Source organism: Kribbella sp. NPDC051587 (assembly GCF_044453945.1).
Lineage (GTDB): Bacteria > Actinomycetota > Actinomycetes > Propionibacteriales > Kribbellaceae > Kribbella.
In genome coordinates, this window is record NZ_JBITDE010000024.1 from 1 (window position 1) to 57,298 (window position 57,298).

Annotated in this window: 49 protein-coding genes (1 of these 49 cut by a window edge); 30 read left to right on the top strand and 19 right to left on the bottom strand. The window is 67.8% G+C overall.

Annotated elements, in window-relative coordinates; translation table 11 throughout:
• Positions 1–128 precede the first annotated feature (128 nt).
• The 4 genes from ACIA49_RS41415 to ACIA49_RS41430 are packed head-to-tail and all read right to left on the bottom strand — an operon-like array spanning position 129 to position 6,542.
• Positions 129–1,421, bottom strand: coding sequence for an MFS transporter (locus ACIA49_RS41415; RefSeq protein WP_396383855.1), 1,293 nt, complete (start codon positions 1,419–1,421; stop codon positions 129–131).
• Complete coding sequence (locus ACIA49_RS41420; protein WP_396383856.1) at positions 1,418–2,782, bottom strand: GH1 family beta-glucosidase; 1,365 nt, start codon at positions 2,780–2,782, stop codon at positions 1,418–1,420. Before ACIA49_RS41420 ends, ACIA49_RS41415 begins: the two co-directional genes overlap by 4 nt.
• Entirely contained in the window at positions 2,766–3,365 is a 600-nt protein-coding gene (locus ACIA49_RS41425; protein ID WP_396383857.1) for a YbjQ family protein, read from the bottom strand. Before ACIA49_RS41425 ends, ACIA49_RS41420 begins: the two co-directional genes overlap by 17 nt.
• Before the next feature lie 15 nt (positions 3,366–3,380).
• Complete coding sequence (locus ACIA49_RS41430; RefSeq protein ID WP_396383858.1) at positions 3,381–6,542, bottom strand: penicillin acylase family protein; 3,162 nt, start codon at positions 6,540–6,542, stop codon at positions 3,381–3,383.
• Positions 6,543–6,668: 126 nt separating this feature from the next.
• On the opposite strand from ACIA49_RS41430, the gene ACIA49_RS41435 reads away from it, so the two are divergent.
• Positions 6,669–7,757: an aminotransferase class V-fold PLP-dependent enzyme gene (locus ACIA49_RS41435; RefSeq protein ID WP_396383859.1), complete on the top strand. Its 1,089-nt coding sequence runs from the start codon at positions 6,669–6,671 to the stop codon at positions 7,755–7,757.
• Positions 7,758–7,806: 49 nt separating this feature from the next.
• Here the strand turns inward: ACIA49_RS41435 and ACIA49_RS41440 are convergent, their stop codons facing one another.
• Positions 7,807–10,032, bottom strand: coding sequence for a DEAD/DEAH box helicase (locus tag ACIA49_RS41440; protein ID WP_396383860.1), 2,226 nt, complete (start codon positions 10,030–10,032; stop codon positions 7,807–7,809).
• Between the two features lie 348 nt (positions 10,033–10,380).
• On the opposite strand from ACIA49_RS41440, the gene soxR reads away from it, so the two are divergent.
• The 4 genes from soxR to ACIA49_RS41460 all read left to right on the top strand — a co-directional run bounded on the left by soxR (position 10,381) and on the right by ACIA49_RS41460 (position 12,862).
• Positions 10,381–10,854, top strand: a complete 474-nt coding sequence (soxR, locus tag ACIA49_RS41445) for a redox-sensitive transcriptional activator SoxR (RefSeq protein ID WP_396383861.1) — start codon at positions 10,381–10,383, stop codon at positions 10,852–10,854.
• Between the two features lie 177 nt (positions 10,855–11,031).
• A complete protein-coding gene (gene snpA, locus ACIA49_RS41450) occupies positions 11,032–11,706 on the top strand; it encodes a snapalysin (RefSeq protein WP_396383862.1) in 675 nt (224 codons plus the stop codon).
• A 120-nt stretch (positions 11,707–11,826) separates the two neighbouring features.
• Entirely contained in the window at positions 11,827–12,345 is a 519-nt protein-coding gene (locus ACIA49_RS41455; RefSeq protein ID WP_396383863.1) for a hypothetical protein, read from the top strand.
• A gap of 94 nt (positions 12,346–12,439) precedes the next feature.
• Complete coding sequence (locus ACIA49_RS41460; RefSeq protein WP_396383864.1) at positions 12,440–12,862, top strand: hypothetical protein; 423 nt, start codon at positions 12,440–12,442, stop codon at positions 12,860–12,862.
• Here the strand turns inward: ACIA49_RS41460 and ACIA49_RS41465 are convergent.
• Positions 12,859–13,878 carry a LacI family DNA-binding transcriptional regulator gene (locus ACIA49_RS41465; RefSeq protein ID WP_396383865.1) on the bottom strand — a complete coding sequence of 340 codons (1,020 nt, stop codon included), beginning with the start codon at positions 13,876–13,878 and terminating at the stop codon, positions 12,859–12,861. The genes ACIA49_RS41460 and ACIA49_RS41465 overlap by 4 nt on opposite strands.
• A gap of 223 nt (positions 13,879–14,101) precedes the next feature.
• Between ACIA49_RS41465 and ACIA49_RS41470 the strand changes: the two genes are divergently transcribed.
• The 3 genes from ACIA49_RS41470 (at position 14,102) to ACIA49_RS41480 (ending at position 16,990) form a co-directional block, all read left to right on the top strand.
• A complete protein-coding gene (locus tag ACIA49_RS41470) occupies positions 14,102–15,181 on the top strand; it encodes an ABC transporter ATP-binding protein (protein ID WP_391542196.1) in 1,080 nt (359 codons plus the stop codon).
• A 119-nt stretch (positions 15,182–15,300) separates the two neighbouring features.
• Entirely contained in the window at positions 15,301–16,122 is an 822-nt protein-coding gene (locus tag ACIA49_RS41475) for a type IV toxin-antitoxin system AbiEi family antitoxin domain-containing protein (protein WP_396383866.1), read from the top strand.
• Positions 16,055–16,990: a nucleotidyl transferase AbiEii/AbiGii toxin family protein gene (locus tag ACIA49_RS41480; RefSeq protein ID WP_396383867.1), complete on the top strand. Its 936-nt coding sequence runs from the start codon at positions 16,055–16,057 to the stop codon at positions 16,988–16,990. Before ACIA49_RS41475 ends, ACIA49_RS41480 begins: the two co-directional genes overlap by 68 nt.
• A 168-nt stretch (positions 16,991–17,158) precedes the next feature.
• Here ACIA49_RS41480 and ACIA49_RS41485 read toward each other — a convergent pair whose 3' ends face one another.
• Entirely contained in the window at positions 17,159–18,139 is a 981-nt protein-coding gene (locus ACIA49_RS41485; protein ID WP_396383868.1) for an ABC transporter permease subunit, read from the bottom strand.
• The gene (locus tag ACIA49_RS41490) at positions 18,136–19,059 is read right to left on the bottom strand and encodes an ATP-binding cassette domain-containing protein (protein WP_396383869.1); all 924 of its coding nucleotides are present in this window, start codon (positions 19,057–19,059) and stop codon (positions 18,136–18,138) included. Before ACIA49_RS41490 ends, ACIA49_RS41485 begins: the two co-directional genes overlap by 4 nt.
• A 147-nt stretch (positions 19,060–19,206) precedes the next feature.
• On the opposite strand from ACIA49_RS41490, the gene ACIA49_RS41495 reads away from it, so the two are divergent.
• The 7 genes from ACIA49_RS41495 to ACIA49_RS41525 all read left to right on the top strand — a co-directional run bounded on the left by ACIA49_RS41495 (position 19,207) and on the right by ACIA49_RS41525 (position 25,206).
• Positions 19,207–19,677 (top strand): DUF1348 family protein, encoded by a 471-nt coding sequence (locus ACIA49_RS41495; protein ID WP_396383870.1) that lies wholly within the window; start codon positions 19,207–19,209, stop codon positions 19,675–19,677.
• Between the two features lie 115 nt (positions 19,678–19,792).
• On the top strand, positions 19,793–20,089 hold the full coding sequence (locus tag ACIA49_RS41500; protein WP_396383871.1) for a metal-sensitive transcriptional regulator: 297 nt from the start codon (positions 19,793–19,795) through the stop codon (positions 20,087–20,089).
• Positions 20,090–20,128: 39 nt separating this feature from the next.
• On the top strand, positions 20,129–20,347 hold the full coding sequence (locus ACIA49_RS41505; RefSeq protein ID WP_396383872.1) for a heavy-metal-associated domain-containing protein: 219 nt from the start codon (positions 20,129–20,131) through the stop codon (positions 20,345–20,347).
• Entirely contained in the window at positions 20,344–21,303 is a 960-nt protein-coding gene (locus ACIA49_RS41510; RefSeq protein ID WP_396383873.1) for a hypothetical protein, read from the top strand. The genes ACIA49_RS41505 and ACIA49_RS41510 overlap by 4 nt, the downstream gene beginning before the upstream one ends.
• Entirely contained in the window at positions 21,300–23,516 is a 2,217-nt protein-coding gene (locus ACIA49_RS41515) for a heavy metal translocating P-type ATPase (RefSeq protein WP_396383874.1), read from the top strand. Before ACIA49_RS41510 ends, ACIA49_RS41515 begins: the two co-directional genes overlap by 4 nt.
• A gap of 120 nt (positions 23,517–23,636) precedes the next feature.
• A complete protein-coding gene (locus ACIA49_RS41520; RefSeq protein ID WP_396383875.1) occupies positions 23,637–23,960 on the top strand; it encodes a helix-turn-helix domain-containing protein in 324 nt (107 codons plus the stop codon).
• Positions 23,953–25,206, top strand: coding sequence for a type II toxin-antitoxin system HipA family toxin (locus tag ACIA49_RS41525; protein WP_396383876.1), 1,254 nt, complete (start codon positions 23,953–23,955; stop codon positions 25,204–25,206). Before ACIA49_RS41520 ends, ACIA49_RS41525 begins: the two co-directional genes overlap by 8 nt.
• Here the strand turns inward: ACIA49_RS41525 and ACIA49_RS41530 are convergent.
• The 5 genes from ACIA49_RS41530 to ACIA49_RS41550 form a co-directional block, all read right to left on the bottom strand.
• Positions 25,203–26,747, bottom strand: a complete 1,545-nt coding sequence (locus ACIA49_RS41530; RefSeq protein WP_396383877.1) for a glycoside hydrolase family 13 protein — start codon at positions 26,745–26,747, stop codon at positions 25,203–25,205. The two genes, ACIA49_RS41525 and ACIA49_RS41530, sit on opposite strands and share 4 nt — an antisense overlap.
• 9 nt (positions 26,748–26,756) lie before the next feature.
• Complete coding sequence (locus ACIA49_RS41535) at positions 26,757–27,626, bottom strand: carbohydrate ABC transporter permease (RefSeq protein WP_396383878.1); 870 nt, start codon at positions 27,624–27,626, stop codon at positions 26,757–26,759.
• Entirely contained in the window at positions 27,623–28,573 is a 951-nt protein-coding gene (locus ACIA49_RS41540) for a carbohydrate ABC transporter permease (protein WP_396383879.1), read from the bottom strand. Before ACIA49_RS41540 ends, ACIA49_RS41535 begins: the two co-directional genes overlap by 4 nt.
• Positions 28,573–29,943, bottom strand: coding sequence for an ABC transporter substrate-binding protein (locus tag ACIA49_RS41545; RefSeq protein ID WP_396383880.1), 1,371 nt, complete (start codon positions 29,941–29,943; stop codon positions 28,573–28,575). Before ACIA49_RS41545 ends, ACIA49_RS41540 begins: the two co-directional genes overlap by 1 nt.
• Positions 29,944–30,111: 168 nt before the next feature.
• On the bottom strand, positions 30,112–31,104 hold the full coding sequence (locus ACIA49_RS41550; RefSeq protein ID WP_396383881.1) for a LacI family DNA-binding transcriptional regulator: 993 nt from the start codon (positions 31,102–31,104) through the stop codon (positions 30,112–30,114).
• A gap of 66 nt (positions 31,105–31,170) precedes the next feature.
• Here ACIA49_RS41550 and ACIA49_RS41555 point away from each other — a divergent pair, with 66 nt between their 5' ends.
• The 3 genes from ACIA49_RS41555 to ACIA49_RS41565 are packed head-to-tail and all read left to right on the top strand — an operon-like array spanning position 31,171 to position 33,897.
• Positions 31,171–32,436, top strand: coding sequence for a DUF4032 domain-containing protein (locus ACIA49_RS41555; RefSeq protein WP_396383925.1), 1,266 nt, complete (start codon positions 31,171–31,173; stop codon positions 32,434–32,436).
• A 43-nt stretch (positions 32,437–32,479) separates the two neighbouring features.
• Entirely contained in the window at positions 32,480–32,968 is a 489-nt protein-coding gene (locus ACIA49_RS41560; protein ID WP_396383882.1) for a SigE family RNA polymerase sigma factor, read from the top strand.
• On the top strand, positions 32,968–33,897 hold the full coding sequence (locus ACIA49_RS41565) for a hypothetical protein (protein WP_396383883.1): 930 nt from the start codon (positions 32,968–32,970) through the stop codon (positions 33,895–33,897). Before ACIA49_RS41560 ends, ACIA49_RS41565 begins: the two co-directional genes overlap by 1 nt.
• Here ACIA49_RS41565 and ACIA49_RS41570 read toward each other — a convergent pair.
• The gene (locus tag ACIA49_RS41570) at positions 33,894–34,661 is read right to left on the bottom strand and encodes an SDR family NAD(P)-dependent oxidoreductase (protein ID WP_396383884.1); all 768 of its coding nucleotides are present in this window, start codon (positions 34,659–34,661) and stop codon (positions 33,894–33,896) included. The genes ACIA49_RS41565 and ACIA49_RS41570 overlap by 4 nt on opposite strands.
• Complete coding sequence (locus ACIA49_RS41575; RefSeq protein WP_396383885.1) at positions 34,658–35,809, bottom strand: acyl-CoA dehydrogenase family protein; 1,152 nt, start codon at positions 35,807–35,809, stop codon at positions 34,658–34,660. Before ACIA49_RS41575 ends, ACIA49_RS41570 begins: the two co-directional genes overlap by 4 nt.
• An 85-nt stretch (positions 35,810–35,894) precedes the next feature.
• Between ACIA49_RS41575 and ACIA49_RS41580 the strand changes: the two genes are divergently transcribed.
• The 4 genes from ACIA49_RS41580 (at position 35,895) to ACIA49_RS41595 (ending at position 40,083) form a co-directional block, all read left to right on the top strand.
• Positions 35,895–36,479 (top strand): TetR/AcrR family transcriptional regulator, encoded by a 585-nt coding sequence (locus ACIA49_RS41580; RefSeq protein ID WP_396383886.1) that lies wholly within the window; start codon positions 35,895–35,897, stop codon positions 36,477–36,479.
• A gap of 9 nt (positions 36,480–36,488) precedes the next feature.
• Positions 36,489–38,126, top strand: a complete 1,638-nt coding sequence (locus ACIA49_RS41585; protein WP_396383887.1) for an alkaline phosphatase D family protein — start codon at positions 36,489–36,491, stop codon at positions 38,124–38,126.
• 56 nt (positions 38,127–38,182) lie between these two features.
• Complete coding sequence (locus tag ACIA49_RS41590) at positions 38,183–39,064, top strand: S1 family peptidase (RefSeq protein WP_396383888.1); 882 nt, start codon at positions 38,183–38,185, stop codon at positions 39,062–39,064.
• Positions 39,065–39,207: 143 nt separating this feature from the next.
• A complete protein-coding gene (locus tag ACIA49_RS41595) occupies positions 39,208–40,083 on the top strand; it encodes a S1 family peptidase (protein ID WP_396383889.1) in 876 nt (291 codons plus the stop codon).
• An 85-nt stretch (positions 40,084–40,168) separates the two neighbouring features.
• Here the strand turns inward: ACIA49_RS41595 and rlmB are convergent, their stop codons facing one another.
• Positions 40,169–41,128, bottom strand: a complete 960-nt coding sequence (gene rlmB, locus ACIA49_RS41600; RefSeq protein WP_396383890.1) for a 23S rRNA (guanosine(2251)-2'-O)-methyltransferase RlmB — start codon at positions 41,126–41,128, stop codon at positions 40,169–40,171.
• Between the two features lies 1 nt (position 41,129).
• A complete protein-coding gene (gene cysS / locus ACIA49_RS41605) occupies positions 41,130–42,563 on the bottom strand; it encodes a cysteine--tRNA ligase (RefSeq protein WP_396383891.1) in 1,434 nt (477 codons plus the stop codon).
• Positions 42,564–42,581: 18 nt separating this feature from the next.
• Here cysS and ACIA49_RS41610 point away from each other — a divergent pair, with 18 nt between their 5' ends.
• The 4 genes from ACIA49_RS41610 (at position 42,582) to ACIA49_RS41625 (ending at position 46,671) form a co-directional block, all read left to right on the top strand.
• Complete coding sequence (locus ACIA49_RS41610; RefSeq protein WP_396383892.1) at positions 42,582–43,799, top strand: neutral zinc metallopeptidase; 1,218 nt, start codon at positions 42,582–42,584, stop codon at positions 43,797–43,799.
• Between the two features lie 102 nt (positions 43,800–43,901).
• Positions 43,902–44,735: a lysozyme gene (locus ACIA49_RS41615; protein ID WP_396383893.1), complete on the top strand. Its 834-nt coding sequence runs from the start codon at positions 43,902–43,904 to the stop codon at positions 44,733–44,735.
• A 30-nt stretch (positions 44,736–44,765) separates the two neighbouring features.
• Positions 44,766–45,323 (top strand): GNAT family N-acetyltransferase, encoded by a 558-nt coding sequence (locus ACIA49_RS41620; RefSeq protein ID WP_396383894.1) that lies wholly within the window; start codon positions 44,766–44,768, stop codon positions 45,321–45,323.
• Positions 45,324–45,381: 58 nt separating this feature from the next.
• Positions 45,382–46,671 (top strand): peptidase C39 family protein, encoded by a 1,290-nt coding sequence (locus ACIA49_RS41625; RefSeq protein ID WP_396383895.1) that lies wholly within the window; start codon positions 45,382–45,384, stop codon positions 46,669–46,671.
• A 3-nt stretch (positions 46,672–46,674) separates the two neighbouring features.
• Here ACIA49_RS41625 and ACIA49_RS41630 read toward each other — a convergent pair whose 3' ends face one another.
• Entirely contained in the window at positions 46,675–48,354 is a 1,680-nt protein-coding gene (locus ACIA49_RS41630; protein WP_396383896.1) for a DUF2207 family protein, read from the bottom strand.
• Between the two features lie 118 nt (positions 48,355–48,472).
• Between ACIA49_RS41630 and ACIA49_RS41635 the strand changes: the two genes are divergently transcribed.
• Complete coding sequence (locus ACIA49_RS41635; protein ID WP_396383897.1) at positions 48,473–49,699, top strand: neutral zinc metallopeptidase; 1,227 nt, start codon at positions 48,473–48,475, stop codon at positions 49,697–49,699.
• A 174-nt stretch (positions 49,700–49,873) separates the two neighbouring features.
• On the top strand, positions 49,874–51,556 hold the full coding sequence (locus ACIA49_RS41640) for a neutral zinc metallopeptidase (protein ID WP_396383898.1): 1,683 nt from the start codon (positions 49,874–49,876) through the stop codon (positions 51,554–51,556).
• 1,018 nt (positions 51,557–52,574) lie between these two features.
• On the opposite strand, the gene ACIA49_RS41645 is transcribed toward ACIA49_RS41640, so the two are convergent.
• Entirely contained in the window at positions 52,575–54,260 is a 1,686-nt protein-coding gene (locus ACIA49_RS41645) for a DUF2207 domain-containing protein (RefSeq protein WP_396383899.1), read from the bottom strand.
• 55 nt (positions 54,261–54,315) lie between these two features.
• On the opposite strand from ACIA49_RS41645, the gene ACIA49_RS41650 reads away from it, so the two are divergent.
• Both ACIA49_RS41650 and ACIA49_RS41655 read left to right on the top strand, forming a co-directional pair.
• On the top strand, positions 54,316–55,398 hold the full coding sequence (locus ACIA49_RS41650) for a neutral zinc metallopeptidase (protein WP_396383900.1): 1,083 nt from the start codon (positions 54,316–54,318) through the stop codon (positions 55,396–55,398).
• 55 nt (positions 55,399–55,453) lie between these two features.
• On the top strand, positions 55,454–57,298 hold the start of the coding sequence (locus ACIA49_RS41655; protein WP_396383901.1) for a Pls/PosA family non-ribosomal peptide synthetase. 2,088 nt of this gene lie beyond the right edge of the window; only the first 1,845 of its 3,933 coding nucleotides appear in the window; its start codon is at positions 55,454–55,456; its stop codon lies off the right edge, out of view.

Consider the following 57,298-nt stretch of genomic DNA (forward strand, 5'->3'; position numbering starts at 1 on the left):
ATCACCTCACGCTCCCGCACGTCCAACCGTTTCCCCGGCATCACTACCTCCAGTCATCACACCAGATCATGTGCAACAACCGGATGAGGCCAAGGGCCGATGGATGGCTGGGCGGTGCTCAAGGTTGGTTAGGGGACTGAGCGGACTTTGCTGACCAGTACGCCGGCTAGGGCTGTGATGGTTGCGGAGAGGAGGTAGAGGACGGGGTAGCCGCCGAGGTGTTTGACGATGGGGGCGGCGATGACGGGGGCCAGGACCTGGGGGAAGGAGTTGGCGATGTTGATGACGCCGAGGTGTTTGACGATGGGGGCGGCGATGACGGGGGCGAGGACCTGGGGGAAGGAGTTGGCGATGTTGATGACGCCGAGGTCCTTGGCGCGGTCGCGGGCGTTGGGGAGGACCTCGGTGATGAGGGCGAAGTCGACGGAGAGGTAGACGCCGAAGCCGATGCCGAGGACGATCGCGCCGGTGATCGCGCCCGGCCAGGTCGGCCAGGAGGCGAGGACTACGCCGGCGGCGGCCATCACCAGGCCTGAGGAGATCACGAAGATCTTGCGGCGGCCGGTGCGGTCGGACCAACTGCCGAAGGCGATCGCGGTGGTCAGCGTGCAGACGCTGTAGATCGCGGTCAGGATCAGTACGGCGGTCGCCGCGTCAGGAACGCCGACCTCGTCCTGCAGGTAGTAGAACAGGTACAGCAGGCCGATCGAGTTCCCCACGTTGAACAGGAACCGCGTCAGCCAGGCCCAGCCGAAGTCCGGGTAACGACGCGGGCTGATCCAGAAGCCGCGCAGGAACTCCCGCAGTACGAACGGCGGCGGTTGCACGGACAGCGGCGCGTCATGGGCACGCACCACGTACGGCACCACGGACAGCACCATGAAGACGGCACAAGCGACGTACCCGAGGGTGATGCCACCGGCGATCGTCGCGAGCGCGGTGCCGACCAGCGCGCCTGGGACCTGAGCGACTGCGACCCAGCCGCCGACGACGCCGCGTTGGGAGACCGGCACTCGATCCGGGACCGTCGCGGTCTGAGCAGCCAGTACGGCGTTGCCGAACAACTGCACGAGACACCAGCCCACGAGCATGAGCGCGACACCTTGTGCGCCGGACAGAACCAACAGACCCGCGGCGGCGCCGAGTGCACCTCCGAGTGTCCAGGGCATCCGGCGGCCGAACCGCGAGGTGGTCCGGTCCGAGACCGCACCGAAGATCGGCGCCGCGACCACCGAGACCGCCGCACCGATCCCGGTGACCAGCCCGAAGACAAACTCCTTGTTGCCAGGAGCAACCGCTTCGGACTGTTTGGCCAGCAGCACCTGGATCGGCCCGAACCACGCCGCGAATACCCCGACGTTCGCGAGCGCCACGGCGGCGGTCCAGGCGGGCCGGACCCGCGCCGTGGGCTCGGTCGTCACTTCTTGGCGATCACGTCGCGATACCAGTGGTACGACGCCTTGGGCGTCCGCTCGAGGGTCTCGAAGTCGACGTGCACGAGCCCGAACCGCTGCGAGTACCCGGCCGCCCACTCGAAGTTGTCCAGCAACGACCACTGGAAGTACCCGCGCACGTCCACGCCGTCATCGATTGCCGACCGCAACGACCGCAGATACCCATCCAGGTAAGCGATCCGACGCTGATCGTCCACCACCCCGTCGACCGGTACGTCGTTGATCGCGCACCCGTTCTCGGTGATGTAGATCGGGGGTAGGCGATCGCCGTACCGGTCCTTGAAGCTGCGCAGGACCTCGCCGAACGCGTCCGGCACGATCGGCCAGCCGAAGTCGGTCCGCTCGTACCCCTCGGTCGCTCGCGGCTCGAACGGCAGCCCCGGCGGCAGCGGGATCCCGTCGGTCGCGGCCGTGTCGCCCTGACCGGTCGCCGCACCGACCGTCACCGGTGCGTAGTGGTTGATCCCGAACCAGTCGAGCGGGGTCGAGATGACCTTCAAATCGTCCTCGACCGGACCCGGCATCGCGGCCTCGTACCCGGCCGGATACTTCCCGAGCAGGACGGGGTCAGCGAACAGCCGGTTGATCAGGTTGTCGTAGAGCTCGGCGGCCTCGACATCCTCGGCGCTGTCGCTGGCCGGCCAGGTCGGCGCGTGGTTGCTGGCGATGCCGATGTTGACCGCACCACCCGCCCGCAGAGCCTGTACGGCGCGACCGTGCGCGAGCAGTTGATGATGCGCGACCGGCAACGCGTCGAACATCAACTCCTTGCCCGGGGCATGCGCACCGAGCGAGTAGCCCAGCAGCGTGAGCACCATCGGCTCGTTGATCGTGATCCACATCGGCACCCGGTCCGCGAAATGCCCGGCCAGCACCGACGCATAGTCGGCGAACCGGTCGGTGATGTCGCGGGTCAGCCAACCGCCCGCGTCCTCGAGCGGCTGCGGGGTGTCCCAGTGGAACAGCGTCGGCGCCGGCTGGATACCGGCTCCGAGCAGCGTGTCGATCAGCCGGTCGTAGAAGTCCAGGCCGGCCGCGTTCCCCGGCCCGGTCCCGTCCGGCTGGATCCGCGACCAGGAGAACGAGAACCGGTAGGTGTCGACCCCGAGCTCACGCATCAGCGCGACATCCTCGGCGTACCGGTGGTAGTGGTCGCACGCGACCGCCCCGGTCTCGCCGTTCAGTATCTTGCCGGGCTCGGCGCAGAACGTGTCCCAGGTCGAAGGACCGCGGCCACCCTCGGCCACGGCACCTTCGATCTGGTACGCCGAGGTGGAGACACCCCAGCGGAATCCGGGCGGGAAGTTCAGCTCAGCTGGCACTCGCATCATCCTCGTCGGGGGTGGTGTCGACCGGGCGCGGCGGCTCGACCTTGTGCACGATCACCGCGGTGCCGTAGGCCGCGACCTCGCTCATCGTCTGCGCGATCTCGTTGCAGTCGAACCGCATCGCGAGGATCGCGTTGGCACCCATCTGCTGCGCCATCTGGCACATCCGCATCACGGCGACGTGCCGCGACTCGGCCAGCATCTGGGTGTACTCCGGCACCTCGCCGCCACCGAGCGACCGGAAGCTGGCGGTGAAGTTCGACCCGAAGTCGCGGCTCCGCACGGTCAGGCCGAAGACCTCACCGAAGACGGTGTCCGCGACGTACCCGGGCAGGTCGTTCATGGTCGAGACCAGCACCGGGTACGGCGATCCCTGCGGTACGACGCGCGGCGCGTTCTGCGGTGCCGGCGGCGCTGGTGCGTACCCCGGACCCGGCTGGCCGTAGCCCTGCGGCGGCCCCTGCTGATACCCGGGCGGCGGGGGCTGGTAGCCAGGGGGCGGCCCCTGCTGGTATCCCTGCTGCGGCGGCTGTGCATATCCAGGAGGGGGCTGGTTCGGGTTCGGGGGATAGTTCTGCGTCATGCACTCATCCTGACATCACTGCCGAAACACCTGGGCTTCATACAGCGAATATCCGTACGACGTCGCCCGCTGAGTGCCGGTGACCTTCACATAGCGCGCCTGGGTAGCGGGGAATCTGACCACATCCTCACCACCATTTCCGGTCGTCGTCGCATACACCTGCTTCCAGGTGGAGCCGTCCGTCGACACCTCGACGCGGTAGCCCTTCGCGTACGCCGCCTCCCAGTTCAGCACCACCCGGCCGACCTGCTGGGCGCTGCCGAGGTCGACCTGCAACCACTGCGGATCCGACCAGTCGCTGGCCCACCGCGTACTCGGGTTGCCGTCGACCGCGTTCTGCGGCGGCGAGTTGAACAGGCCGGTCTCGTGGCTGCTCGCCGTCGCCGTCTTGCCCTGGGCAACGTTGCTCACGTCGTCACCCCGGTGCGCCGGGAACTCGACCACCTGCTGGTACGTCGGCCGGTTGACCCACGCGATCCGGTCCTGGGTGATACCACCCATCGGCTGGTGCACGATCTGGTCGGCACAGAACTGGTCACCGGCCGCACAGTCCGCGGTCGCCGGGTACGTCGTCGTCGCGGGCACCTTGGTGGCCGCCAGCAAGGAGTCGGTGAGCACCGAGCGACACGCCGCCAGCGCCCCACTCCCGCAGTACGTGACCGGCTGGGCAGCCTTGACCGGGTCGCCGAGCACCTTGCGGAGGTCGCGCTGGACGAAGCCCCACCAGCCGCTCTGGAACGAGGAGCCCTGTGCACTCGGCCGCTCGTCGATCTTCAGGTTCGCGACCAGAGCGCCGTACAGGTCGGGGCCGAGGTCCTTGAACTGCGCGGGGACGAGGATCGGCCACCACGCGTCGAGGATCCGGATCGCCTCGGCGTTGTCATAGGTCTTCGAGGACGCGTTCGGCGTCTTGCGATGACTGCCGGACTGCTGCCAGGCGGTCAGCTTGGCGACCGCGTCCGCAACGGCCGGGTCGGTGATCGGCGCGCTCTTCAGCACGCGGAGCAGGTACGGCAGCACGTAGTCGGCGCGCAGGTCGACCGTGGCCGCACTCTCCATCGCCTCCACCAGCTCGCCACGGGTGAACTTCCCATCGCCGTTGATGACCGCCTTGATCCGGTCGTCGAGTGGCTGGTTGCGGTAGATCCCGTTGTAGCCCCACTGGCCGTCCGCGGCGGAGAAGCCGGGCGCCTGCTTGTTGTTCCAGCTGGTCAGGTAGTCCTGATTGACGACCTGCGGATGCTCGGCCGGCGGCGTGTACGTCGCCCGGTTGGTGGCCGAGTTCCAGCCCTTCCACTCGTACGTGCTCCAGGTCGGCAGGTTCGGGTCGGCCCCGGCCGCGCGGACCGGGTTGTCGCCGGAGTTGAAGTACGCGATCGAGTTCTTGTCGGTGTAGAACCAGTTGAAGGTGTAGCCGATGGTGGTGGCGGCCTTCTGGAAGTCGGCCGCGGACTTCATCTTCTCCGGGTCGTTGAACTGCATGAACCCGAGCGCCGAGCCCGCGTCGTTGCCGTACGTCGACCGGTTCTTGGTGAACAGCACCGGCTTACCGCCGACCGTGCCGCGATGCGTGACGATGCCGAACTTGGTACGGAGGGCAACCAACGTGTACGAGCCGGCCGGTTCGGACGAGCCGAGGCTGGAGTACCACGCGTTGTTGCGCTCGAGCCGTTCGATCGGAGTGCACTCACCGCGGAAGACGTAGTACGACGAGTTCTTGGTCGGCATACCGCCGTTCGGCTCGCAGAGCGGGACCGCGAAGGTGTCGGTGATGTCCTGACCGGCCGACGTCGCGCTCCAGGAGTAGTCCGGTCCGCGGCCGATCAGCGTGTAGAAGTTCAGGCCGGAGAACGCGATGCCGCGGGTGCTGACGCCGGGGCCTTGAAGCTCTTGCCGCATCAGCAGCTGCGGAGCGAAGTAGCCGGTCTGCGGACCGTAGACAGCGACCGGATTGCCGCTCTCGGTGTGCGCGCCGGAGACCAGCAGCGCGTTCGACATCGCCTTCTTGCCGTAGCCCTCGGGGAAGACGCCACCGTTGAAGATGCCCTTGAGACTCTCGGAGCCCTTCGGTGCCGCCTTGGGTGCCGCCGTCTTGTTGACGGTCTGGTTGATCACCTCGGGTTCCGGGGTGATCGAACCACGGTCGGGCATCGCGCGGCCGGCCGGGTTGGGACCGGTCGTGCCGTACGGGAAGGACGTGCCGTTGTGCACCGTCGTACTGGCTTCGGGGTCGTTCTGCGAGCGGAAGGACTCCCAGACCTTGGTGCCCTGGGCAACGCCGTACTTGGCCTGGGCTTCCAGCAGGGCAAGGGCGGAGGTGACCTCCGAGCCGCCGCCGGTACCGAAGATGCCGGCCACCACGGCCGCGGTGGCGACCACGTCGGTCACCTTCCACGGACTCGTCGGCCACTGCAGACCGAGCGCCACGTATTCACCGGGGTACGCGATGCCGACCGTGTTGATGTAGTGGTTCACGCCGTCGACCCAGGCCTGGATGTCCTGCTGCATCTTCACGCCTTCGGCGCCGTACAGCTCGTCGGCGTCGTCGAACTGACGCTGCAGGTCGGCCTCCGTGTACGGCGCGGTCCGCCAGAACTCCTGCTCGAACGCGCGGTTGGACGCCGCGCCACCGGCGAACGGCGTCAGCTGGCCGCGGCCGAGGTGCCGGAACACGTCCATCACGAACAAGCGGTCCTGTGCCCCGGCGAAGCCGGCGCCGAACATCGTGCCGAGCCGGGTGGTGCCGGTGATGTGCGGGATCCCGCGCGACTTGTCGCGGACGATCGTGACGTCCGCGCGCGGCTGGATCGTGCTCGCGACATCATCGGGCTTCACGCCGAACGAGGCGTCGTCGAAGTACGGCGCGAGGCCGTCGTCCTGGATGCCCTGGGAGTTCCAGACGAGGTCCTGGTAGGGCTTCACGGTGTCGCTGAAGTGCGGCGGCCGGATCCCGAACGCCTTGAAACCAAGGAGATCCGTGAACGTCGCGTTGCCGTTCTGTCCGGGCGGCAGGATGTCGCGGCACTGGTTGGCGCAATAGTCCACCGGCGCTGCGGCGGGCGCTGCCTGCGGGACGGCTTGGGTCGTCGGCACGGGCAGAGCGGCCAGTACGGCGGTGGTCGCCGCGACTGCGATCGCGGTCCGAAGGGTGCGGGTCCTGACTGCGGGGCGGGGCACGGAATCCTCCCTTGGTCGAAGAAAATGAGAATGACTCACTAGTAGCTTCGGGTCAAGACTTCGGAGAATAGGGTGGGGTCATCCACTGTTCAAGCACGGACAGTGACCACTACTGTGTCGATCACCATGAGCATTCATGACCGATATCGGCTGAGTGCGGTGATCAACGCCAGGGGCACGTACACGCCGCTAGGGGTGTCGCGGAGCTCCGACGGGGTGGCGGACGCCGTCGCACAGGCACTACCCGAGTTCTTCGTGATGGCCGAACTCGGTGACCGGGCGAGCGAGACGATCGCCCAGGTGACCGGCGCCCAGGCCGGCGCCGTCGCGCACTGCACCGCGGCCGGACTCACGCTGGCCGTCGCGGCCACCATGACCGGTATCGACCCGCGCCGGATCGCTTCGTTGCCGGACGCAACGGACATGCACAACCGGGTGGTACTGCCGGCCTGTCACGTGGTCGACTACGGCCACTCCAACCTGCAGGGCATCCGGCTGGCCGGCGCCCAGGTCGACCTCGCGGGCGCCGAAAACCGTTGCAGCATTGAAGATCTGGAGGCCGAGCTTGACGGACCAGACGTTTGTTGCCTGGTCCTCGTATCGTCGCGGCTGACCGACGGTCCCCCGATCGACCTGGTGGCGGCCGTCCGCGCCGCGCACCGTCGCGGCGTACCGGCCATCATCGACGGGGCTGCACAGTTCCCGCGGGTGGCCGATCTGATCGCCACCGGAGCGGACCTGGTGCTGGTGAGCGGACAGAAGTATCTCGCTTCACCCACGGCCGGCCTGATCGCCGGGACGTGGCCGTTGGTTCAGGCGGTTCGCGCCCAGGAGAAGGGCATCGGGCGCGGCATGAAGCCGACCAAGGAAGCGATCATCGGCGTGATCGCCGCCCTCGAGGAGTGGCAGGCGCGCGACCGGATGAAGTGGGAGGCCGACGAGCTGTCGAAGGTGACCGCCTTCGCCGAGGCGGCAGCGCGAATCCCTGGCGTGACGGCGGACGTCGTACCGGATCCGACTGGTCTGCCGGTTTCTCGTGTCGCGCTGACCGTGCCTGACGCCCATCGGGTCGCCACCGAACTCGAAGCCGGCAGCCCGTCCATCTACGTGATGACCGACCGGCTGGCCGACGACCAGCTGATCCTCGAGCTCGTCCCACTCGACAAGGACGAGGTGGCAACGATCCTGGCGAGGCTTTGGTCCTTGCTGACATAGCAAGAGCCCCGACCTCCTTCGCAGGAGATCGGGGCTCTTCGCTCTGACGTCAGTGCTGGTACGACTTGCGCGGGCCGCTGCTGCTGTCCCGACGGGGGCCGCTGCTGTCGCGACGCGGACCGCTGTTGCCACGGCGCGGGCCGCTGCTGCCGCCGCCGAAGCGACGACCGCCACCACCGCTGCCGCGCTGCGGCTTCGGGGCCGGGAGACGGACCGGGTAGCCGGACGGCGTCTTGCCGCCGGTCAGCTCGGTGACCAGCTCGTCGCCCGGACGGGCGCGGACCGGCTCGGCCTCGACACCCGCGGTCTCGGCCATCCGGATCATGCCCCGACGCTGGTGCGGCAGGAGCAGGGTGACAACCGCACCCTTGCCACCGGCGCGGGCCGTGCGGCCGGCGCGGTGCAGGTAGTCCTTGTGCTCGGCCGGCGGGTCAGCCTGGACGACCAGGCCGACGTCGTCGACGTGGATACCGCGCGCGGCGACATCCGTTGCCACGAGCACCGGAACCGAACCGTCCTTGAACTGGTCCAGGGTGCGGTTACGCGCGCCCTGGGTCAGGCCACCGTGCAGCGCCGCGGCCATCACGCCACGGTCGCGCAGCTGGGTGGCGACGCGGTCGGCGCCCAGCTTGGTACGGACGAAGACGATGGTGCGGCCGTCGCGGCTGGCCAGCTCGGCCGTCAGCGACTGCTTGTGGCCCGGCTCGATGACGAGCAGGTGGTGCTCCATCGTGCTGACCGAGGCCTGGCCGGACTCGGTCGAGTGCTGCACCGGGTCCTTCAGGTAGGTCTTGACGATCTTGTCGACGTCGTTGTCCAGCGTCGCCGAGAACAGCAGCCGCTGGCCGGTGGCCGGCGTCATGTCGAGCAACGTGGTGACGGCGGGCATGAAGCCCATGTCGCACATGTGGTCGGCCTCGTCGAGGACCGCGACCTCCACCGCACCGAGGTCGGCAGCGCCCTGCTCACACAGGTCGATCAGCCGGCCGGGGGTGGCGATCAGCAGGTCGACGCCGCGACGCAGCGACTCGATCTGCTTCGGGTAGGGCAGCCCACCCGCGATCAGCTTGAGCGTCACACCCATCACGTGGGCGAGCGGCTCGAGCGCGTCGTGCACCTGCATCGCGAGCTCACGCGTCGGGACCAGGATCATGCCGCGCGGACGACGCGACTCGGTGTGGCCACCGGCCAGCCGCATCAGGGTCGGCAGACCGAAGCCCAGCGTCTTGCCGGAACCGGTCTGGCCACGGCCGAGCACGTCGCGACCGGCCAGGGCGTCCGGGATGGTCGCTTCCTGGATCGGGAACGGCGCGGTGATGCCGTCGCGGGCCAGCCGCTGGACGAGCCGCGGCGCGAGACCGAGCGCGGCGAACTTGTTGTCCTCGGCAACGGTGCCCAGGTCCTCCGGAGCGTTGTCCTGGCTACGGTTGTCCTGATAGGCGGGGCGTTCACGATTCACGTAGGGCTTGTCCTCACGGCGCTGCTGGAACGAGGGGCGCTCGTCACGCTGCTGGTACGACGGCTTGTCGTCCCGGCGCTGGTACGACGAACGATCGTCGCGCTGCTGGTACTGCGGGCGGTCCCCGCCGCGGGCGCGGTCGTCGCGCTGCGGGTAGGACGGCCGGTCATCACGCTTCTGGTACGACGGACGCTCGTCGCGCTGCTGGTAGGCAGGGCGGTCGTCACGACGCTGGTACGACGGCTTGTCGTCACGCTTCTGGTACGACGGACGGTCGCCACCGCGGGCGCGGTCGTCGCGCTGCGGGTAGGACGGCCGGTCATCACGCTTCTGGTACGACGGACGCTCATCGCGCTGCTGGTACGCAGGCCGGTCGTCACGACGCTGGTACGACGGCTTGTCGTCCCGACGCTGGTACGACGGGCGCTCGTCGCGCTGCTGGTAGGCGGGGCGGTCGTCGCGCTTCTGGTACGACGGACGCTCGTCCCGCTGCTGGTACGCAGGCCGGTCGTCACGCTGCTGATAGGCAGGCCGGTCATCACGGCGCTGGTACGACGGACGGTCGTCGCGGCGGGGCGCCGTACTCCGGTCGGAGCGGTAACCCTTCGCCGGCGGGCGACGGTCGTCGCCGCGGGAGGCGTCGCGCTGCCCACGGTCGGAGTACTGCGAGGGTCCGCCACGACGCTCGGGGCGGTCGTCACGTGCTACCGGCGCGGTCGAAGGGGTGTCACCCATCCGCTCGCCGAACGACTGGTTCTGGAACTTCTTGTGCCGCGGCTTCTTCGAACCCGCGTCGTCAGGGTGGTGCTGAGTCACAATCTCTCTCTCGAAAATCGCGGACGACACCCCGAGTGGCCCGCACGCAGTGCCGGGCAGCATTTTGCTGACCGGACTGAACCAACAGGCAGGAGATAGGCATCGACCTGCGGGTGCTATCGCGTTGCACCCTCGGCGCCGGACATTTCAGCGGGTGCTGAAACCGACGGGTCGGAGCGCCTGGAAAGTACTCTGGTGACGCGACTCGCGCACCGACACCTGACAAGTGTACAGGAATCCGGCCGCACCCCTGACCATGAGACCGATCACCAGACCAGTAACGCAACTGGGCTCTCACCGTACTTCAAGTGAGCTTGAGTTCTTGGAGTGCGGTTCTAGGGTGGCGGTATGGCGGAGGAGAACGTCCCGAGCAAGGACCACTGGTTGTCCATCGGGGAGATTGCTCATCGGTCCGGGGTAGCGGCATCGGCCTTGCGGTTCTACGAGGACCAGGGCCTGATCGACTCCCGGCGGACGGCAGGCAACCAGCGGCAGTACCAGCGCAGCACGCTACGGCGGATCGCCTTCGTGCAGGCGGCCCAGCGGGTCGGCCTGGCACTGGTCGAGATCCGTGAGGCACTCGACTCCCTCCCTGACGACCGCACCCCGACCCGGTCGGACTGGAGCCGGTTGTCGAAGGGCTGGCGCAGCCGGCTCGACGAGCGCATCACCGAGCTCGAGCGCCTCCGCGACGACCTGGACGGTTGCATCGGGTGCGGCTGCCTCAGCCTCCAGCGCTGCAACCTCTACAACAAGTCCGACCGCCTCGCCGAGCGCGGCCCCGGCGCCCGCATCCTCAACGTCGGCATCCCGGGCGAGTAGCCGAGGTCATAGCTGCGCGGTTATGGATGACATATGACCGGGAGTGGGTTTCGCGGGTTAACCCCCGAGTATTTCCCGAACAGGTGCGGAAAAAGAGTGGGCAGGGCAGGCTCCGATTTGTAGCGATCCGTAGCCCACTGGTCGCTTTCCGCCACTGATCCGGAGTGAGGCCCTCCCATGTCGCATCGCCGTATCCTGTCCGCTTTCGCGGGACTTGCCGCCGCCGCACTCGCCGTACCGGCCCTTGCCGCCGCAGCCCCCGCCGCCGCCCCCGCGAACGTGTCGACCGAGGCCTCGCGGGCCTCCTACATCGGTTCGCCGCAGGACGAGGCCGCCACCAAGGCGTTCTACGACGCGGTCATGAAGTCCGTCCGCGCCAAGCAGGCCAAGGCCAAGGCGGCCGGCCAGAAGCTCGACTCCGTCACCGTCACCTACGCCGTCGACGCCCCGACCTTCGCCGGCCAGATCAGTTCCAGCACCCAGATCTGGAACTCGTCGGTGAGCAACGTCCAGCTCGTCGAGGGCAGCAACTACGACTTCTACTACACCGAGGGCAACGACTCCCGCGGTTCGTACGCCTCCACCGACGGCCACGGCAGCGGCTACGTCTTCATCGACTACGCCCAGGCCCAGCAGTACGACAAGACCAGGATCGTCGCCCACGAGACCGGCCATGTCCTCGGCCTGCCGGACCACTACTCCGGTCCGTGCTCCGAGCTGATGTCCGGCGGTGGCCCCGGCCCGTCCTGCACCAACCCCAACCCGGACGCCAACGAGCGGTCCCAGGTCAACTCGCTGTGGGCCAATGGCAAGACCGGCACCTCCACCGCCGCCTTCCACACCGCTCGCTGACCCACTCCCGTCTCTCCGGCTCGACCTTCCCGGCAGGGGGTAGGTCGAGCCGGAGAGTCTTTTGTTGCACGAAGTGGCAACGAGCCCCACCCAGCCACGCCAGCGCCGTACGCTGACGAAATGCGTAGCTGGGTGGGGATTTTTCTCGCAGTGACCCTCGGGGTGGGGACGCTGACGAGTTGTGGTGTGCCGGCGGGTGGGGTGTTCGGAATGCTCGCCGACGGGACTGCCGTCGTACAGATGTGTGAGGGGCAGATCGACGGGGCCACCCTGTATCTGCCGGACCCGCACGTCCCTGAGGGCGAGGAGCCGCACGACGAGATGATCGGCAAGTGGGTCGCAGATCCGGCCGCCTCCGGGTTCTCGCAGTTCAGCCTGGCGAAAGGCGGGAACGGCTGGACGCCGAGCGGCCGGCTGAAGCCACGCGATCCGAAGAAGCGCTACACGATCTACGGCTGGTCCTACGACAACAAGTGGTCGGCTGCCAGTCTCGACTTCAGCCAGGACGAACTGGCGAAGCTGAGGCCCGGCGAGTTGGTCAGCCTGCCGACCGACGTACCGGAAGAAGACGTCGAGGTACCGAACCGCGTCTGGACCTTGGCGGACTTCAAGGCCAATGCCTGCCAGGTCTACAACTGATATGCGTCGCTGGGTGGGGACCTCGCTCGCGGTGAGCCTGGGGATAGGCACACTGACGAGCTGTGGTGTGCCCGGAGGCGGCGTGTTCGGGATGATGTCTGACGGGACTGCCGTCGTGCAGATGTGCAAGGGCCATATCGACGGTGCCGAGCTTTTCCGGCCGGCGGCAGGACGAGCTGGGCCGGACGAGCTCATCGGCCGCTGGACCGCCGATCCGGCGGTCTCGGGATTTTCGCAGTTCAGCCTGAAAGACAGTCGGAACGGCTGGACGCGGAACGGCCCGCTCAAGCCGCGCGACCCGAAAGAGCGCTACACGCTCCACGGCTGGACGTCGGACTCCAGTTGGACGACGGACTGGCTGGTCTTCAGCCAGGCGGAGCTGACGAAGCTGAGGCCGGGCGAACTGGTCGCTCCTCCTACCGACTGGCCGGAGGACGAGAACGCGCCGGAACCACCGAACCGGGTCTGGACGTTGACGGACTTCAAAGCCAACGCCTGCAAGGCCTACGGCTACTAGCGCGCCGGTCCGGTGGTGTTGCGGACGACCAGCTCGGGGCGGAAGAGGAACTCCGTTTTGGGAGTCGCGTGACCTCGAACCTCTTCGAGCAGCGACTGTACGGCGGCCAGCGCCATCGACTGGACCGGTTGTCGGATCGTGGTCATCGGCGGATCGGTGAACTCCATCATCGGGGCGTCGTCGTACCCGACCACCGACAGGTCGGCCGGAACCGTGAGGCCGCGTTGACGGGCCGCGCGGATGACGCCGAGCGCCATCATGTCGGAGCCGCAGACGATGGCGCTGGCGCCGGCGTCCAGGAGCGGTTGGGCGGCCGCCTGGCCGCCTTCGACGCCGAACATGCTCAACGAGACGAACGGGTCGAGGTCCTCGTCGGTGACGCCGAGCTGCGCCTTCATCGACGTGCGGTAGCCGGCCAGCTTGCGCTGGACGACGATGAACCGCTCCGGACCGGAGGCGAAGCCGATCCGACGGTGGCCGAGGGCAACCAAATGGGAGACGGCGAGCTCCATCGCGGCGTTGTCGTCGGAGGAGACGAAGGGCGCCTGGACCTCCGGCAGCCAGCCGTTCACGAAGACCACCGGCAGGTGCCGCTCGACCAGCGACTGGTAGCGCTCGTGGTCGGCGCCGGTGTCGGCGTGCAGACCGGACACGAAGATGATCCCGGAGACACCGCGCTCGAGCAGCATCTCGACGTACTCCTCCTCCGTCGCGCCGGAGGGAGACTGCGTGCACAGGACCGGCGTGAAGCCGCGCTGCGACAGCGCGGACTCGATCACCTGGGCGAACGCCGGGAAGATCGGGTTGATCAGCTCCGGCATCACCAGCCCGATCAGGCCCGCCGAGCGGCGCCGCAACCGGGTCGGACGCTCGAAACCCAGGACGTCGAGTGCCGTCAGTACCGACTGTTTCGTGTCCTCCGCAACCCCCGGCTTGCCGTTCAGTACCCGAGAGACCGTCGCCTCACTGACCCCCGCCTTGGCCGCGATATCCGCGAGCCTCGCTCTACTGCTCACGCGGGCACGATACAGACCGGCCCCTGACATTGCAGCAAGAAGTTGCAAGAAATTGCAGGCTGAGACTGCGCGTGAGTGTCCGGTGGGTGAACAGAATGGACACGTCACACCCCGCATCCCTTGTCAGGAGGAGCCAGCCGGGCGAGGATGAGCGCACCCCCGCCCGGGGGCCTTTACTCGGATCGTCCGGCACGTTCCTGCCGGTGAAGGGATGTACCCAGTCATGGCTACTGTGTCTTTCAAGGCCGCCACCCGGATCTACCCCGGTGGTGACACCCCCGCCGTCGACAAGCTCAACCTCGAGATCGAGGACGGCGAGTTCATGGTTCTCGTCGGCCCGTCCGGATGTGGCAAGTCCACCTCCCTGCGGATGCTGGCCGGCCTCGAAGAGGTCAACGAGGGCTCGATCTACATCGGCGACCGCGACGTCACGCACCGGCCGCCGAAAGAGCGCGACATCGCGATGGTGTTCCAGAACTACGCCCTGTACCCGCACATGTCGGTCGCGGACAACATGGGCTTCGCGCTGAAGATGCAGGGTGTCTCCAAGGAGGACCGCGCCAAGCGCGTCCTGGAGGCCGCCAAGCTGCTGGGCCTCGAGGAGTACCTGGACCGCAAGCCGAAGGCCCTGTCCGGTGGTCAGCGTCAGCGCGTCGCCATGGGCCGCGCGATCGTGCGTAACCCGCAGGTCTTCCTGATGGACGAGCCGCTGTCGAACCTCGACGCCAAGCTCCGCGTCCAGACCCGTACCCAGATCGCCGAGCTGCAGCAGCGCCTCGGGGTCACGACCGTGTACGTCACGCACGACCAGGTCGAGGCCATGACGATGGGCGACCGCGTCGCCGTACTGAAGGACGGCCTGCTCCAGCAGGTCGACACCCCGCTGAACCTGTACGACAACCCGAAGAACCTGTTCGTGGCCGGCTTCATCGGCTCCCCCGCGATGAACCTGCTCAAGGGCGACCTGGTCGAGGGTGGCGTCAAGCTGGGCGACTACACGATCCCGGTCGCGCGCGACATCCTGGCCAAGGCCGGTAGCGACAAGACCGTTTCGATCGGCGTCCGTCCGGAGGCCTTCAAGGTCTCCGACAACGGCCTGCCGGTGAAGGTCGCCGTCATCGAGGAGCTCGGCGCCGACGCCTTCCTCTACGGCACCGCCGAGCACGACGGCAACCACCAGCAGATCGTCGCCAAGATCGGCGCCCGCATGAACGTCGAGAAGGGCTCCCTGATCCACCTCGAAGCCCAGACCGACAAGCTGCACCTCTTCTCGTCCTCCACCGAAGAGCGCCTCACCGCCTGACCCACAGCCACACCGAAGGGCCCCGGAGCTTCCCGCTCCGGGGCCTTTTTGTATCCACTCACAGATATTGACCACTTCTATAGTAACGTCCAGGGCGTTACTATAGAAGTCTTGAGGGGGTGAGTGCCGTGCAGTCGTTGGATGCGTTGGAGTCGTTGGAGCTTGTTGGCTCGGGCCAGTGGGGCTTAGTAACCACCAGCCAAGCCGACCAAGCTGGCGTGTCGAAGATGCAACTGTCACGTCTTGCTGAGCGCGGCACGCTACAGCGGGTGCGTCACGGCATCTACGCACTTCCGTCAGCTGACACGGGGCCTCTACTGGGTTTACGTGCCGCCTGGCTCGCGACTGGTAGTCGACCGTCGGGCCAGCAGCCATTGGCGGTAGTGTCTGGCGAATCCGCGGCGGCTGTTCATGGGCTCGGTGACCTATTGCCTTCGAAGTACGAGTTCAGCACTGCGGTACGTCGGCAGACGACCCAGGCGGACACCCGCTACCGCAAGCGTGACCTGCCGGACGAGGACGTCACCTGGGTCAATGGACTGCCCGTGACGACCGTTGCCCGCACCCTCAGGGATCTAGCTGCCGGTGGCACCGACCTGGACCATCTGGCTGTCGCTGTTCGTGATGCTGTGAGCATGAGTGACCCGGTGTCCGTCGGCCTCGCTCGGGCTCTCGCGCCGACGCCTGCGCGGTCCGGGTCTGCGAACACGAGCGCCGTGCTCGGTGCGGCACTCAAGGCATCTGGCTACCAGCCGCCGCCAGAACTTCTGGAGCTGCTGCTCCTCTCGACCCTCCCCGATACGAAGCCTCTGGCCATGCAGAGAGACGACGAAGCTTCAGATGCCGCCGGCCGACCGAACAAGGATGCAGAAGATGGCGCTCCCGATGACTCAACTGGAAGCGGCCCGATTCAGGAAGTCCCTGGGGACGAAGCTGGCTAATGAGGCCCGCAAGCGAGGGATCGCCGCCGATCTGGTCCGCAAGCAGTACATCTTCACGATCTTCCTGAGCCGCATCTTTCAGGACGCCGACGCAGGATGGATCCTGTTGGGTGGCAACGCGCTGCTCATCCGGACAGGTGGCGGCCGGTTCACCCAGGACGTCGACCTGGCCCGGCATACCCCGTGGCCGAACCTGGACGATGCAGTGGATGAACTTCGCACGCTGTCCGGTCGGCCGTACCGCGATGATCCGTTCGGGTTCGACCTGTTCTCGGTGGAGCTGCATCGAGAGGCTGATCCGTTTGGTTATGGCACAGAAACAGGCAAGGTGAAGGCTCGAGCGATGCTGGCGGGTCAGGAGTTCGAGAGGTTCAGCATCGACCTCACGACCCGGAGGCATCCTGACGGCGCGGTAGACAACGTTCCGCTGAGACCGATCATCGAGCACGAGACACTGCAACGACTGCCCTCGGTGCCGACGACACCGATCGAGAACCACCTTGCCGACAAGATCTGTGCGCTGTACGAGCGGCATGGCCAGGACGGCTCGGTGGCATCGACGAGGTATCGCGATCTTGCTGACGTGGTGCGGATCATCAAGGCGATCTCGTTCGATGCGGGTCGCCTCGCCATTGTCCTCCAGCGAGAGGCGGGGCGGCGTCGCATGGTGCTACCTACGAGGTTCCAGCCGCCGGGCGCCGAGTGGGTGTCGGCGTTTCCTCGGGCCGCCGCGGGCTACGCGGAGTATCCGCGAGAGTTGTGGAACCTGGACGCGGCGCTCACGTTCTGTGGGGCCTGTTTGGATGACGTTCTTGGTGGTCACCGAAGCAGCGGCTGTTGGGATCCCGGCGGTCGGTCCTGGAGCTAGGGCGTTATCGGCGCGGTGCCACACCAACGCGCGCGGGGCTTCGGCCGGACAACGATCCCCGGGCAAAGCATGCACGGGTGGGCGCGACCACCTCTGCACGGACACCGTGCACGGGTGGGTTCAACCACCTCGACACGGATCGCGGTTGCCGCCCGTGCACGGTGCCGGTTAGTTGACGTCTCGGCGTTGGAAGACGAGGGCGCCGAGGGTGATGAAGACGAGGGTGAGGATGCCTAGGTACCAGGCGCCGTGTTCGAAGGTGAGGGTCTTCTCCAGGTCGTCGCAGATGTAGTTGCCGTCGGGTTGGGTGGTGCACTTGGTGACGAAGTAGGTGGTGCCGTGGAGGACGAAGGCGTCGAAGTTCTTGCCGAGCAGCCAGGGTTGGGCGCTCTGGAGGAAGCTACCGAAGACGCCTTCCACCAGGACGATGTAGCCCATCACGAGGCCGATCGCGGCGGCGGTGTGGCGGAGGACCAGGCCGACGACCGCGCCGAGTACTGCGCCCATCGCGGTGGTGACGACGACGCGGACCGCCGTACCGATGATGTGGCTCCAGTCGGTGCCCGCGGTTGAGCCGAGCTGGGCGGCGACCACGTAGGTGCCGAGGGTCACCGCGGCGGTGATCACCACGCCGAGTGGGACGAACCAGAGGCCGGCGGCGGCGATCTTGCTGCCGTAGACGCGCATCCGGCGTGGTTCGAAGGTCAGCCAGTTGCCGATGGCCCCTGAACTGAACTCGGCCGCGACGAAGCTGGCACCGATCAGGAACGCGGCGAAGAGCAGGAAGTACGACGCGCCCTGCAACAGGTTCGGGATCAGCTGGGCGAAGACCGCTTGGGGCTTGCCGAAGTCCGATGCCTTGGGTTCGGGGTACGCGCAGACCTCGTCGACGTTCGCGCCGGGGTTGGCGTTCGGGTCCCAGCTCTCGCGGCAGTCGGCCTCGTTCTGGACATGATGCGCGACCCAGTCCTTGTGCGCACTCTCGAACTGCAGTTGGGACTGGTGCTGCTCGGCCGCCGAGAGCGGCCGCGACTCCTTCCAGGTGACGAACAGCAGGAACGCCGTGATCAGTACGACGCCGGCCACCCCGATCAGCGTGATCCGGCGCGCCGTCAGCCGGCGTAGTTCCACTCCGGTCAGGCGGATCACGCCAGCCCCTCCCCTGCGGTCAGCTCCAGGAACACCGACTCCAGGTCGGCCCGGATCGGGACCAGTTCGTTCACGTACAACTGCTGATCGGCCAGCCGCTTGGTCAGCTCCGCGGGGTGTTCGACCCCGTCCACGAGCAGATAGTTGCCATCGGCCCGTACGGCGAGTCCGGCCGCGGTGAGGACCCGGGTCGCCGCTTCGCGGTCGTCCACACCGACCTTCACCGTGGTCGTCGTACCGCCACCGATCACTTCGGCGACCGTGCCGGAGGCGAGCAACCGGCCGTGGCCGATGATCGAGACGGTGTCGGCGACCTGCTCGACCTCGGCCAGGATGTGGCTGCTGACCAGGACCGTCTTGCCCCGGTCGCCGAGCCCGCGCATGGTCTCGCGGATCTCCCGGATACCGGCCGGGTCGAGGCCGTTGGTCGGCTCGTCGAAGATCAGCAGGTCAGGGTCCTTGAGCAGGGTGGCGGCGATCGCGAGTCGCTGCTTCATACCGAGCGAGTAGCCCTTGAAGCGATCCTTGCCACGCTCGGCCAGCGACGTCTGCTCGAGCACCTCGCCGACCCGCTGCTTCGGGGCTCCGATCGCCGCGGCGAGCAGTTCGAGGTTCTTGCGGCCGGTGAACGCCGGGAAGAACTTCGGCGACTCGACGATCGCACCGACCCGGCCGACCACCTCCGGCAGCCTCGCCGGTACCGGCCGGTCGAAGACCGTCATGGTGCCGGCGTCGGCGCGGATCAGCCCGAGCAGCATCCGGATCGAGGTCGTCTTCCCCGAACCGTTGGGACCGAGGAAGCCGTGCACACCTCCGACCGGAACATCCAGATCGAGTCCCTGCACCGCCACTACGGTCCGGCCGCGCCGGGTCCGGTACGTCTTGCGCAGACCGCGCGTACTGATCGCCAGGTCAGGCATGCCACCCCTCTCACGTCGTCCCCTGGGCCAGGGGACGAACATCCTTGCAGAGAGAGACTCCACTCACGGGTGTTTGGTTGATTCCTCGCCGTCACGGGTCATTTGATGCAAGATTGAATGGATACAGTCGACACCTTGAGGAGCCCCGTGAACCCCCGACCTCCACTGCCGCCGTTCACCGCGGAGACCGCCGTACAGAAGGTTCGTGCCGCGGAGAACGCCTGGAACAACCAGAACCCCGAGGCGGTCTCGCTCGCCTACACGCCGGATACGCATTGGCGGAATCGGGACACGTTCGTGCACGGCCGCGAGGAGGTCGTTGCCTTCCTCACCCAGAAATGGGCGCGTGAGCTGGACTACCGGCTGATCAAGGAACTGTGGGCGTTCACCGACGACCGGATCGCGGTCCGGTTCGTCTACGAGTGCCACGACGCCGACGGGCAGTGGTACCGCTCGCACGGCAACGAGAACTGGGAGTTCGACGAGAACGGGCTGATGCGGGTCCGCCGGGCCAGCATCAACGACCAGCTGATCTCCGAGTCCGACCGACTGTTCCGCTGGGACGCTCCCGGACCGCGTCCGGACGATCACCCTGGACTGACCGATCTGGGGCTGTGACCCAATACCCCCTCTAGGTATCGTTCGCGGACTTGCGCCGGATACCTCTAGGGGGTACTTTTTTGCCTGTCGACATACCCCATAGGGGTAGCAGTACGAGAGAAGGGCCACCGCCATGACCGACGAGCACGTCCACGGATACACCTCGGAGAAGTCCAGCCACCTGAAGCGGCTGCGCCGGATCGAGGGCCAGATCCGCGGTCTGCAGCGGATGGTCGAGGAGGACAAGTACTGCATCGACATCCTGACCCAGGTGTCGGCGGCCACGAAGGCGCTGCAGTCGTTCTCGCTCGAACTGCTCGACGAGCACCTGTCCCACTGCGTGGTCGAGGCCGCGCAGAAGGGCGGCGCGGAGGCCGAGGAGAAGGTCCGCGAGGCCTCCGACGCGATCGCCCGCCTGGTTCGAAGCTGATCCTTTCGTAGCTGACACACCTTTTTCGAGGAGCCACATATGACCACCACGACCTACTCCGTCACCGGGATGACCTGCGGACACTGCACGTCGGCCGTCACCGAGGAGCTCACCAAGCTGGACGGCGTCACCGAGGTGACGATCGACCTGAACGCCGGCGGCACCTCCGCCGTCCATGTGACCAGCGAGACCGCTCTCGACGAGACCGCCGTACGCGAGGCTGTCGACGAGGCGGGCTACGAACTGGCCGCGTCGTGACCCGGGCCGTCGCGCTCCGGCTCGGCGCATTCGCCGGTGCGCTGGCGCTCGCCTTCGGGGCGGCGTTCGCGATCGGCTCCGCCGTCGACCCGGTCGCGGCGGCCGATCCGGCACCCCAGTCCGACGGTATGGCGGACATGGGCGGACACAGCGCGTCCGGTGGGCAGTTGCCCGGGCTCGCGGTCTCCGATGCCGGCTACACGTTCGCACCGGCGACGACCTTCTTCACCGCAGGCTCCAAGACCGTCCTGCGGTTCCAGATCAAGGGCCCGGACGGGAAGCCGGTCACCGGCTACACCCCGACCCACGAGAAGGAGCTGCACCTGATCGTCGTACGGCGGGATCTGTCCGGCTTCCATCACGTGCACCCGACGCGCGACGCCACCGGCACGTGGTCGATTCCGTTCACGTTCACCGCCGGTGGGACTTGGCGCCTGTACGCCGACTTCCAGCCGGCCGGGCTCGACCGCAACCTGACCTTGGGGACTGACGTCAACGTGTCGGGGCTGTATGTCCCGGTCCCGCTGAACGAGCCGGCCAGTAGCTACAGCGTGCACGAGTACGACGTGACCCTGGCCGGGAATCCCGTTGCAGGGAAGGAATCCGAGCTCACATTCAAGGTCAGCAGTGGTGGCAAGCCGGTCACCGACCTGCAGCCGTATCTCGGGGCGTTCGGGCACCTGGTGTCGTTGCGCAGCGGCGATCTCGCCTACCTGCACAACCATGCGGCCCAGCACGCCGAGGCCGGGATGAAGGGCGGGCCGGAGATCAAGTTCGCGACCACCTTCCCGACGAACGGGACGTACCGGCTGTTCCTGGACTTCCAGCACGCGGGTGCGGTGCACACGGCCGAGTTCACCGTGGAGGTCGGCGGTGACGGCACCCAGATCGTGCCGACCGCACCTCCGGTCGAAGAGACCCCACACGGCCACGGAGAGGAGCCGCAACACTCATGAGCGAATCCGTTGAACTTGTCATCGGCGGCATGACCTGCGCCTCCTGTGCGATGCGGGTCGAGAAGAAGCTGAACCGGATGGACGGCGTGACCGCGACGGTCAACTACGCCACCGAGAAGGCCAAGGTGACGTACGGCGACGGCGTCACGACCGACGATCTGGTCGCCACCGTGGAGAAGACCGGGTACACCGCCGCCCTTCCCACCCCAGCTGTTGCTGCGGGCAACGAGGTCGAGGTGGACGAGCTGCGCCCACTGCGGGAGCGGTTGATCGTGAGCGCCGTACTGGCGGTGCCGGTGATTGCCTTCGGCATGATTCCGGCCCTGCAGTTCAACTTCTGGCAGTGGGCGTCGTTGACGCTCGCCTTCCCGGTCGTGACGTGGGCGGCTTGGCCGTTCCACAAGGCGGCCTGGACGAACCTGCGGCACGCGGCCGCGACGATGGACACGCTGATCTCGGTCGGTGTGCTGAGCGCCTTCGGCTGGTCGTTGTACGCCCTGTTCCTCGGCTCGGCCGGTGAGCCGGGCATGAAGATGCCGTTCACGCTCATCCCATCGCGCGGCGGTGGCGCCGAGGAGATCTACCTCGAGGTCGCGGCCGGTGTCACCACGTTCATCCTGGCCGGCCGGTACTTCGAGGCACGGGCCAAGCGACGGTCTGGCGCCGCCCTGCGTGCACTGCTGGAGCTCGGCGCGAAAGACGTTGCTGTACTGCGGAATGGGGTCGAGACGCGAATCCCGGCCGAGCAGCTGGTGGTCGGCGACTCGTTCGTCGTTCGGCCGGGCGAGAAGATCGCCACCGACGGCGTCGTCGTGACCGGGAGCAGCGCGGTCGACGCGTCGATGCTGACAGGCGAATCGGTGCCGGTCGAGGTCGGTGCGGGTGATGCCGTTGTCGGTGCCACCGTGAACGCAGGCGGGCGGCTCGTGGTCCGGGCAACGCGCGTCGGCGCGGATACCCAGCTCGCTCAGATGGCTCGGCTGGTCGAGGACGCTCAGAACGGTAAGGCCGCCGTACAGAGGCTTGCGGACCAGGTGTCCGGGGTGTTCGTGCCGGTCGTGATCGGATTGGCCCTTGCCACGCTGGGCTTCTGGCTCGGCAACGGTTCGCCGGTCGAGGTCGCGTTCACGGCCGCGGTCGCCGTACTGATCATTGCCTGCCCGTGTGCGCTTGGGCTTGCGACGCCGACCGCGCTGTTGGTCGGCACGGGTCGGGGCGCGCAGTTGGGGATCCTGATCAAGGGCCCCGAGGTGCTCGAGTCCACGCGTCGCGTCGACACCGTCGTACTGGACAAGACCGGCACTGTGACCACGGGCCGGATGGAACTGGTCGACGTACTGCTGGCTCCTGGTCAGGATCGCGGTGAGGTCCTGCGCCTGGCCGGAGCGCTGGAGCACTCGAGCGAACACCCGATCGCGCAGGCCGTCGCCCGCGCCGCATCGGCCGCCGGCAAGCTGCCCGAGGTCGAGGACTTCGGCAACGTCGAAGGCCTGGGCGTCCAAGGCATCGTCGACGGTCACGCGGTCCTGGTCGGCCGCACCCAACTCCTGGAGGAATGGAGCCAACACCTCCCCGAGGACCTGGCCCACGCCAAAGAACACGCCGAAGCCGAAGGCAGCACAGCAGTCGCCGTCGGCTGGGACGGCCAGGCGCGCGCCGTACTGGTCGTCGCCGACACCGTGAAGCCGACGTCCGTGCAGGCGATCAAGGACCTCAAGGCACTAGGCCTTCGGCCGGTCCTCCTCACCGGCGACAACGAGGCCGTAGCCCACAAGGTCGCGGCGGAGGTAGGGATCACCGAGGTCATCGCCGAGGTCCTTCCCGCCGGCAAGGTCGACGCCATCAAACAACTACAAAGCGAAGGCCGAGTCGTCGCGATGGTCGGCGACGGCGTCAACGACGCTGCAGCCCTAGCGCAGGCGGACCTAGGCCTCAGCATGGGCACCGGCACAGACGTGGCCATCGAGGCCAGCGACCTCACCCTGGTCCGCGGCGATCTCCGGGCGGCGGCGGACGCCATCCGCCTGTCCCGCAGCACCCTCCGCACCATCCGCGGCAACCTCTTCTGGGCCTTCGCCTACAACGTAGCCGCCCTCCCCCTAGCCGCCGCCGGCCTCCTCAACCCCATGCTCGCCGGCGCCGCCATGGCCCTCAGCTCCGTCTTCGTAGTAACCAACAGCCTCCGCCTCCGCCGCTTCCGCGCCCTCACCTGAGGCAGAATGTGAGCGTACGACAACTTCCGCTAAAGTTGCCATACGCTCACATTTGACATTGTGGCCGTACGACAACTCTTGTTAAAGTGGCAGTACGGTCACATCGATTAGCGAGGCGTCATGGAGATCCGCTCGGCACGCAACCTCGGCGCCGCAGTGCGCGACGCGCGCCGTCGGCACAGCCTGACCCAGCAAGAGCTGGCTCGGCGTGCCGGGGTATCCCGGGAATGGCTCGTCCGGCTCGAGCAGGGCCACGCACGTCTGGAGCTGCAGCTCGTTCTGAACACGCTGGCGGCTGCCGGACTGGTCCTCGAAGTCAGCGATGACGATCCGGCCATCGACGATCCGGCCGCCGCCGCGTGGACAGAGGTCTTCAGCACTCTCTCCGAAGACTCAACCGGCGCCGGTGACCAGTCCGACCTGCCTCCAGCTGCCAATGGCTGACGAACGCCTTGCCACCTACCTCGACGGGGTCCGGGTCGGCACTCTTCAGCAGAACGCGCACGGCGGCCTGTCGTTCGAGTACGACGACACCTATCGGCACGACCCGTCGACCGTGCCGTTGTCCTTGTCGATGCCCAAGGCGGAGGGCACTCACACCAACAAGAGAGTTCTCGCCTTCATCGCCGGGCTGCTTCCGGACAGCGAGCCTGCGCTCCAGCGGCTCGGCCGGAAGTACGGCGTCTCCGCCAACAACCCGTTCGCACTGCTGGGTCACATCGGTCGCGACGCGGCCGGCGCCGTACAGGTCCTGCCGATGACGTCGGACTGCGACGACGCGGCAGGCCGGCAAGGGTCGATCGAGTGGCTCAGCGATGAGGATGTCGACCGAACCCTCAACGACCTCGCCCGCAGCCCGGAGAGCTGGGATCCGGGACGGTACGCCGGCCGGTGGAGTCTGGCCGGCGCACAGAGCAAGATCGCCTTGTTTCGTTCTCCACAAGGACGTTGGGGCGTGCCCTGCGACTCGACGCCGACCACGCACATCCTCAAGCCTTCGATGCCACGCTTTGCCGGGCACCACCTCAACGAGCATCTCTGTTTACGCGCGGCGCAGCTGTGCGGACTGCCCGCGGCTGACACCGACCTGCTGACAACCGATCGCTACGAGGTGCTCATCGCCCGTCGGTACGATCGGATACTCGACAACACCGGCCGCTGGCGACGGCTGCACCAAGAGGACCTTTGTCAGGCTCTCTCCGTCCCGCCTGCCAAGAAGTATCAGTCCGACGGTGGCCCCGGCATTACCCAGATCGGCCGGCTCCTCGCCACGAGCGGCCTGCCCGCGTCCCAGCAGCGGAACCTTCGGACGTTCTTCGACTACCTCGTCTACAACGTCGCCATCGCGGCCACGGATGCCCACGCGAAGAACTTCTCGCTCCTGCTGAGCGCACGCGATATCCGGCTCGCTCCGCTGTACGACGTTGCTTCGTTCCTGCCGTACGACCAGGAGTCGCGACTGCAGTCCGCGATGAAGATCGGTGAGCACTGGGACATGACGAGCGTGACCGAGAAGGACTGGGCTGCAGTCGGCACTCGCCTTGGTCTTACCCGCGATGAGGCCATCGACCGGGCTAGGACCCTCCGGGCCAAGATGCCGGCGGCCTTTGCCACCGCCGCGAGCGAGCCGGGGATCCCCGACTCGCTGCGTGATCAGGCCCAGCGGATCGCCGCGTTGATCACCGCTTAGCGGAGCCAGGCGGTGGTGTCGGGCGGGAGTTGGCCGTTGTCCAGGGGGCTGCTGGTGAGGAGGAGCTCCTGGTGTGGGGGGAGGCTGACCGGGGCGGCGGAGAGGTTGGTGATGTTGGTTAGGTGTTCGCGTTGGAAGGTCAGTACGCCGGGGGCGGAGTCTTGCCAGGTTAGGGATCCGTCGCCCAGGTGGTGGTGGCGGCGGAGGGCTAGGGCGTTGCGGTAGAGGGCGAGCATGGAGTTCTGGTCGGCTTGCTGGGACTCGACTGTGAGGTTCTTCCAGTCGGGTGGTTGCGGGAGCCATGGGGTGCCGGCGCCGAAGCCGAAGGGGGGTTCTTTGCCTGACCAGGGCAGGGGGACGCGGCAGCCGTCGCGGCCGCGGTCGGCGCCTAGGGAGCGGGCGAAGATGGGGTCCTGGAGGAGGTCGTCGGGGAGGTCTTCTACCTCGGGGAGGCCTAGTTCTTCGCCTTGGTAGACGTAGACGGCGCCGGGGAGGGCCATTGCCAGCAGGGCGGCGGCGCGGGCTCGGCGTTCGCCGAGGACCAGGTCGGTGTGCATGCCGTGTTTGCGGTCCTGGTGCGAGAACGACGTGTCGGGGCGGCCGTACTTGGTGACCGGGCGGGTGACGTCGTGGTTGGAGAGGACCCAGGTGGGCGGGGCGCCGATCGGGACGTGGGTGGCGAGGGTGAGGTCGATGGAGGCCTTGAGTTCGTCGGCTTCCCAGGGGCGGGAGAGGAAGTCGAAGTTGAAGGCCGTGTGCATCTCGTCGGGGCGCAGGTAGAGGGCGAACCGTTCCTGGTCCGGCATCCACATCTCGCCGACCAGGAAGCGGCCGTCGTACGAGTCGGTGATCCGGCGCCAGTCGCGGTACACGTCGTGCACCTCGTCGTGGTCGGTGTAGGACTCCTCGACGCTGTCCAGATCCTTGAACAGTACGGCGGCGCTGTCGATCCGGATGCCGTCGACGCCGCGGTCGAGCCAGAAGCGAAGGATGTCGTGGAACTCCTCGACCACCTCCGGGTTGCGCCAGTTGAAGTCGGGCTGCTCCGGAGCGAACAGGTGCAGGTACCACTCCCCGTCCGGGACCTGCGTCCACGCCGGGCCGGCGAAGATCGACTGCCAGTCGTTCGGCGGCCGATCTTCGCGACCGGGGCGGAAGATGAAGCGCTCGCGCTCCGGCGAACCCGGGCCGGCCTGCAGGGCCTGGATGAACCAGTCCTGCTGGTCGGAGCCGTGGTTCGGGACGATGTCGATGATGGTGCGGATGTTCAGCGCGTGCGCCTCGGCGATGTACGCCTCGGCCTCGGCCAGCGTGCCGAACGCCGGCTCGATCGCGCGGTAGTCGGCGACGTCGTACCCGCCGTCGGCCATCGGGGACGGGTACCACGGGTTGAGCCAGATCGCATCGACGCCGAGCTCCGCCAGGTACGGCAGCTTGGCGCGGAGACCGGCGAGGTCACCGATCCCGTCACCGTTGCCGTCGGCAAAGCTGCGCAGGTAGACCTGGTAGATCGCTGCGCCACGCCACCATTCGTCGGCCATCGAAGCTCCTTAACCTTTGAGGGAACCGGCCGTGAGGCCGGCCATGATGCTGCGCTGGAACACGAAGAAAACAAGGATTGTCGGCAGGCTGGCGATCACCAGCGACGCGATCAGCACGTTCTGCGGCATCTGCGCCGACAGCGACGCGATACCGACGCTGATCGACATCTTGTCGGTCTCCGGCAGCACCAGCAGCGGCCAGACGAAGTCCTTCCAGACCGTTACCACGGACAGGATCGAGACCACGCCGAGGATCGGCCGGGAGACCGGCAGCACGATCGACCAGAGGATCCGCATCGGCGACGCGCCGTCGATCTCGGCCGCCTCCAGCAGCTCCTTCGGGATCGAGTCGAAGAACCGCTTGAGCAGGAACACGAAGAACCCGTTCGCTGCCGCCGGCAACCAGATCGCCCAGGGGGTGTTGAGCAGGTCGAGGTGAAAGATCGGCAGGTCCTTGGCCACCAGGTACGTCGGGAGCAGCAGCACCATCGGCGGGATCATCAGCGTGGCCAGCATCAGTGCGAGCACGACCTTGCCGAACATCGGCCGCAGCTTCGACAGCGAGTACGCCGCGGTCACGTCGACGGCGAGGGTGAACAGCCACGCGCCCCCGGCGTACAGGGCGGTGTTCTTCAGGAAGACGCCGAGCTGGAGCTGGTTCCAGGCCTCGGCGTAGACGCCGAAGTCGAAGCTCTTGGGGAAGAAGCTCGGCGGGATCTGGGCCAGCTCGTCGGGTGACTTCAAGGCGCCGGTGATCATCCAGTACAGCGGGAAGACGAAGGCGCCGGTGAAGCCGACCACGGTGATCACGAGGATCGTCCAGTACAGCGCCTTGCCCCGCGGGTGCTGCAGGGACAGCGGGGACACCAGGGTTCTCATCGCTCCGCCTCCCGGGAGACTCGCAGGTAGATCGTGGAGAACACCATCAGCACGATCATCAGCATCAGGCCGAGGGCGCTGCCGCCACCGAAGTCACCGAAGTTGAAGGCGTACTGGTACATCAGGTACGCGACCGTGACGGTCGCGTTCTCCGGACCACCGCCGGTGAGCAGGTACGGCTCGATGAACACCTGCATGGTGGCGACGACCTGCAGGAGCAGCATCACCAGCAGGATCAGCTTGGTCTGCGGGATCGTCACGTGCCAGACCCGCCGGAACAGGCCGGCACCGTCGAGCTCGGCGGATTCGTAGAGATCGCCGGGGATGCTCTGCAGCGCGGCCAGGTAGATGAGGGTGCCGGTGCCGAGGTTCATCCAGGTCGACACGAGCACGAGGCTGATGAGCGCCGTACTGGTCGAGTCCAGCCAGCTCAGCGTCGGCAGACCGACGGAGTCCAGCACCTGGTTGAACAGGCCCGCGCCCGGGTCGTAGAACCACTTGAACAGCAGTACGGCGACCGCCGGCGGCAGCATCACGGGCAGGTACACGACGAACCGCAGGTACGCCTTCGCGTGCTTGAGCTCGTTCAGCACGATCGCGAGGACGAACGGAACGGCGTACCCGACGACGAGCGCCAAGCCGCTGAACACCGCGGTGTTCAGCCAGGCCTGCCGGAACGCGGGGTCCTCGATGACGGTGCGGAAGTTGTCGAACCCGACCCACTTGCCGGGGTCGACGAAGTTGTTCTCCTGGAAGCTGAGAACGACCTCTCGGATCATCGGGTACCAGGAGAACAGGGCGAAACAGATCAGTGCGCCGCACAGGAATCCGTACGCCGTGAGGTTCCGCCCGACGCTGCGCTTCAGGGCACCGCGGGGGTCCTCGTCCGGGCGCGGGCCCGCCGCCCTCGACTGAGGACGGCGTACCCGCTCTTGGGTGACAGTCATTACGTGTTCTTTGCCAGGATCTTGTTGGCCTTGGACTCGGCGTCGCTGAGCAGCTTGTCGATGTCGGCGTCCTGACGGGTCAGTACGGCCGACATCGCGACGTCGAGGACGGCGTACAGCTCCTGGGCCTTCGGCGGCTCGAGCTTGTTGGTGATGCTCGCCTGGGCCGTCACGTACGGCGTGAAGTGGTCGACCGGAACGGTGGCGTACTGCTTGCGCAGGGCAACGATTTCTTTCCCGGGGGCGGAGTCGCCGTACAGGTCCGGGATCGGCAGGCCGACCGGGCGGCCCTGCTCCTTGGCGCGCTGGTAGTTGAACTGGCCCTGACCCGGCGTCAGCTCGTGGTACTCCAGCCAGAGCAGACCGGCCTTGATCTTCTCCGGGCTCGCCTTCGGGTTGAACATGTAGCCGTCACCACCGCTCAGCGACGACTTGCCCTCGGACTCCGGTACGGCGGTCACTCCGTAGTCGTCGAACTTGCCCTGGAAGTCGTTGTTCACCGACTGCACGACGTCCGGTGCGCCGATCATCATGCCGAGCTTGCCGGAACCCATCATGCGCATCAGGTCTTCCCACTGCAGCAACTGCTTGCTGCCCATGGAGTTGTCGTTCCAGCGCATCTGCTTGAGGTTCTCGAGCACCGCCTTGCCCTCGGGGCTGTTGAACGCGGCGGTCTTGCCGTCGTCGCCGACCATCGAGCCGCCGCGGGCGTACAGCGACGCGGCGAAGTGCCAGCCGCCGGTGTTGCCGGCCGAGTACTCACCGAAGCCGACGTACCCGGACCCGAGACCGGCGATCTTCTTGGCCGCCGCCTGCACCTCGGCCCACGTCTTCGGCGGGCTGTCCGGGTTCAGACCGGCCTGGGTGAACAGCTTGCGGTTGTAGACCAGGCCCATGTTGTAGTTGTTGCGGGGCAGGCCGTAGGTCTTGTCGCCGTCCTTGAAGACGCCCTGGACGTCGGGGCGAAGGTCCTTGGTCGCCTTCACCGAGCCGACGTACTGGCTGATGTCGGCGGCCTGGCGGGCCTTGATGATCTTCTGCACGTCGGTGTAGTAGACGTAGAACACGTCCTCCTGGGAACCGCCGGCCAGCTTCGCCTGGAAGGTGTCCGGGTTGATGCAGGGGAACGCGTCCTTGCTCTGGATCGTGATGTTCGGGTGCAGCTTCTGGAACGCGGCGACATCGGCGTCCCAGCCTTCGCGTTCCTTCGCGTTGCTCTTCGGCGGCTGACAGCCGACCGTGATCGTCACCGGTCCGTCCGCTCCGCCGGAGCCCTGGGCCCCCGGCTTGTCCCCCGACCCGCAGGACGCGGCCACCAGCCCGAGTCCCATCACCAGCACCAGGCTGAGCCCGCGGCGCGTTGTCGTCATTGTTGAACCCTCTCCCTCGACTCTGCGCCACACCGTAGGGTTGTCGACACATGAGCGCAATACTTCAAGAGAAGATTGCAAAAACGTGACTTATGTCAGGATGTGGGCACGCCGAACGCACGAACGCCCCGTTCACCAGGCGGTGAACGGGGCGCTACGGGCAGTGAGCTAGGTGCGGGCGCGAGCTGTCGAGGCCCGGACGACAAGCTCCGGTTCGAAGAGGAGTTCATCGGCGGCGACGGCGGCGCGCTCGATCAGCGCCATCAGCATCTCGACGGCCGCGCGACCCATCGCGTCGATGGGCTGCCGAACGGTGGTCAGAGGCGGGTCGGTGCAGTTCATCATCGCGGAATCGTCGTACCCGATCACCGAGACATCGCCCGGTACGTCGAGGCCGGCCCGGCGGACCGCGCGGATGGCGCCGAGCGCGAGGATGTCGCTGGCGCAGACGATCCCGGTGACGCCGGCGGCGACCAATCGGGTCGCGGCGGCGTGCCCACCCTCGAGCGAGAACATCGTGTGCTCGACCAGCTTCGGATCCGCCTCCTCCGAGGCGAGGAAGGCGTCGAGCTTGCGCCGCGACGGGATGTGGTCGCGCGGCCCGAGGACCATGCCGATCCGTTTGTGTCCGAGCGTGCGCAGGTGCCCGATCGCCATCTCCGCGGCGACATGGTCGTCCGACGACACCTGCGGGAAGCCGAGGTGATCGACCGCCGCGTTCACCAGGACGGTCGGCAGCTTCCGCTCCTGGATCAGCTCGTAATGGGCGTGCGGCGCATCCGCCTGCGAGTAGAACCCACCGGCGAAAACCACCCCGGAAACCTGCTGCTGGAGGAGGAGGTCGACGTAGTCCGCCTCGGACACCCCACCGACCGTCCGGGTGCAGAGCAAGGACGTGAAACCTTGCTGCGCCAACGCTCCCCCGACAACCTCGGCGAAGGCCGGGAAGATCGGGTTCTGCAACTCCGGCAACACCAGACCGACCAGCCGGGCGCGGTCTCCCCGCAGCTGCGTCGGACGCTCATAACCCAGTACGTCGAGCGCCGTGAGCACCGCTTCCCGGGTCGCCTCGGAAACTCCGGGCTTGCCGTTCAGCACCCGGCTCACGGTGGCCTCGCTGACGCCGACCTTCTTGGCCACCTCTGCAAGTCGTCGAGTCATGACGCAAACTCTACGCCTATCTACGCAATTTCTTGCAACGACTTGCGTGCTCGCTGAAGCCTCAACATTCCTGAGAGACTGTCGGCTGTGCCTCGCTTCGTCGCCACTCGTCCGGACACCGGTCTGCTGTCGCTCCCGTGGGACGTCCCGCTGGAGGACTGGCCCGAGGAGCAGCTGGTCGCGCTGCCCCGCGGTATCTCGCGGCACGTGGTCCGGTTCGTCCGGGTCAACGGCACGGTCTACGCGATCAAGGAAGTGCTCGAGCACCTCGCGCTGCACGAGTATCGGCTGCTGCGTGACCTTGAGCGGCTGGAGGCTCCGTCGGTCGAGCCGGTCGGCGTCATCACCGACCGCATCGACCGCAACGGCGAGCCGATCGACTCGATCCTGATCACCCGGCACCTGCAGTTCTCGCTCCCGTACCGCGCGCTGTTCTCCAGCACGCTGCGCCCGGACACGGTCAACCGGCTGATCGACGCGCTGGTGGCCTTGATCGTCCGGATGCACCTCCTCGGCTTCTTCTGGGGCGATTGCTCGCTGTCCAACACGTTGTTCCGACGGGACGCCGGCGCGTTCGCGGCGTACCTGGTGGATGCCGAGACCGGCGAGCTGCACCAGGAGATCTCCAGCGGCCAGCGCGCTCACGACCTCTACACCGCCGAAATCAATCTGTTCGGCGAGCTGTCCGATCTGGAGGCCGGCGGCCTGCTCGACGAGTCGCTCGACCCGCAGGAGATCGTCCAGTCCATCCAGGACCGGTACGAGGCGCTCTGGAGCGAGCTGACCGCGCCCGAGGAGTTCGCCACCGACGAGATGCACCGGCTGGACTCGCGGATCCGGCGGCTCAACGAGCTCGGCTTCGACGTCGCCGAGATCGACATCATCACCGACTGGGACGGCAGCCAGGTCCGCATCCAGCCGAAGGTCGTGGACGCCGGCCACCACTCCCGCCGCCTGATCCGCCTCACCGGCCTGGACGTCGAGGAGAACCAGGCCCGCCGCCTGCTCAACGACCTCGACTCCTACGCCGCCGCCACCGACCAGCAGAACGAGGACGAAGAGATCGTCGCCCACGAGTGGCTGACCGACGTCTTCGAACCGGTCGTCCGCTCCGTCCCGCGTGACCTGAAGCGCAAGCTGGAGCCGGCCGAGGTCTTCCACGAGGTCCTCGAACACCGCTGGTTCCTGTCCGAACAGGCCGGCCACGAGGTCGACACGATGGAAGCGGCCCGCTCGTACGTCGAGAACGTCCTGAGCGCCAAACCCGACGAGAAGCTGGCCCTGCCGCCCGCCCCGATCCCCGGCAGTACCCTCGACCCGGATCTCGACTGACCCGCCATGCAACATCCAGACCTCGGCGTGCGTGCAGTGAGGTATGGAACGGCCTGAGTTCGACGACTGGGTGGCGCAGCGGGGTGCAGCGCTGCTGCGGTTCGCGTACCTGGTCACGCGGGATCACACGCGTGCGGAAGAGGCGGTGCAGGACGCGCTGATCTCGGCGTACCCGCGCTGGAAGCGGATCAGCCGCGACGGGGATCCAGAGGCCTATGTACGGCGTTCCATCGTGAACGCGGATATCTCGCGCTGGCGCAAGTTCTTCCGCCGCGAGACCGTGACGGAGGATCTGGTCGTTGCCCCAGGCCCCGATCATGCAGTGGCCCACGCCGATGCCGATGCGGTCTGGGCATTGTGCGCGACGCTGCCGACCAAACAACGAGCGGCCGTCGTACTGCGCTACTACGAGGACCTGCCGGATGGGGACATCGCAGTCATCCTCGACTGCTCCCCGGCCACCGTCCGCTCCCAGATCCACCGCGCGCTAGCCACCCTACGCGCCAACGTCACCGAGGAGGTCAACCGCTGATGGACATCAACGAGCAGCAGATCGCGGACAGCCTCGCCCGGCACGCCGCAGACGCCCCCTCCGACCACGCGCTCCTGTCGACCGTCCACGGTTGTCTGCGCCGCCGCCGTACCGGACGAGCCGTCGGCGCCGTCGTACTGGCCGCTGCCGTGGTCGCCACGGCCTTCACGGCAACAAACACGCTCCGCACCGAGCCCGAGGTCGCACAAACCAAGCCCGGCTGGCACTGGGAGTCCTACAAAACCGCCCAGATCCAGGTGCCGGACACCTGGGACAAGTACATCGCCGGTCCGGCACCCTGCGGTACCTGGGGAAGCCCGACGATCGGCCGCTGGTTCGACTGGCAGCCGCGCGACCGGTACACCTGCGACTTCGCCGTCTTTCCGTTGAAGGACCGGCAGCCGTACGTATGGTTCGGTGACGTCCAGGCGCCTGGGATCAAGCAGTACGACGGAGGCTGGTCCGAGGAAACGCGGTTGGTCAGTGGCACGAAGGTGAGCGTGCTGGCTCCGAGCGAGGCGATGCGGCGCGAGATCATGGATACCGCGCGGCCGATCGCTCGCACAGACGCGTACGGCTGCGCGCCGACCGACACCAGCCGGGCCTCCGGCACACCCGCCGGTGAGGTGGACGGTGCGGAGGTCTGCCAGTACGCCCGGGGCTCGCTCGTCTCGTCGTCGCATCTGCCGCCGCGTCTCGCCAGCCAGCTCGCGCTGACGCTCGGCGCCGGACTGCCGGGCCGCAGCTGCGACACCGAGGAACCCCGCATCTATGTGGTCACTCTGCATTCGGGATTGCACACCTGGACGGTGCGACGGGAGGAGCGGCCCTGTCAGTTGTCGGACCGGCTGGGCCTGGATGGAACGCACCACCCGTACGACCCAAGTTCGTTGTTCGACGGGCCGAGACAGATCCCCCCGCAGCGTTAGCGCGGGGGCATGCGGAGGGCGCCGTCTAGGCGGATGACTTCGCCGTTGAGGAGTTGGTTGTCGAGGATGTGGGCGACTAGGGCGGCGTACTCGGAGGGGCGGCCGAGGCGGGAGGGGTGGGGGACCTGGGCTTCGAGGACGGTGCGGGTCTCTTCGGGGAGGCCGGCGAGCATGGGGGTTTCCATGGTGCCGGGGGCGATGGTCATCACGCGGATGCCCTTGTCGGCGAGGTCTCTGGCGGCGGAGAGGGTGAGGCCGACGATGCCGCCCTTGCTGGCCGCGTACGCCGCTTGGCCGACCTGGCCGTCGTAGGCGGCGATCGAGGCGGTCATCACGATGACGCCGCGGTCGCCGTCCTCGGTGGCGTCCAGGGCGATCATTCGCTCGGCGGCCAGGCGCATGACGTTGAAGCTGCCGATCAGGTTGACCTCGATCACCTGGCGGAAGGTTGCCAGCGGCAACGGTCCCTTGCGGCCGACGACGCGGCCGGGAGTGGCGATGCCGGCGCAGGTGACGACGACGCGCAGGTCGCCGAGCGACGCCGCCGCGTCGAGGGCTGCGGTGACGGCGGCCTCGTCGGTGACGTCGGCGGGGGCGAAGACGACCCGGTCGCCGAGCTCGTCCGCGACCGCCTTGCCGGCCGACGACGGGAGGTCGACGATGACGACCCCGAGTCCGTCCGCGGCCAAGCGCCGTACCGTCGCCTCCCCGAGCCCGGAACCGCCACCGGTGACGAGTGCGACATCGGACGGGCCAAACTTCATGAAGCGCTCCTCAGCAGGTCGCGGCTGATGACGAGCCGCTGGATCTGGTTGGTTCCTTCGAAGATCTGGGTCACCTTGGCCTCGCGCATGTAGCGCTCGGCGGGGAACTCCCGCGTGTAACCGTAACCGCCGAGGACCTGGACGGCGTCCGTGGTGACCTTCATGGCGGCGTCGGTGCAGATGAGCTTGGCGATCGCGGCCTGCTGCGTGAAGGGGCGGCCGAGGTCGCGGCGGCGGGCGGCCTGCAGGTACGTCGCGCGGCCGGACTCGACCGCGGCGGCCATGTCGGCGAGCAGGAACTGGACGCCCTGGAAGTCGGCGATCGCGTGGCCGAACTGCTCCCGCTGCTTCGCGTACGACGCTGCTACGTCGAGCGCGGCCTGAGCCAGCCCGATCGCACAGGCGGCGATGCCCAGGCGGCCGGAGTCGAGCGCGGACAGGGCGATGCGCATCCCGTCACCCTCGGCGCCGATCAGGTTCCCGGCGGGGATCCGGACCTGGTCGAAGTTCACCAGCGTGGTGGTCGAGCCGGTCAGGCCCATCTTCCGCTCGGGGGCGCCGAAGCTCAGACCTTCGGCAGGCGCCGGGACATGGAAGGCGGAGATACCCCGCTTCGGGTCGGGCGACGTACGGGCGAAGGTCGTGTAGAAGTCGGCGTGCGAGCCGTGGGTGATCCAGGACTTGGTCCCGGTGAGCACGTAGGAGTCGCCGTCGCGGACTGCTTTGGTGGTCATCCCGCTGATGTCGGAGCCTGCCTGCGGCTCGGAGAGCGCGTAGGCACCGAGCAGGTCGCCTTCGACGACATCAGGCAGCAGGCGGGTCCGCTGCTCCTCGGTCCCGAAGGTCGCCAGCGCGTAGCTGGCCATGGTGTGGACGGACATGCCGACGCCGACCGACATCCAGGCGGCCGCGACCTCCTCGAGCATCTGGAGATACACCTCGTACGACTGCGCAGCGCCGCCGTACTGCTCCGGGTAGGGCAGGCCGAGCAGGCCCGCCTTGCCGAGCGTGCGGAACGCGTCCCGCGGGAACGACTCGGTCTCCTCGGCCTTGGCGGCGTACGGCGCGAGCTCGTGCTCGCACAGGTCGCGGACCAGAGCGAGCAGGTCAGTGGATTCCTCGGTCGGCAGCAGGCGGTCGACAGCCATCAGGCACCCCTCTCAACGGCTGCTGAAATGATACCAGGAACGATACTGTCGGCCCCGCCTCAGTATCGTTCTATGCTGTCTCGATATGACAACAGTCGTGCCGGGGCGCCGCACGCGTAGGCAGAGCGAACTGCTCGACCGCCTCCTGTCCCTGTTCCTCGACCAGGGCTTCAGCCGGTTCACCCTGGACGATCTGGCCGCCGAGCTGCGCTGCAGCAAAACCACCCTGTACGCACTCGCGCCGAGCAAGGAACAGCTCGCCGTCGAGGTGGTCAAGCACTACTTCAAGAACGCCACCGCGCAGGTCGAGTCGGCGGTCGCCCGGCAGACCCGGCACGACCGCCGGATCGCGGCGTACCTAAACGCCGTCGCGGACGCGCTTCGGCCGGCCAGCCGGACCTTCCTGGACGACGTCGCGACCTTCGCCCCGGCCCGCTCGGTCTACGAACGGAACACCCGGATCGCCGCCGACCGGGTCCGGACGCTGATCGAGGACGGCATCAACAGCAAGACCTTCCGGCAGGTCGACATCGCGTTCGCCGCCGAGATGATCGCGCACACGATGCAGGCCATCCAGCGCGGCGACATCGCCCGCCGTACCGGCCTGAGCGACGCCGAGGCCTACCGGGAGCTGGCGTCCTTCGTCCTGCACTCTTTGCGGCTGGACTAGTTTCTCTGCATGGAACTCAGACTGGGCCCGTTGCTGCGGTACGTCGACGAGACGCGGGCGACCGTCTGGGTGGAGACCTCCTCGGCGTGCACGGTCGAGGTGCTGGGTCATACGGCGCCGACGTGGTCAGTGCATGGGCATCACTACGCGCTCGTGCTGATCGACGGGCTGGAGCCGGACAGCGTCACGCCGTACGACGTGCGGTTGGACGGTGCGGTGGTTTGGCCGCTCGCTGACTCGTCGTTCGGGCCGAGCGTGATCCGGACGCCGCGGGCGGACGGGACGTTCCGGATGACGTTCGGGTCGTGCCGGCGGTCGGCGCCGTTCACAGCCGAGGGGTTCAAGCAGTTCGGGCCGGATGCGTTGGTGGCGCTGGCCAACGGCTTGGAGGAGTTGCCCGACGCGCTGCTGCTGCTCGGGGACCAGGTATACGCGGACGACCCGTCGGACGCCGTACTGGAGCGGCTGCGGGACGCGCATGGTGGACGGCAGGGCTCTGAGGTGGCCGACGAGATCGGAAACTTCGAGGAGTACACCTGGCTGTACGACGACGCGTGGCTGAACCCCGCGGTGCGGTGGCTGTTCTCGACCGTGCCGCTGTGCATGCTGCTCGACGACCACGACCTGCGTGACGACTGGAACACCTCACTGACCTGGCGTCGCTGGGTGACCGGGCAGCCGTGGTGGCGGGACCGCGTGGTGGGCGCCTACGCGTCGTACTGGGTCTACCAGCACCTGGGGAACCTGTCACCGGAGCAGCTCGCCGAGGACCCGACGTACAAGGCCATGCTGACACTGCCTGATGATGCGGAGCGGACGGCGTACCTGGAGAGCTTTGCGTGGGCTGCGGACGAGGACCCAGTGACGGCACGCTGGAGCTTCTACCGCGACTTCGGTACGGCGGCGCGCGGCGTGCGACTGGTTGCGGTCGACTCGCGGTGTTCGCGGCACCTGGAGCCGAGTGAGCGAGCCATGGTCGACGCACACGAGTGGTCGTGGGTGCGTCGCGTTGTGCTGGACGCTGGGCGGCCGATTCGCCATGTGCTGCTGGCGTCGACGCTCCCGTTCCTGCTGGCGCCAGGGCTGCATCACTTGGAGGGCTGGGACGAGGCGATCTCGTCTGGAGCGTGGGGACCACGTGGAGCTCGCGTGGGCGAGCGGATCCGGCAGGGGATGGACCTGGAGCACTGGGCGTCGTTCCGGAAGTCCTTTGATGATGTGACCGAGCTACTCGGCGCACTGGTGAGTGGTGAGGACCCACCGGCGTCGATTCTGATGCTGTCGGGTGATGTGCACTGCAGCTACGTGGCTGAGGCTTCCCTGCGGGATGTGGAGCACCCCGGTACGGCGATCCGCCAGCTGACGATGTCGCCGTTCCGGAACCCGGTACCGCGGCACGTGCGGTGGGCGAACTACCTGCTCGACACGCGATGGATGACGTGGTTACTGCACCGGCTGGCGCGGTCGGCCGGCGTACGGGACGTGGCGGCGGACTGGCGGCTCGCCCACGGGCCATGGTTCGGGAACGGCGCGATGACGGTACGGCTGTCGGGAGAGAACTGGGCGGTCGACGTGGACCACGCCGTACTGGATGGTGACCAACAGCGACTGGACCGCACGCTGAGTTACCCTCAGTCGGGAGCTTGAGGCCTGAAGTTGCCATTGGCGCCCGGTAGGCCCCTTGTCATGGGAGGTTGATCGGCATGAGATCTTCGACCATCCGCCGCAGTGTCGCTGCCCTCGTCGCAGCTGCCCTCGCCGTCACCGCCGTACCGGCCGCCCAGGCCGAACCGGTGAAGCCGCCGCGACTGTCCGCAGCCGCCATCACGTCCGCGCTCATGAGCCAGGTGACCACGCCGGGTACCGCGTGGCAGACCCAGCCCGACGGCACCGTTCTGGTGTCCTACGACTCGACGGTGACCGGTTCCAAGCTGACCGACCTCACCGCGAAGACGCGCCGTCTCGGGGATGGCGTCGTACTCGAGAAGCTGCCCGGCAAGCTGCAGAAGTACTCCACCGGTGGTGAGGGGATCTACGGCGGTGAGTACCGGTGCTCACTCGGCTTCAACGTGTACGGCAAGGGACGGTACTCGTTCCTGACCGCGGGACACTGCGGCAACATCGCCTCGACCTGGTACTCCGACGCCGGCCACCAGGTGAAGATCGGTACCCGCCAGAGCTCCAGCTACCCGGGCAACGACTTCGCGCTGATCAACTACCCGGTGGGCATCAAGAAGCCCGGCGGCAGCGTGTACCTGTACAACGGGAAGTCGCAGGACATCACGCGGGCGACCACGCCGGCGTTCGGGACCTACGTGTACCGGGCCGGGGTGACCAGCGGGCTGCACAGCGGGACGGTGCGCGGGCTGAACGCGACGGTGAACTACGGCGACGGCCAGATCACCGGACTGATCCGGACCAGCGTCTGCGCCGAGCCGGGCGACTCGGGTGGTCCGCTGTTCAGCGGGCGGAGCGCCTACGGGCTCACGTCGGGTGGGACCGGTGACTGTAAGACACCGGGTGGCGTGACGTACTTCCAGCCGGTGACCGAGGCCCTCGCGGCGTACGGGGTCGTCGTGTACTGACTTTTCCGCCGGAGCGTGCGGGTTATCCCTCACGCTCCGGATTTAACTGAATACTCAGCGGTTGACGCGGGTAGGAGTGCTCACGGTTGAAGTCAAGGACGCACCCGCCCCGAGCGCGTCCTCATCGTGAGGAGGCTGAAACCGTGAATGTTTCCCGCCGTACCACCGCCATCCTGGCAGCCGCCGGGCTCGCCGCCGCCGGACTGCTCGCCACCGGGCAGGCCTCGGCCGCACCCGCCCTGCCCTCCCCGGCCGCGATCACCTCGACGCTGAACTCCGAGGCCCGGATCCCGGGAACCGCCTGGCAGACCAACCCCGACGGCCGGATCATCGTGTCGTACGACGACACCGTGACCGCGTCGAAGCTGTCCGCACTGACCAAGGTCACCGACCGGTTCGGTTCCGCGGTCACCCTCGAGAAGATCCCTGGCAAGCTCACCAAGTACATCGCCGGTGGGGACGCCATCTACGGCGGGCAGTACCGCTGCTCGCTCGGCTTCAACGTCCAGGACAACGCCGGCGCCTACTACTTCGTCACCGCCGGCCACTGCGGCAACATCGCGTCCAGCTGGTACGCGAACTCCGCCAAGACCACGCTGCTCGGCACCACCTACGGTTCGAGCTTCCCGGGTAACGACTACGCGATCGTCAAGTACAGCACGTCGTACACCAACCACCCCGGCACCGTGGACCTCTACAACGGTTCCAGCCAGGACATCACCTCCGCCGGTAACGCCTCCGTCGGCCAGGCCGTCAAGCGCTCCGGCTCCACCACCGGCGTCCACTCCGGCACCGTCAGCGCCACCAACGCCACCGTCAACTACGCCGAAGGCACCGTCACCGGCCTCATCCGCACCAACGTCTGCGCCGAAGGTGGCGACTCCGGCGGCGCCCTCTTCGCCGGCACCGTAGCCCTAGGCCTCACCTCCGGCGGCTCCGGCAACTGCTCCTCCGGCGGCACCACCTACTTCCAGCCCGTCACCGAAGTCCTCTCCCGCTACAGCGTCCACGTCTACTGAGCGACCCCAAACCCCAGTAGACACAAGAAAAACCGGCGGTCAGGTGAGTGATCACCTGGCCGCCGGTCCGCGTTCGGTACCGCGCTCAGGCTTGGCGGCGGCGGGAGATTTCGTAGAGGGCTACGCCTGTGGCGATGCCGGCGTTGAGGGATTCGGTGGCTGAGGTCATGGGGATGGAGACGATGAGGTCGCAGTTCTCGCGGACGAGGCGGGCCAGGCCTTTGCCTTCGGAGCCTACGACGAGGACGAGGGGCTCGGTGGCGGCTTCCAGGGCGGGGAGCTCGACGGCGCCGCCCATGTCGAGGCCGATGACCAGGAGGCCGGCGTCCTTGTAGGACTTGAGGGCTCGGTTGAGGTTGGTGGCGCGGGCTACCGGGATGCGGGCGGCGGCGCCGGCGGAGGTTTTCCAGGCGGAGGCCGAGACGGAGGCGGAGCGACGCTCGGGGACCAGGACGCCGTGCGCGCCGAAGGCGGCGGCGGAGCGGGTGATGGCACCGAGGTTGCGGGGGTCGGTGACGCCGTCGAGGGCGACGATCAGGGGGACCTCGTGGGCGTTGTAGGCCCGGTCCAGCAGGTCGTCGGGGTGGGCGTACTCGTACGGCGGGATCTGCAGCGCGACACCCTGGTGGGCGCCGCCGGCGGTGACGCGGTCGAGCTCGGGGCGCGGGACCTCGAGGACCGACATGCCGTGCTGGGTGGCGATCAGGAGGGCCTCGCGCAGGCGGGCGTCGCGCTCGGTGCCTTCGGCGATGTGCAGGGCAGCAGCCGGTACGCCGGCGCGCAGCGCCTCCACGACCGGGTTCCGGCCGTAGACCCACTCGACGATCGAGTCGAGGTCCTTGCGGGCGGGACGGCGACGGGTCTCGCGCTCCTCGGCGCGCTCCTTGGCCTTGGCCCGCTTGTGGGCCGGGTGCTTGGTGCGGTCGACCGCCTTCGGCGTCGGACCGCGGCCCTCGAGGCCCTGGCGGATACGTCCGCCGGACCCGGCCGTCGGGTTTCCGCGCTTCTTCCGGATGGCGCCCTTGCGCTGGCTACTGCCTGGCACGTCAGTTTCCTTCGATCGTGGTCGGCGCCGCGAGCGTCCAGCGCGACCCCTGGGGTGTGTCCTCGACGACAACGCCGAGCGCCTTCAGCCGGTCGCGGATCGCGTCCGACGCGGCGTAGTCCTTGCGTGCACGGGCGGCCTGACGCTGCTCCAGCAGCGCCTGGACCAGCCCGTCGACGACCTCGGTGAGCTCGTCACCGGCCGCGGCGCGGGACGCCCACGGCTCCGCCAGCGGGTCCAGCCCGAGCACGCCGAGCATGCCCCGGACCGCCGCCAGCGACTCCCGCAACGCGGCCGAGTCGCCGTCGGCGACCAGCTTGTTCCCGTCGCGGACAGTGTTGTGCAGTACGGCGACCGCGGCCGGCGTACCCAAGTCGTCGTCCATCGCCGTCACGAAATCGGACGGCAGATCGGTTGCCGGCGAGACCCCGCCGGTCACCTCGGTCGCGCGGGTGACGAACCCGTCGACGCGCTGGAAGCTCTTCGCGGCCTCGTCGAGCGCCTCGAAGGAGAACTCCACCACCGAGCGGTAGTGCGACTGGACGAGGTAGTAGCGCAGCTCGATCGGGCGGACCCGCTCGACGACGTTGCGGACGACGGCGCTGTTGCCCATCGACTTCGACATCTTCTCGCCGGCCGTGGTGACGAGCGCGTTGTGCATCCAGGTCCGGGCGAACTTCTGCCCGACCGCGGTCGACTGGGCCAGCTCGTTCTCGTGGTGCGGGAACCGCAGGTCCAGCCCGCCGCCGTGGATGTCGAACTCGTCACCGAGGTACTTGCCGGCCATCGCGGAGCACTCCAGGTGCCAGCCCGGGCGGCCGCGGCCCCACGGGGTCGGCCAGGAGGCCGTCCGCGGCGTGCCCTCGGTGTAGCCCTTCCAGAGCGCGAAGTCGCGCGGGTCCCGCTTGCCGCGCGGGTCCGCGTCCTCGGCGGCCTCCATGTCGGCGATCTTCTGGTGCGACAGAGCGCCGTACGCCGGCCAGGACTTCACGTCGAAGTAGACGTCACCCGAGCCGTCCGGTGCGACATACGCGTGCCCGGCCTCGATCAGCTGGTCGATCATCTCCAGCATCTCCGGGACGTGCCCGGTGGCGCGCGGCTCGTACGTCGGCGGGCGGCAGCCCAGTACGTCGTACGCCCAGTGCAGCTCGCGCTCGAACTCGTACGCGTGCGCCCACCACTGGACGTCCCGTTCGGCCGACTTGGCCAGGATCTTGTCGTCGATGTCGGTCACGTTCGCGATCACGGTGACCTCGTAGCCCGAGCGCTCGAACCAGCGCCGCAGGACGTCGAAGACGACCTCCTTGTAGATGTGCCCGACATGCGGGGCACCCTGCACCGTCAGCCCACAGTGGTAGATCCCGACCTTGCCCGGATGGACCGGTACGAAATCCCTCACTGTTGCCGTCGCGGTGTCGTACAAGCGAAGTGTCACCGGTCAAGAGTACGGGAAATGGCACTTCTCCTTGACAAGATGTCCGGAGCACCCCCAGGAGGACCCTTGTCGAACCAGTACGGCCAACCCCCGCAGCAGTACGGCCCACCGCCCGGCCCGCCCCCGCAGTACGGCCCACCGCCGCAGCAGTACTGGGGACCTCCGCCGGGCCCGCCGCAGTACGGCCCGCCCATGGGCCCACCGCCGGGAGGACCGGGCTTCGGCTTCGGAGGGAACGGCTATCCGCCGCCGAAGAAGAAACGCAGCAAGGCACCGTTCATCGTCGTACCGGCCGTGCTGCTGTTCGCCGGTGTCGTCTCGCTCTATCTGTTCGCGCTGCACGCCAAGCAGGAGCGCAACAACTACTCCAGCCCGTCGCCGACGTACACGTCGTCGTACTCGCCGAGCGAGGACCCGTCGTACTACCCGAGCAGCACCCGGCCGACGGTGACGCAGCCGACCGTGGCGCGACCGACCCAGCCGCGACCGACCAAGACCACGCCGCCGCCTCCGTCGGACCTCGACGTGACCGCGCGGAACAAGTTCTACAAGACCGGTGTGCAGAAGTCGGTGAACTGCCGGGCGCCCAGCATCGCTCCGACCAGCGAGGCGAACGCCCGCAAGTACTACGCCGCGGTCATCGCCTGCCTGAACAAGGCCTGGCCGGCGCAGATCCGGAAGGCCGGCGTCCAGTGGGAGGGCGTCAAGATGACCACCTACTGGTACACGGGCTACAGCCCCTGTGGCAGCAACACCCTGCGTTCGTTCTACTGCAGCTCCAACAACACGATCTACATGGACGCGAAGTCCGATGTGGACGCCTGGAAGAAGTACACCAACTTCGCCCAGGGACGGAACTGGGTGCGCGCCGGGATGATGGACACCCCGGCCCACGAGTACGGGCACCATCTGCAGGACATCACCGGCATCCTGGACGCCAACTACCGGCTCAAGTACCAGAAGAGCGGCGACAAGGCACTCGAGCAGAACCGGCGGATGGAGATCCAGGCGACCTGCTTCGGCCACGTGTTCCTGGGCGCGAACCGCAAGACGATGATCAGCAGCGGTGTACGCAAGGAGCTCGACTACATCAACCACAACTCCGGCGACGAGTACGACACCAAGCGCGACCACGGCAGCAAGGCGATCCAGCCGTACTGGGCCGACCGTGGCTACAACACCCGGAACCCGGCGTACTGCAACACCTTCACGGCCGGGCCGCAGTACGTCCGGTAAATACTCACGGTAACTCCGATCCGAAAAGGTTGATTCTTCCGATAGCCGGGTAAACCTCTGCCGAGCGCTCTGTCCGCCCCCATCGCTCTGTGGAGGTTCACCGTGAAGTCAGTTCTCACGGGTGCCGCCGTCACTCTTGGCCTGCTCCTGGCCTCGATCGGCTCCGCCCAAGCCACCGCCGGTACGTCCGGCAGCACCGCAGCGCACCAGCCCACCCCGCAGGCCCGGCAGCACGGCATCGACCGTGCCGGTGACGCCTACGCCGGCTGGTTGCAGAACACGACCACCAGCGCCGCACCGACCGAGATGGCGCCCGCCGCCTCGGTCGAAGGCATCGACGTGTCCGGACACCAGGGCAACGTCAACTGGTCGGCCCAGTGGACCGCCGGCAAGCGGTTCGCCTACGTGAAGGCGACCGAAGGCAACTACTACACGAACCCGTACTTCGCCCAGCAGTACAACGGTTCCTACAACATCGGCATGATCCGTGGCGCTTACCACTTCGCCACGCCCAACGACTCCAGCGGCGCCAACCAGGCCAACTACTTCCTGGCCCACGGCGGCGGCTGGTCCCGCGACGGCAAGACGCTCCCCGGCGCCCTCGACATCGAGTACAACCCGTACGGCGCCACCTGTTACGGACTGAGCGCGTCCGCCATGGTGAGCTGGATCCGGGACTTCGTGAACACCTACAAGAGCCGTACCGGCCGTGACCCGGTCATCTACTCCAACCTCGACTGGTGGAGCCGGTGCACCGGCAACAGCACTGCTTTCAACTCCACCAACCCACTCTGGGTGGCCCGCTACGCGTCAGCGCCCGGCACACTGCCTGGCGGCTGGCCGTTCTACACCATCTGGCAGTACAGCTCCTCGCCGATCGACCAGGACCGCTTCAACGGCGACATGTCCCGCCTGACAGCGCTGGCGAACGGCTAAACCGGTTGCAAGGTCTCATAGTCTCGATTGGTGACCTACAAGTTGCCAATCGAGACTGACCGGCTCACTCTGCGCCGCTACGTTGCCAGTGACTACGACGACCTGCTGAAGCTCCAGTCCAACCCGGAAGTCACCCGCTTCCTGCTGTACGACCCGAAGACGCCCGAGCAGGTCCAGGAGACCCTGGCGAACCGGATGGCCGACGTACCGATGGACGGTCCGGACCAGGCGCTGACGCTCGCCGTCATCCTGCGGGAGACCGGTCAGCACCTCGGCGAGGTGACGCTGTTCGTCGAGAACTTCGACCACCAGGGCGGCGAGCTCGGCTTCGTCTTCCACCCCGAGTCGCACGGTCACGGGTACGCCGGGGAGGCGTCGGCCGAACTGCTGCGACTCGGGTTCGAGGAGCTCGAGATGCACCGGATCATCGGCCGGCTGGACGCCACCAACACCAGCTCGGCCAAGCTGCTGCAACGGCTCGGAATGCGCCAGGAGGCGCACTTCGTCCGGAACGAGTTCCTCAAGGGTCAGTGGACCGACGAGGCCGTCTTCGCGATGCTCCGGGACGAGTGGCTCGAACGAAAGTAACTATTTGACCACTCCGCTTGGGATTGCGGCATGAGTTAACCGCAACTACCGTCGGAAGATGACCGCCCCCCGTACCGTCACCGCCCTGTTCGCCGGTGTGGTCGTGCTGACCTCGGTAGTGCTGCCGAGCGAGGCCGTGAAGGTAGCCCCACCGCGACAGATCGCTTTCCACACGTGGACGTCGGACGCCGACTTCCTCGCCGGTGCGCACTCCGGCACCACCGTCACCGACGGTTCGCTGACCTTCGGCCAGGCGACCGGCAGTACGGCGTACGTCGACCCGTTCGGCGACGGGACCGCCAAGAACTACGACCAGGCCAGTTGGGTCTCCCCACCGGTCAGCACCGGCTTCGGGGTGACCGAGCTGATCGCCTCCTGGAACGCCACCACTCCGCCCGGGACCTGGGTCGAAGTGTCGATGGCCGCCAAGACGAACCTCGGGGCGACCACCAAGTGGTACGTACTCGGTCGCTGGGCCGGGGGTGACGACACCAGCGCCGGTGACATCCACCGGACCTCAGTGCCGAGCCAGGGCGATGCCGACGGCCGCGTGGCCGTTGACACCTTCGTCGCGGCCAAGGACCGCTGGATGGACCGCTGGCAGCTCAAGGTGACGCTGTACCGCCTGAGCGGTTCGACCCAGGCGCCACTGGTCCGCTCGGTCGGAGCGGTCTCCTCCCGGCTACCCGCCGACGCGAAAGTTGCCGTGAGCCCCCTTGGCGGCGCGGAGGGCGTCGTACTGGATGTGCCGACGTACTCGCAGGAGACGCACATCGGCCACTACCCGCAGTGGGACAACGGTGGTGAGGCCTGGTGCTCGGCGACCTCGACCGCGATGGTGCTGGACTACTACGGCGCCGGTCCGACGACTGCGGAGACCAGCTGGGTCGATCCGGCCGACGCTGATCCGCAGGTCGACCACTCCGCCCGGCATGTCTTCGACTACGACTACGACGGTGCCGGCAACTGGCCGTTCAACACCGCGTACGCCGGTAGTCGCGGCGTGGACGGGTTCGTCACCCGGCTGCGGTCGCTGACCGAGGCGGAGCAGTTCATCAAGGCCGGCATCCCGCTGGTGGCCTCACTGTCGTTCAAGAAGGGCGATCTGCCCGGTGCGGGCTACGGAACCAACGGCCACCTGATGGTGATCGTCGGCTTCGCCCCGAACGGCGACGTCGTCGTCAACGACCCGGCGTCGCACCTGATCAAGAGCAACGACGCCGTCCGTACGACGTACGACCGCACTGCCTTCGAGAACGCCTGGGTACCGCACTCCGGCGGACTGGTCTACGTCATCCATCCCGCCGGTACGCCGCTCCCACCGCATGAGCCGCAGGCCAACTGGTAGAGCTCAGCGCGCGAAGAGTGCGCCGGTGAGGTTGGTGGTGAGGTTCCGCAGCGAGTCGGGCAGGTTCTGCAGGTGCCAGCCCCGCGGACCGCGGTACCAGCTGAAGCCTTCGTCCTCATCGGCGTCGTCGTCGGTCGCGACCAGTGCGTCGATCCAACGCTCCGCGCCACCGAGCACCACTGCGTACGGGAGAGCCCGTGCGCAGAGCTCGGCGTGCTGGTCGACCGGCAGCTCACTCACGTCCATCTCCGCCAGCTCACCGCGGATCGCAGCGATCTGACCGAGGACCCGACCGGCCGCCGGAGCCTTGGCCGGCATGTGCCGACCGATGAACAGCAGGCCGACGCCCACTGCGATCACCGCGAGGCCGACGAGACCCCAGCTGGAGAGCAGTGCGAGCACCAGAGTCAGCACGAGACCGGCGACGGTGGTCCCGATCCCGACAGTCGTCCACAGCGAGCGGGTGCGGTCCGGTCGCTCGTTGAACCACCCGCGCTTGACCACTCCGTCGTACAGGGCGTCCTGCACCTGAGCCAGGTTGGCCCGCACCTGGCGGCCCAGCTCGGAAACCAGCACCGAGTCGGAGTCACCGAAGACGGCGCGGATCAGCACGTTCTCGTAGCGCTGGAGCTCCTCGGACGGCGCGTTCGACACCCGGCGCAGCTCCCAGTCGGGACGCGCGTACTCACTGCGGTGCTCGAGCTCGACAATCGTGATGTGACCGCGGACGGCCAGGTCGATGATGGACGCGGTCACGTCCACCGGGTCGATCCGCTCGTCGATCAGCGTGCCGACCTCACCGGGCCGCAGGTCCGACGGCGGCGTGAAGTCGATGCGCGCGTCCTGCCCAAGGCTGAACAGCGACGCCGGTACGACGCGTCGCGGGTCGACCTCGTCACGGCCGCGGAGGCGGTAGAGGAGCAGCAGCGCCAGCGCACCCAGAACCAGCAGACCGACCGCAGTCAGCAGCTGGGCGGTGTCGGTGGAGAAGGCCCGCGAGAACGTCCGGCGGTACTCGACGATCGAGTTGGCCGCGATCTTGCCCTCGGGGAAGCCGATCGTCATCCGGACCGTGTTGCCCGGCGGCAGACTGGCCTGCTCGAACGTCGGGCCCGACACCTCACCGGTCTGGGCCAGCGTGCACGGGGTGTTGCTGTCGATCGAGCCGACGAAACACGAGATGTGACTGGTCTCGGGCACGCTGTACTCGACGTGCACGGACTGGATGGTCAGGTTGATCCCGCTCAGCGGCGAGAACTGCATCTCGGTGCCGTTCAGCGTCTTGGCGACCGCACCCTTGACCGTGTAGGTGACGTCGAGCTGGGTGTCACCACTGAGATCGCCGACGGCGATCGAGGTGACGTCACCGTCCTGCTTCTGCTCGAACTTCCGGTCGGTGCCGGCGGTCTTGACCTTGACGTCGTCGACCTTCTGCACGTGGTCGACGTTGTCGGCCAGGTGCTGCCGGGTGAGCAGGAACCGGCTGAAGGTGCCGGTCACGTTCGTCAGCTTCCAGGTCTCCGAGACCCGGAGCAGCCCGTCCTCCTCGACCCGGACCTGGGCCGCGTAACTGGTCACGACCGGATCGGCCGACGTATGGGTGGTTGCCGCGCCCGCCGGTACGCCGGTCAGGGCGGCAAGACCGAGAGCACACAGGGAAGTCCCGAGCAGACGTAGACGCATCGACCAATCACACCGTAAAGAGAGGGTCAGTTGACCCGGGCACCATACCGTGACGGGGGCCTCCGGCCGTGTTCCGTGCCGGTGGCAACGACCCCACGGCTCCGCTACCGTCGGGCGGGTGTCAGGCAATCAGTGGGGCCCACCGCCGGGCCAGTACCCTCAGCAGCCGCCACAGGGTCAGTACCTGCCGCCCGGACAGGGTCAGTACCTGCCGCCGGGGCGGCCCTGGCCGCAGCAGCCGCAGTACGGCGCTCCTCAGTACGGCGCTCCTCCTGGACAGCAGTTCGGCTGGGGCTCGGGTGGACCGCGGCCGCCGAAGAAGAAGGGTGGCGGCGCGAAGTTCGCTCTGACTGTGGTGGGCGTGATTGTCGCCGGTGTGGTCGGACTGGTCGGCGTCTCGACCTTCCTCAAGCACAACGGCAGCAGTGACGGCCCGTACACGAGTCAGCCCGAACCGACGTACACGACCAGCTACAGCCCGTCGTACTCGCCGACGGGCTACACACCGTCGGCGCAACCCTCGACGCAGCCGTCTGCCACCCAACGACCGACGACCACGAAGCCGGTCCCGAAGCCGACGGCGCCGCGCACCACCCGGCCGACCAAGAAGCCGGTGGTCGTGACGGACCTCGACATCGTCGCTCGGAACCGCCTCTACAAGTCCGGGGCGATGCGGTCGGTCAACTGCAAGGAGTCCTCGGCCCGGCTGGCGACGGCCGCCGGTGCCACGACGAACTACCGCAACCTGTGGAACTGCCTGAACCGGTCCTGGCCGTCGCTGGTCACCAAGGCCGGCGCGAAGTTCCGGCCGCCGAGCGTGCGCACCTTCACCGGCAACATCAACACCCCCTGCGGCACCTGGTACGACAGCGGCCCGCCGTTCTACTGCGGTAGCACCGAGACGATCTACATGAACCTCACCGAGGACGTCGGCGGCTACAACCAGTACCCGAACCAGTCGTCGAAGGTACTGGCCCGGATGTGGATGCTGCACCAGTTCGCCCATGAGTACGGTCACCACGTGCAGAATCTGACCGGGATCCTCGATGCCGCGCACGACATCCGGTACGACGCTCCGTCGACCGCGAAGGAGCTGGAGATCACCCGCCGGATCGAGCTGCAGGCGTCCTGCTTCAGCGACATCTTCATCTCCGCCAACCGGAAGAGCTACCCCATCTCCGGCCAGTCGGCCGTGCAGTGGCGCTGGCTGATCGGGAACGTCACCGACAAGCAGAACGACCACGGTGACGCGGTCAACCACAAGTACTGGGCGCTGCGCGGCTACAACTCGCGCAACCCGGCTTCATGCAACACCTACGTCGCGTCGCCGAAGAAGGTGCAGTAACTCACCGACCGGCCGTGGTGGCTGGCGCCAGGCCCCGCGATCACGCAAAGTATGTCCCGGGGGCGTACGGCGGCTGTCCGGGGGGACGATGGACCGTGCGCGGCTTCGGCACCCCGAGAAGCGCCGGAAGCAGTTTGTCGACGGCTACACCCAGCAAGGTCGTGAGGAGTTTCGATGTCGGACAGCGGGAACCCACCACGGGGGGACGAACCGGCGGACGGCGAGAACGCCGCTCCCCCGGAGCGCGGTGACGCGTCGTCGCCCAAGTGGTGGACCGGGAGCGAGGCGAAACGTGAGTTCCAGGACCCGTCGGGGTCCGAGGAGCCGCGCCCGGCGAACAACTGGTTCGGCGACGGCTGGACCGCCCGCCGCCCCGAGGAGACGACCTCCGGCCGCCCCACCCCGCCCCCGGCCAACCGTCCCGCCCAGCCCGCGCCCAACCAGCCGGGTCCTCCCCAGCCCGGTCTGAACCAGCCCGGTCTGAACCAGCCCGGTCCCGGTCAAGCTGGTCGGCCGAGCCAGCCCGCTGCCGGACAGCCGAGCCGCCCCAGCTCGTCGCAGCCTGCTTCCGGCCCGGCCCGTCCTCCCCAGTCAGGTCCCACCGGACCTGGTCGGCAGCAACCGCCGTACTCGGCTCCTCCGCAGCAGTCCGCGCCCCAGGCCCGCGCACCGCAGCAGCAGCCGCCCGCCCAAGGGCGTCCCGCCGTGCAAGGTGGTCCGCCGCCTCAGCAGTCCAGCGGCTCCTACCTGTGGAGCCCGCCCGAGCAGCAGGCTCAGCCGTCCAGTGGGCCGCGCCATGCCGCCGCTGGTGGTCCGGTCGGACCGATGGGTCAGCCGGTGCAGCAGCCGCCGACCTGGCAGTACCCGCCGATTCCGATCCCGCAGCCCCCGGGCGCCGGCCGCCGTCGCAAGGCGCGTAAGACACCACGCGCGCTCCTGATCGGTCTGGTCGTGCTCGCGGTCGTAGTGGTCGGTACCGGTATCACCCTGCTCATCGGCAACCTCGGCGACGACGACGCGGCCACACCGCCCGCCAACCCGCCGGTCGCCGAGACCCCCTCGACCAACCCGTCACAGCCGGCCGAGACCCCGTCCGCGGACCCGCAGCCGTCAGCGACGCCGACCGGTCCCGACACTGCGGCCGCCGACAAGGTGGTGACCAACAGCAACCTGTACGCCGTCGGTCTGCTCGCACCGTCGAAGTGTCCGGAACCCCCGTTCGTGCCGACCAACTTCGCGCTGGCCACGAGCTACTACAACCGGCTGCTGGCCTGCGTGAACGCCACCTGGGTCCCGGCGATGAAGAAGGTCAAGGTCAAGTACCGCGGCCCCAAGGTCGCCGTCTACAACGGCAAGGTCGCCACCCCCTGTGGTGTCCAGCGCAGCGTCCGTGCGGCGTACTGCGGTGCGAACGAGACCATCTACATGCCGTTCGCCGTCGACGCCCGCGCCTACAAGTCGAATCCGCTCTACGCCCGCGCGCTGATGCTGAGCACGTTCGCCCACGAGTACGGCCATCACGTGCAGAAGCGGACCGGCATCCTGGCCGCCTCCCTGGAACGCGCCCAGAGCATGAACGCCGGCCAGAAGCTCGAGGAGAGCCGGCGCCGCGAACTCCAGGCGAGCTGCCTGGGCGCGGCGTACCTGGGCATCAACTCGGGCTTCATCCCGATCACCGGGCCGCTGTTGCAGGCCTACCGTTCGCTGATCTCCAACAGCGGGGACGACTTCGCGCGCCCCCGCGTCCACGACCACGGCAACAAGGCCAGCAACTACCAGTGGAACATCGCCGGCTTCAACACCAAGCGCCCCGGCAGCTGCAACACCTTCAAGGCCGGCCAGGCCCGCGTGGCCTAGTTCGTCCCCTCGAAGGCCCATTGACCGATGTTGGCGACCGTTCCGCCCCAGAACGGCGCCACGCCCCCCACTGCGATCGACTTGCTGGTAGCCGCCACCGAGTGATCGGAGTACAGCGTGAGATTGAGCCCCTAAACGCCCCACCTTCGCGAACAATCACTGCCTCTCTATGGCAGCAGGACTCCGCTGATCCCCGCCGCCGGAGGAGCTGGGGAGTTCCACCCGCCGATTCCGGTCGGTAGCGCACCCCAGCTCGGCCCTATTAGCCTGCCGAAATTTGGCGGGATCTCCCCTCAAGTTGCCGGTTCTCCCCTCGTTTTTTGACCAGAGAACCGGCAAGTCGAGCGGAGATCCCCTCAATTTGCGCCAGTGCCCTCGCCCCGAAACCCCAGGCAACGGCCACCTCTGGTCGCCGGCCGGACCAACCGCGCAGCCACTGCCCCAGGCAAGCGTCACCTCTGGTCGCCGCCTGGACCAACGGCCTCAGCCACAGCACGGAAGCCCAAGCAACGGGCAGGTGGTCGCCGACCGCACTATCCCCCTCAGCCAGAGGACTGGCCAGCCACCCTGCTTCTCAGTAAATCGGCCGCAGCGGCGAGCAACCACCGGGTACGCCGCCGGCCGCAGTGGTTGACCGCGCGATGGGGAGTTCCACCTGTCGTTTCCGGTGCGTAACGCACCCCAGCTCGCCACTCCGCGAACCGGCAAGTGGTGATCCCAGCAGGAAGCGGCAGCCACCGGCATCAGCCCACGCCCGTCAGCCCTAGCCACCGTCCCCAGCCCACGCCCGTCAGCCCCAGGCAAGGTGCAGCCAACCGCCGGCCGAACCATCCGGCTCAGCCACAGACCCGCCCGGCCACCCGTCTCTGTCAGCCGGCCGCAGCGGCGACCGGCCACCGCGTGCGCCATCGGCCGCATGCAAGCGACCGAACCCTCCGGTCAGCACCAGGTTCGCACCGTCAATCGCGTCGGCGCGGACCACGAGAGGGCCGCGCCGAAGGCGCCGGAGGCGGTGGAGTTAGAAGAGGCGGCGGGCGGTGGCTAGGGAGCCGCCGAAGGAGGTGACGAAGTTGCTGAGGGACTCGCCGATGTCGGAGAGATGCCAGTTCTCGGGGCCGGAGTACCAGCCGATGCCGGCGTCCGGGTCGTCGTCATCGTCGGTGGCGGCGATCTCGGCGGCCCACTTCTCGGTCAGGCCGAGGACGGCGGCGTACGGGAGGCAGCGGGAGGCGAACTCGAGGCGGTGGCTCTGCGGGAGCGATGCGGACGTCTCGTCGGTCAGGTAGCGCTGCAGACCGGCTACGCGACCAAGGACAGCAGCACCACGCGCGGTGCGGGCCGGTGCGGCCTGACCGGCCAGGGCGAGCGCCAGACCAGCCAGCATCACCGCGAAGCCGACCAACCCGAACTTGCTCACCGCAGCGAGCACAATCGTCAGTACGACGCCCGCCCCGAGCAGCACGAGTCCCGCAGTGGTCCAACGACCCCGTACGGCGTCTGGCCGGCTGGCGAACCAGCCCTGCGTCACCACGTCGGCGTACAGCTGCTCACGCACCAGGTTGAGCCGCGGCCGCAGGGACGAGCCGAGCTCAGACACGATCACCGTGTCACCGTCGGCGAAGACCGCGTCCAGCAACGCCTTCTCGTACGACAGCAGCTCCGGCCCACCCTGGTGCTGGCGGCGCAGCTCCCAGTCCAGCTTGCCGAACTGGGACTGCCGCGGCAGCTCCACAATCGTCAGGTAGTTGCGGACAGCAAGGTCTAGCAGCGTCGCGGTGATGTCGACGACGTCCGCCGTCTCGTCCACCACTGTCCCCACCTGCCCGGGACGGATCCCGTCCGGCGCAGCGAACTGCGGACCGTCCGCACCATCGAGCACCGGGCGCTCAGGCGCACCCTCGCCGACCTTGGCCGCGTCCCTGCCGCGCAAGAACCACAGCGCCGCCGCACCGAGCAGTCCGATGCCCAGCACGATCACAGCAAGCCCGATGGTGCTGGAGTCGACGCTGAACGCCCGCCCCAGCGACCAGCGGGTAGCGAACACCGCGTTCGGCTGCACAGTCGCCTGGTCACTCAGACCGGTCAGGAACGTCAACCGCCCACCAGCCGGTACGCCGTTCTGCGTGATCTCCAACGCAGCGGACTCCGCCAGCTGAGACGACGTACACGGCATGCTCGACCCGACGCGGCCGGCGAAGCACGTCACCCAGGTGGCGAACGGAACGCTGACCGACAGCGTTGCCTTCGGGACCGAGGTCGAGAACCCCTGCACCACCGGCCAGCTGACCTCACGGCCCTCAACAGACTCCGCCACCACGTTGCCGACGGTGTAGCTGTAGACGACCGTCGTCTTGCCGGACGCGTTCACCGTGATCCGGCGGCCGTCGTCGATGCCCTCGTTGACCAGCCCCTGCGCCGGCTGCCCGTTCACCGTCGCGGTCACGTCGCTGACGTCGTACGTGCGGTCCCGCTCGGCGTCGGCGCGGACCCGGGTGGTCAGGGTCCGGCTGAACGTCGAGCCGCCGGCGGTCAGGTCGACGGTCTCCTTGATCTGGAGCTTGCCGTCCTTGGTGAGCGTCGCATCGGCGGAGTAGCCCGAGATCTGGTCGTCCGCGGCCTGTGCGGGCAACGTGCTCAGGGCAACGATCGGTGCGGTCAGACAAATCATCAGGGCGGCCGGGAGGACGCGGCGCTTCAGTGACATGGGTTGAGAGTAGTCTCGTGCCGGTTCGTCGAGCGAAATCAGGAGGGCAAGTCCGGTGAGCAGCCCGTACGGCGGTCCCCAGGACCGGATCGGTCCCCCACCCGGCGTGCTCCCGCCGCCCCAGGCCACGCAGTGGCAGGGCCAGCCCCAGTACCAACAGCAGCAGTACCAGCAGCCCGGCCAGTGGGCGCAGCCGTACTACGGACCGCCCGGCGGACAGTTCAACGGCTTCCAGCCACCGAAGCGCCGTGGCGGCGGACTCCGGCTGATCGTGTTCAGCATCGCCGTGCTGATGTTCCTGGGTGTGTCACTGGTCGTCATCGTGGCCCTGCTCGGCCGCGGCACCGACGCCACTGCCGACCCGGGCGTGACCGGTCCGTCGATCGTGCCGACGCCGACCAGCAAGCCGGCACAGGGCACCGCCGAGGACTTCCTGCTCAACGCGAGCATCTACCGGACCGGTCCACTACCGGTGCAGGACTGCAAGGCCGAGAACCTCGGCGACGGCAGTCTGGCCTCTCAGAAGGTCTACTACCAGAAGCTGTTCGCCTGCCTGAACGAGGCGTGGCGGCCGATCTTCAAGGAGCTCGGCAAGAGCGACCCCGACCCCGGCCTGGTGGTGTTCGACAAGCCGGTGGACACGCCCTGCGGCCGCTTCGCTCCGCTGTCCGGTCGCGTGCTGGCCTTCTACTGCTACGGCAACCACGTGATGTACACCGACGTACTGCAGATGAACAAGGCGTTCGGGTCGAAGCAGGACCTCGCGTACCTGATGACCATCGCGCACGAGTACGGCCACCACGTGCAGGGTGAGAGCGGTCTGTTCTACGCCCGTGCGGTCTACCTGCAGGACCACCCCGAGCAGAAGCTCGAGTCGTCGCGGCGCAACGAGCTGCAGGCATCCTGCTTCGCCGGTGTGTTCAGCAAGGCCGTGGAGCAGTCCTACCCGCTCACCAATCGGCTGGACGAGTTCAAGGAGCAGTCCAGCAACAGCTTCGGTGAGACCCCGGACACGCCCGAGGACGAGCGGACCCACGGTCTGGCCACCAGCCAGGGCTTCTGGATCCAGAACGGCTTCAACATCGGCGCGAACAAGGCCTGCAACACGTTCGCCGTGAACACCGACCTGGTGAAGTAGTCCACCGGCCGCTCAGCGTTCCGGCGGCGTTAACCCAGCGGCGTAACATTCGCCCGTGACGTTGCGACGCGGGGACCTGGCGCCGTCGGCGCGGACATTGGTGGACGTGCTGTCCGAAACGGCCGCCAAGTACGCCGACGAACCCGCGCTGGACGACGGCAGTGTGAGCCTGAGCTATCGCGAGCTGATGGTCCAGGTGGAGAAGCTCGCCGCCCGCCTGACCGCAGCCGGCATCGGGCCCGGTGACCGCGTCGGCGTCCGGCTCTCGTCCGGCCACAACGACCTGTACGTCGCCATCCTCGGAACCCTGCAGGCCGGAGCGGCTTACGTTCCGGTCGACGCGGACGACCCGGAAGAGCGGGCCGAGCTGGTGTTCGGTGAGGCCGCCGTCGCCGCGGCTGTCGCCGACGACCTCGAGCTCACCATCCTGCGTGAGCAGCCAGTCCCCGTAGCGGCGAACGACAACGCCGACGGGTACTACGACTACCCCTACTCGGCCCGGATGGACTCGACCGACGTCGCGCCAACCCGCCGTACCGGCGACGGACCAGAGCCCGGCGACGACGCGTGGATCATCTTCACCTCGGGCTCGACCGGCGTACCGAAAGGTGTCGCGGTGTCGCACCGGTCCGCGGCGGCGTTCGTGGACGCCGAGGCCCGGATGTTCCTGCAGCAGGAGCCGATCGGCCCGGACGACCGTGTTCTGGCCGGACTGTCGGTCGCGTTCGACGCGTCCTGCGAGGAGATGTGGCTCGCGTGGGGGCATGGCGCTTGCCTGGTCCCCGCGCCGCGCTCACTGGTCCGCAGCGGGATGGACCTCGGCCCGTGGCTGGTCGCGCAGGGCATCACGATCGTCTCGACCGTACCGACGCTGGCCGCGCTCTGGCCGGCCGATGCGCTCGACCAGGTCCGGCTACTGATCTTCGGCGGCGAGGCGTGCCCACCTGAGCTGGCCGAGCGGCTCGCCGTCGACGGCCGCGAGGTGTGGAACACGTACGGCCCGACTGAAGCGACCGTCGTCGCCTGTGGCGCGCCGTTGACCGGCGAGGGTCCGGTCCGGATCGGCCTGCCGTTGGACGGTTGGGACCTCGCCGTAGTAGATGCCGACGGCAACGAAGTACCCGAGGGCGGGATCGGTGAGCTGATCATCGGCGGCGTCGGCCTGGCCCGCTACCTCGACCCGGCCAAGGACGCGGAGAAGTTCGCCCCGATGCCATCGCTGGGCTGGGAGCGCGCTTACCGCAGTGGCGACCTGGTCAAGAACGAGGCGGCCGGGCTGCTCTTCCAAGGCCGGGCCGATGAGCAGATCAAACTCGGTGGCCGACGGATCGAGTTGGGCGAGGTCGACGCGGCCCTGCAGGCCCTACCCGGAGTGTCCGGCGCGGCCGCCGCCGTACGGGCTTCTGCTGCCGGCAACCAGCTTCTGGTCGGGTACGTCGTACCGGACGAGCCGGAGGCGTTTGACCAGAAGGGCGCGACCGAGCGGCTGCGTGAGGCTCTGCCCGCCGCACTGGTACCGCTGCTGGCGATCGTCGACACCCTGCCCACCCGCACCTCCGGCAAGGTCGACCGCAACGCACTGCCCTGGCCCCTGCCCGGCATGGACTCTGACGGCCCTGCTGCCGAGCTAGACGGTACGGCGGGGTGGGTGGCCGAGCGTTGGACCAAGGTGCTCGGTGCCACGGTCACCGGGACCGACAACGACTTCTTCATGCACGGTGGCGGCAGTCTGGCCGCAGCACAGCTGGTGTCGGCGCTACGCGAGCGCTACCCCGAGGTGACCGTCGCAGACATCTATGAGTACCCGCGACTCGGCGCACTGGCCGATCGGCTCGACGACTCCACCCAGGTGCTGGCGGAGCCGGTCGAGCTGCGGGACATCCGGCCGACACCACCGGGT

What these genes read in the sequence shown, in the direction of transcription:
- ACIA49_RS41540 (WP_396383879.1), bottom strand. Translation starts at nt 28,573, where the DNA reads ATGACTGTCACCCAAGAGCGGGTACGCCGTCCTCAGTCGAGGGCGGCG.
- ACIA49_RS41420 (WP_396383856.1), bottom strand. Translation starts at nt 2,782, where the DNA reads ATGCGAGTGCCAGCTGAGCTGAACTTCCCGCCCGGATTCCGCTGGGGT.
- ACIA49_RS41645 (WP_396383899.1), bottom strand. Translation starts at nt 54,260, where the DNA reads ATGTCACTGAAGCGCCGCGTCCTCCCGGCCGCCCTGATGATTTGTCTG.
- ACIA49_RS41590 (WP_396383888.1), top strand. Translation starts at nt 38,183, where the DNA reads ATGAGATCTTCGACCATCCGCCGCAGTGTCGCTGCCCTCGTCGCAGCT.
- ACIA49_RS41505 (WP_396383872.1), top strand. Translation starts at nt 20,129, where the DNA reads ATGACCACCACGACCTACTCCGTCACCGGGATGACCTGCGGACACTGC.
- ACIA49_RS41425 (WP_396383857.1), bottom strand. Translation starts at nt 3,365, where the DNA reads ATGACGCAGAACTATCCCCCGAACCCGAACCAGCCCCCTCCTGGATAT.
- ACIA49_RS41550 (WP_396383881.1), bottom strand. Translation starts at nt 31,104, where the DNA reads ATGACTCGACGACTTGCAGAGGTGGCCAAGAAGGTCGGCGTCAGCGAG.
- ACIA49_RS41640 (WP_396383898.1), top strand. Translation starts at nt 49,874, where the DNA reads ATGTCGGACAGCGGGAACCCACCACGGGGGGACGAACCGGCGGACGGC.
- ACIA49_RS41575 (WP_396383885.1), bottom strand. Translation starts at nt 35,809, where the DNA reads ATGGCTGTCGACCGCCTGCTGCCGACCGAGGAATCCACTGACCTGCTC.
- ACIA49_RS41530 (WP_396383877.1), bottom strand. Translation starts at nt 26,747, where the DNA reads ATGGCCGACGAATGGTGGCGTGGCGCAGCGATCTACCAGGTCTACCTG.
- ACIA49_RS41625 (WP_396383895.1), top strand. Translation starts at nt 45,382, where the DNA reads ATGACCGCCCCCCGTACCGTCACCGCCCTGTTCGCCGGTGTGGTCGTG.
- ACIA49_RS41460 (WP_396383864.1), top strand. Translation starts at nt 12,440, where the DNA reads ATGTCTGACGGGACTGCCGTCGTGCAGATGTGCAAGGGCCATATCGAC.
- ACIA49_RS41565 (WP_396383883.1), top strand. Translation starts at nt 32,968, where the DNA reads ATGGACATCAACGAGCAGCAGATCGCGGACAGCCTCGCCCGGCACGCC.
- ACIA49_RS41520 (WP_396383875.1), top strand. Translation starts at nt 23,637, where the DNA reads ATGGAGATCCGCTCGGCACGCAACCTCGGCGCCGCAGTGCGCGACGCG.
- soxR (WP_396383861.1), top strand. Translation starts at nt 10,381, where the DNA reads ATGGCGGAGGAGAACGTCCCGAGCAAGGACCACTGGTTGTCCATCGGG.
- ACIA49_RS41470 (WP_391542196.1), top strand. Translation starts at nt 14,102, where the DNA reads ATGGCTACTGTGTCTTTCAAGGCCGCCACCCGGATCTACCCCGGTGGT.
- ACIA49_RS41610 (WP_396383892.1), top strand. Translation starts at nt 42,582, where the DNA reads ATGGCACTTCTCCTTGACAAGATGTCCGGAGCACCCCCAGGAGGACCC.
- ACIA49_RS41435 (WP_396383859.1), top strand. Translation starts at nt 6,669, where the DNA reads ATGAGCATTCATGACCGATATCGGCTGAGTGCGGTGATCAACGCCAGG.
- ACIA49_RS41545 (WP_396383880.1), bottom strand. Translation starts at nt 29,943, where the DNA reads ATGACGACAACGCGCCGCGGGCTCAGCCTGGTGCTGGTGATGGGACTC.
- ACIA49_RS41570 (WP_396383884.1), bottom strand. Translation starts at nt 34,661, where the DNA reads ATGAAGTTTGGCCCGTCCGATGTCGCACTCGTCACCGGTGGCGGTTCC.
- ACIA49_RS41525 (WP_396383876.1), top strand. Translation starts at nt 23,953, where the DNA reads ATGGCTGACGAACGCCTTGCCACCTACCTCGACGGGGTCCGGGTCGGC.
- ACIA49_RS41580 (WP_396383886.1), top strand. Translation starts at nt 35,895, where the DNA reads ATGACAACAGTCGTGCCGGGGCGCCGCACGCGTAGGCAGAGCGAACTG.
- ACIA49_RS41480 (WP_396383867.1), top strand. Translation starts at nt 16,055, where the DNA reads ATGGCGCTCCCGATGACTCAACTGGAAGCGGCCCGATTCAGGAAGTCC.
- ACIA49_RS41585 (WP_396383887.1), top strand. Translation starts at nt 36,489, where the DNA reads ATGGAACTCAGACTGGGCCCGTTGCTGCGGTACGTCGACGAGACGCGG.
- ACIA49_RS41490 (WP_396383869.1), bottom strand. Translation starts at nt 19,059, where the DNA reads ATGCCTGACCTGGCGATCAGTACGCGCGGTCTGCGCAAGACGTACCGG.
- ACIA49_RS41515 (WP_396383874.1), top strand. Translation starts at nt 21,300, where the DNA reads ATGAGCGAATCCGTTGAACTTGTCATCGGCGGCATGACCTGCGCCTCC.
- ACIA49_RS41630 (WP_396383896.1), bottom strand. Translation starts at nt 48,354, where the DNA reads ATGCGTCTACGTCTGCTCGGGACTTCCCTGTGTGCTCTCGGTCTTGCC.
- ACIA49_RS41455 (WP_396383863.1), top strand. Translation starts at nt 11,827, where the DNA reads ATGCGTAGCTGGGTGGGGATTTTTCTCGCAGTGACCCTCGGGGTGGGG.
- snpA (WP_396383862.1), top strand. Translation starts at nt 11,032, where the DNA reads ATGTCGCATCGCCGTATCCTGTCCGCTTTCGCGGGACTTGCCGCCGCC.
- ACIA49_RS41560 (WP_396383882.1), top strand. Translation starts at nt 32,480, where the DNA reads ATGGAACGGCCTGAGTTCGACGACTGGGTGGCGCAGCGGGGTGCAGCG.
- ACIA49_RS41535 (WP_396383878.1), bottom strand. Translation starts at nt 27,626, where the DNA reads ATGAGAACCCTGGTGTCCCCGCTGTCCCTGCAGCACCCGCGGGGCAAG.
- ACIA49_RS41500 (WP_396383871.1), top strand. Translation starts at nt 19,793, where the DNA reads ATGACCGACGAGCACGTCCACGGATACACCTCGGAGAAGTCCAGCCAC.